This window comes from Chromobacterium sphagni, from assembly GCF_001855575.1.
GTDB lineage: Bacteria > Pseudomonadota > Gammaproteobacteria > Burkholderiales > Chromobacteriaceae > Chromobacterium > Chromobacterium sphagni.
The window spans coordinates 607,996-660,700 of record NZ_MKCS01000001.1; the positions used below are offsets into that span (position 1 = coordinate 607,996).

At 65.0% G+C, this 52,705-nt stretch carries 63 protein-coding genes, 1 tRNA gene and 2 pseudogenes (2 of these 66 running past the window's edge); 18 read left to right on the top strand and 48 right to left on the bottom strand.

All coding sequences use genetic code 11. The features are described 5' to 3' along the window. A protein-coding gene (locus tag BI347_RS02940; RefSeq protein ID WP_071115263.1) for an efflux transporter outer membrane subunit crosses the window boundary here: on the bottom strand, positions 1-842 show its 5' portion. Its footprint begins 610 nt before the window's first position; the window shows 842 of its 1,452 coding nt (coding positions 1-842); it begins with the start codon at positions 840-842; its stop codon lies beyond the left edge, outside the window. Positions 843-957: 115 nt separating this feature from the next. On the opposite strand from BI347_RS02940, the gene BI347_RS02945 reads away from it, so the two are divergent. Next, complete coding sequence (locus BI347_RS02945; RefSeq protein WP_071111299.1) at positions 958-1,560, top strand: TetR/AcrR family transcriptional regulator; 603 nt, start codon at positions 958-960, stop codon at positions 1,558-1,560. Here the strand turns inward: BI347_RS02945 and BI347_RS02950 are convergent. From BI347_RS02950 to BI347_RS02975, 6 genes and pseudogenes are all read right to left on the bottom strand, one after another. After that, complete coding sequence (locus BI347_RS02950) at positions 1,557-2,102, bottom strand: lipocalin family protein (RefSeq protein ID WP_071115264.1); 546 nt, start codon at positions 2,100-2,102, stop codon at positions 1,557-1,559. The two genes, BI347_RS02945 and BI347_RS02950, sit on opposite strands and share 4 nt — an antisense overlap. Positions 2,103-2,127: 25 nt before the next feature. Next, positions 2,128-2,559 (bottom strand): nuclear transport factor 2 family protein, encoded by a 432-nt coding sequence (locus BI347_RS02955; protein WP_071115265.1) that lies wholly within the window; start codon positions 2,557-2,559, stop codon positions 2,128-2,130. Further along, positions 2,556-3,335, bottom strand: a complete 780-nt coding sequence (locus tag BI347_RS02960; protein ID WP_071111296.1) for an SDR family NAD(P)-dependent oxidoreductase — start codon at positions 3,333-3,335, stop codon at positions 2,556-2,558. Before BI347_RS02960 ends, BI347_RS02955 begins: the two co-directional genes overlap by 4 nt. A 3-nt stretch (positions 3,336-3,338) precedes the next feature. Further along, a complete protein-coding gene (locus BI347_RS02965) occupies positions 3,339-3,857 on the bottom strand; it encodes a DUF3833 family protein (protein ID WP_071115266.1) in 519 nt (172 codons plus the stop codon). 2 nt (positions 3,858-3,859) lie between these two features. Further along, a complete protein-coding gene (locus BI347_RS02970) occupies positions 3,860-5,062 on the bottom strand; it encodes an SAM-dependent methyltransferase (RefSeq protein ID WP_071111294.1) in 1,203 nt (400 codons plus the stop codon). Next, positions 5,059-5,692: pseudogene (locus BI347_RS02975) on the bottom strand (DUF1365 family protein). The gene BI347_RS02970 and the pseudogene BI347_RS02975 overlap by 4 nt, the downstream one beginning before the upstream one ends. Before the next feature lie 109 nt (positions 5,693-5,801). Between BI347_RS02975 and BI347_RS02980 the strand changes: the two are divergent. The 4 genes from BI347_RS02980 (at position 5,802) to BI347_RS02990 (ending at position 9,300) form a co-directional block, all read left to right on the top strand. Then, entirely contained in the window at positions 5,802-6,422 is a 621-nt protein-coding gene (locus tag BI347_RS02980; RefSeq protein WP_071111292.1) for a TetR/AcrR family transcriptional regulator, read from the top strand. A gap of 73 nt (positions 6,423-6,495) precedes the next feature. Then, entirely contained in the window at positions 6,496-6,744 is a 249-nt protein-coding gene (locus tag BI347_RS24745) for a DinB family protein (protein ID WP_204377991.1), read from the top strand. A gap of 122 nt (positions 6,745-6,866) precedes the next feature. Further along, positions 6,867-7,004: a DinB family protein gene (locus BI347_RS24750; RefSeq protein WP_275636783.1), complete on the top strand. Its 138-nt coding sequence runs from the start codon at positions 6,867-6,869 to the stop codon at positions 7,002-7,004. Positions 7,005-7,365: 361 nt separating this feature from the next. After that, on the top strand, positions 7,366-9,300 hold the full coding sequence (locus BI347_RS02990; RefSeq protein ID WP_071115268.1) for a methyl-accepting chemotaxis protein: 1,935 nt from the start codon (positions 7,366-7,368) through the stop codon (positions 9,298-9,300). Here BI347_RS02990 and BI347_RS02995 read toward each other — a convergent pair. After that, on the bottom strand, positions 9,290-10,225 hold the full coding sequence (locus tag BI347_RS02995) for a LysR family transcriptional regulator (protein WP_071115269.1): 936 nt from the start codon (positions 10,223-10,225) through the stop codon (positions 9,290-9,292). The genes BI347_RS02990 and BI347_RS02995 overlap by 11 nt on opposite strands. A gap of 114 nt (positions 10,226-10,339) precedes the next feature. Here BI347_RS02995 and BI347_RS03000 point away from each other — a divergent pair, with 114 nt between their 5' ends. Both BI347_RS03000 and BI347_RS03005 read left to right on the top strand, forming a co-directional pair. Then, positions 10,340-11,746: an MFS transporter gene (locus BI347_RS03000; protein ID WP_071115270.1), complete on the top strand. Its 1,407-nt coding sequence runs from the start codon at positions 10,340-10,342 to the stop codon at positions 11,744-11,746. Positions 11,747-11,760: 14 nt separating this feature from the next. Continuing rightward, a complete protein-coding gene (locus tag BI347_RS03005; RefSeq protein ID WP_071115271.1) occupies positions 11,761-12,165 on the top strand; it encodes a DUF4440 domain-containing protein in 405 nt (134 codons plus the stop codon). Between the two features lie 52 nt (positions 12,166-12,217). Here the strand turns inward: BI347_RS03005 and BI347_RS03010 are convergent, their stop codons facing one another. Continuing rightward, positions 12,218-12,856 (bottom strand): NAD(P)-dependent oxidoreductase, encoded by a 639-nt coding sequence (locus tag BI347_RS03010; protein WP_071115272.1) that lies wholly within the window; start codon positions 12,854-12,856, stop codon positions 12,218-12,220. 134 nt (positions 12,857-12,990) lie between these two features. On the opposite strand from BI347_RS03010, the gene BI347_RS03015 reads away from it, so the two are divergent. Further along, positions 12,991-13,899 carry a LysR family transcriptional regulator gene (locus tag BI347_RS03015; protein WP_071115273.1) on the top strand — a complete coding sequence of 303 codons (909 nt, stop codon included), beginning with the start codon at positions 12,991-12,993 and terminating at the stop codon, positions 13,897-13,899. A gap of 3 nt (positions 13,900-13,902) precedes the next feature. Here the strand turns inward: BI347_RS03015 and BI347_RS03020 are convergent, their stop codons facing one another. Both BI347_RS03020 and BI347_RS03025 read right to left on the bottom strand, forming a co-directional pair. Continuing rightward, on the bottom strand, positions 13,903-14,838 hold the full coding sequence (locus tag BI347_RS03020) for a LysR family transcriptional regulator (protein ID WP_071111284.1): 936 nt from the start codon (positions 14,836-14,838) through the stop codon (positions 13,903-13,905). 174 nt (positions 14,839-15,012) lie between these two features. Continuing rightward, the gene (locus tag BI347_RS03025) at positions 15,013-16,410 is read right to left on the bottom strand and encodes an MFS transporter (RefSeq protein ID WP_071115274.1); all 1,398 of its coding nucleotides are present in this window, start codon (positions 16,408-16,410) and stop codon (positions 15,013-15,015) included. Between the two features lie 82 nt (positions 16,411-16,492). Between BI347_RS03025 and BI347_RS03030 the strand changes: the two genes are divergently transcribed. Further along, positions 16,493-17,401 carry a LysR family transcriptional regulator gene (locus tag BI347_RS03030; protein WP_239690809.1) on the top strand — a complete coding sequence of 303 codons (909 nt, stop codon included), beginning with the start codon at positions 16,493-16,495 and terminating at the stop codon, positions 17,399-17,401. Between the two features lie 65 nt (positions 17,402-17,466). On the opposite strand, the gene BI347_RS03035 is transcribed toward BI347_RS03030, so the two are convergent. The 11 genes from BI347_RS03035 to BI347_RS03085 form a co-directional block, all read right to left on the bottom strand. Next, positions 17,467-17,793: a RebB family R body protein gene (locus BI347_RS03035; protein WP_071111282.1), complete on the bottom strand. Its 327-nt coding sequence runs from the start codon at positions 17,791-17,793 to the stop codon at positions 17,467-17,469. Positions 17,794-17,825: 32 nt separating this feature from the next. Continuing rightward, entirely contained in the window at positions 17,826-18,149 is a 324-nt protein-coding gene (locus BI347_RS03040; RefSeq protein ID WP_071111281.1) for a RebB family R body protein, read from the bottom strand. A 25-nt stretch (positions 18,150-18,174) separates the two neighbouring features. Beyond that, positions 18,175-18,498 carry a RebB family R body protein gene (locus tag BI347_RS03045; protein WP_071111280.1) on the bottom strand — a complete coding sequence of 108 codons (324 nt, stop codon included), beginning with the start codon at positions 18,496-18,498 and terminating at the stop codon, positions 18,175-18,177. Positions 18,499-18,529: 31 nt separating this feature from the next. Next, positions 18,530-18,856, bottom strand: coding sequence for a RebB family R body protein (locus tag BI347_RS03050; protein ID WP_071111279.1), 327 nt, complete (start codon positions 18,854-18,856; stop codon positions 18,530-18,532). Positions 18,857-19,161: 305 nt separating this feature from the next. Then, the gene (locus tag BI347_RS03055; RefSeq protein ID WP_071111278.1) at positions 19,162-19,485 is read right to left on the bottom strand and encodes a RebB family R body protein; all 324 of its coding nucleotides are present in this window, start codon (positions 19,483-19,485) and stop codon (positions 19,162-19,164) included. Between the two features lie 77 nt (positions 19,486-19,562). Then, on the bottom strand, positions 19,563-20,279 hold the full coding sequence (locus BI347_RS03060; protein WP_139166854.1) for a hypothetical protein: 717 nt from the start codon (positions 20,277-20,279) through the stop codon (positions 19,563-19,565). Further along, positions 20,272-20,472: a hypothetical protein gene (locus tag BI347_RS03065; protein ID WP_071111276.1), complete on the bottom strand. Its 201-nt coding sequence runs from the start codon at positions 20,470-20,472 to the stop codon at positions 20,272-20,274. The genes BI347_RS03060 and BI347_RS03065 overlap by 8 nt, the downstream gene beginning before the upstream one ends. A gap of 95 nt (positions 20,473-20,567) precedes the next feature. Further along, positions 20,568-21,008, bottom strand: coding sequence for a lysozyme (locus BI347_RS03070; RefSeq protein WP_071115275.1), 441 nt, complete (start codon positions 21,006-21,008; stop codon positions 20,568-20,570). Positions 21,009-21,143: 135 nt separating this feature from the next. Next, positions 21,144-21,629, bottom strand: a complete 486-nt coding sequence (locus tag BI347_RS03075) for a hypothetical protein (protein ID WP_071111274.1) — start codon at positions 21,627-21,629, stop codon at positions 21,144-21,146. A gap of 10 nt (positions 21,630-21,639) precedes the next feature. Further along, entirely contained in the window at positions 21,640-22,689 is a 1,050-nt protein-coding gene (locus tag BI347_RS03080) for an extracellular catalytic domain type 2 short-chain-length polyhydroxyalkanoate depolymerase (protein WP_071115276.1), read from the bottom strand. A 22-nt stretch (positions 22,690-22,711) separates the two neighbouring features. Next, on the bottom strand, positions 22,712-23,116 hold the full coding sequence (locus BI347_RS03085) for a hypothetical protein (protein WP_071115277.1): 405 nt from the start codon (positions 23,114-23,116) through the stop codon (positions 22,712-22,714). 288 nt (positions 23,117-23,404) lie between these two features. Between BI347_RS03085 and BI347_RS03090 the strand changes: the two are divergent. Then, a pseudogene (locus BI347_RS03090) lies at positions 23,405-23,923 on the top strand (REP-associated tyrosine transposase). Between the two features lie 326 nt (positions 23,924-24,249). On the opposite strand, the gene BI347_RS23420 reads toward BI347_RS03090, so the two are convergent. The 9 genes from BI347_RS23420 to BI347_RS03135 all read right to left on the bottom strand — a co-directional run bounded on the left by BI347_RS23420 (position 24,250) and on the right by BI347_RS03135 (position 30,456). After that, positions 24,250-25,281, bottom strand: coding sequence for a hypothetical protein (locus tag BI347_RS23420; RefSeq protein ID WP_139167166.1), 1,032 nt, complete (start codon positions 25,279-25,281; stop codon positions 24,250-24,252). Positions 25,282-25,327: 46 nt separating this feature from the next. Further along, positions 25,328-26,065, bottom strand: a complete 738-nt coding sequence (locus BI347_RS03100; protein ID WP_239690810.1) for a hypothetical protein — start codon at positions 26,063-26,065, stop codon at positions 25,328-25,330. Between the two features lie 27 nt (positions 26,066-26,092). Further along, the gene (locus BI347_RS03105) at positions 26,093-26,329 is read right to left on the bottom strand and encodes a RebB family R body protein (RefSeq protein WP_071109869.1); all 237 of its coding nucleotides are present in this window, start codon (positions 26,327-26,329) and stop codon (positions 26,093-26,095) included. Between the two features lie 97 nt (positions 26,330-26,426). Further along, positions 26,427-27,221 (bottom strand): bestrophin-like domain, encoded by a 795-nt coding sequence (locus tag BI347_RS03110; RefSeq protein WP_158020708.1) that lies wholly within the window; start codon positions 27,219-27,221, stop codon positions 26,427-26,429. A gap of 123 nt (positions 27,222-27,344) precedes the next feature. Then, the gene (locus BI347_RS03115; RefSeq protein ID WP_083338657.1) at positions 27,345-28,019 is read right to left on the bottom strand and encodes a DUF2589 domain-containing protein; all 675 of its coding nucleotides are present in this window, start codon (positions 28,017-28,019) and stop codon (positions 27,345-27,347) included. Between the two features lie 47 nt (positions 28,020-28,066). Next, entirely contained in the window at positions 28,067-28,558 is a 492-nt protein-coding gene (locus BI347_RS23920) for a DUF2589 domain-containing protein (RefSeq protein ID WP_071111269.1), read from the bottom strand. Beyond that, complete coding sequence (locus tag BI347_RS23925; protein ID WP_158020710.1) at positions 28,555-28,965, bottom strand: hypothetical protein; 411 nt, start codon at positions 28,963-28,965, stop codon at positions 28,555-28,557. Before BI347_RS23925 ends, BI347_RS23920 begins: the two co-directional genes overlap by 4 nt. Positions 28,966-29,045: 80 nt before the next feature. Further along, a complete protein-coding gene (locus BI347_RS03130; RefSeq protein ID WP_071111267.1) occupies positions 29,046-29,618 on the bottom strand; it encodes an RNA polymerase sigma factor in 573 nt (190 codons plus the stop codon). A gap of 97 nt (positions 29,619-29,715) precedes the next feature. Then, the gene (locus BI347_RS03135; protein ID WP_204377993.1) at positions 29,716-30,456 is read right to left on the bottom strand and encodes a Crp/Fnr family transcriptional regulator; all 741 of its coding nucleotides are present in this window, start codon (positions 30,454-30,456) and stop codon (positions 29,716-29,718) included. A gap of 250 nt (positions 30,457-30,706) precedes the next feature. Here BI347_RS03135 and BI347_RS03140 point away from each other — a divergent pair, with 250 nt between their 5' ends. From BI347_RS03140 to BI347_RS03145, 3 genes are all read left to right on the top strand, one after another. Beyond that, a complete protein-coding gene (locus BI347_RS03140; protein WP_071115279.1) occupies positions 30,707-30,997 on the top strand; it encodes a glutathione S-transferase family protein in 291 nt (96 codons plus the stop codon). Positions 30,998-31,057: 60 nt separating this feature from the next. After that, the gene (locus BI347_RS23425) at positions 31,058-31,231 is read left to right on the top strand and encodes a glutathione S-transferase C-terminal domain-containing protein (protein ID WP_158020711.1); all 174 of its coding nucleotides are present in this window, start codon (positions 31,058-31,060) and stop codon (positions 31,229-31,231) included. A gap of 117 nt (positions 31,232-31,348) precedes the next feature. Further along, positions 31,349-31,434 (top strand) — tRNA-Tyr (locus BI347_RS03145). A 52-nt stretch (positions 31,435-31,486) separates the two neighbouring features. On the opposite strand, the gene fghA is transcribed toward BI347_RS03145, so the two are convergent. Further along, entirely contained in the window at positions 31,487-32,317 is an 831-nt protein-coding gene (fghA, locus tag BI347_RS03150) for an S-formylglutathione hydrolase (protein WP_071112024.1), read from the bottom strand. Positions 32,318-32,319: 2 nt separating this feature from the next. Beyond that, positions 32,320-33,462 (bottom strand): S-(hydroxymethyl)glutathione dehydrogenase/class III alcohol dehydrogenase, encoded by a 1,143-nt coding sequence (locus BI347_RS03155; protein ID WP_071115280.1) that lies wholly within the window; start codon positions 33,460-33,462, stop codon positions 32,320-32,322. Between the two features lie 118 nt (positions 33,463-33,580). On the opposite strand from BI347_RS03155, the gene BI347_RS03160 reads away from it, so the two are divergent. Both BI347_RS03160 and BI347_RS03165 read left to right on the top strand, forming a co-directional pair. Next, positions 33,581-34,462, top strand: coding sequence for a LysR family transcriptional regulator (locus BI347_RS03160; RefSeq protein WP_071111265.1), 882 nt, complete (start codon positions 33,581-33,583; stop codon positions 34,460-34,462). Between the two features lie 61 nt (positions 34,463-34,523). Beyond that, positions 34,524-35,537 carry a nucleoid-associated protein gene (locus BI347_RS03165; protein ID WP_071111264.1) on the top strand — a complete coding sequence of 338 codons (1,014 nt, stop codon included), beginning with the start codon at positions 34,524-34,526 and terminating at the stop codon, positions 35,535-35,537. 77 nt (positions 35,538-35,614) lie between these two features. On the opposite strand, the gene BI347_RS03170 is transcribed toward BI347_RS03165, so the two are convergent. From BI347_RS03170 to BI347_RS03230, 13 genes are all read right to left on the bottom strand, one after another. Then, positions 35,615-36,514: a 4-deoxy-4-formamido-L-arabinose-phosphoundecaprenol deformylase gene (locus BI347_RS03170; RefSeq protein WP_071115281.1), complete on the bottom strand. Its 900-nt coding sequence runs from the start codon at positions 36,512-36,514 to the stop codon at positions 35,615-35,617. Between the two features lie 13 nt (positions 36,515-36,527). Beyond that, positions 36,528-37,094, bottom strand: coding sequence for a GrpB family protein (locus BI347_RS03175; protein WP_158020713.1), 567 nt, complete (start codon positions 37,092-37,094; stop codon positions 36,528-36,530). 362 nt (positions 37,095-37,456) lie between these two features. After that, on the bottom strand, positions 37,457-38,500 hold the full coding sequence (locus BI347_RS03180; RefSeq protein WP_071115282.1) for a bifunctional UDP-4-keto-pentose/UDP-xylose synthase: 1,044 nt from the start codon (positions 38,498-38,500) through the stop codon (positions 37,457-37,459). 43 nt (positions 38,501-38,543) lie between these two features. Beyond that, the gene (locus tag BI347_RS03185; protein WP_071115283.1) at positions 38,544-39,467 is read right to left on the bottom strand and encodes a formyltransferase; all 924 of its coding nucleotides are present in this window, start codon (positions 39,465-39,467) and stop codon (positions 38,544-38,546) included. After that, complete coding sequence (locus tag BI347_RS03190) at positions 39,464-40,411, bottom strand: glycosyltransferase (protein WP_071111259.1); 948 nt, start codon at positions 40,409-40,411, stop codon at positions 39,464-39,466. The genes BI347_RS03185 and BI347_RS03190 overlap by 4 nt, the downstream gene beginning before the upstream one ends. A 5-nt stretch (positions 40,412-40,416) precedes the next feature. Continuing rightward, positions 40,417-41,541 carry a DegT/DnrJ/EryC1/StrS family aminotransferase gene (locus BI347_RS03195; protein ID WP_071115284.1) on the bottom strand — a complete coding sequence of 375 codons (1,125 nt, stop codon included), beginning with the start codon at positions 41,539-41,541 and terminating at the stop codon, positions 40,417-40,419. Between the two features lie 18 nt (positions 41,542-41,559). After that, positions 41,560-41,931, bottom strand: coding sequence for an SMR family transporter (locus tag BI347_RS03200; protein ID WP_071111257.1), 372 nt, complete (start codon positions 41,929-41,931; stop codon positions 41,560-41,562). Positions 41,932-41,998: 67 nt separating this feature from the next. Beyond that, a complete protein-coding gene (locus BI347_RS03205; RefSeq protein ID WP_071115285.1) occupies positions 41,999-43,657 on the bottom strand; it encodes a glycosyltransferase family 39 protein in 1,659 nt (552 codons plus the stop codon). A gap of 98 nt (positions 43,658-43,755) precedes the next feature. Further along, complete coding sequence (hemF, locus tag BI347_RS03210) at positions 43,756-44,664, bottom strand: oxygen-dependent coproporphyrinogen oxidase (RefSeq protein WP_071115286.1); 909 nt, start codon at positions 44,662-44,664, stop codon at positions 43,756-43,758. A 114-nt stretch (positions 44,665-44,778) separates the two neighbouring features. Next, on the bottom strand, positions 44,779-45,246 hold the full coding sequence (locus BI347_RS03215; RefSeq protein ID WP_139167168.1) for a hypothetical protein: 468 nt from the start codon (positions 45,244-45,246) through the stop codon (positions 44,779-44,781). Positions 45,247-45,325: 79 nt separating this feature from the next. Then, positions 45,326-46,144 (bottom strand): alpha/beta hydrolase, encoded by an 819-nt coding sequence (locus BI347_RS03220; RefSeq protein WP_071111253.1) that lies wholly within the window; start codon positions 46,142-46,144, stop codon positions 45,326-45,328. Positions 46,145-46,242: 98 nt separating this feature from the next. Beyond that, complete coding sequence (locus BI347_RS03225) at positions 46,243-47,595, bottom strand: ATP-binding protein (RefSeq protein WP_071111252.1); 1,353 nt, start codon at positions 47,593-47,595, stop codon at positions 46,243-46,245. Positions 47,596-47,598: 3 nt separating this feature from the next. After that, positions 47,599-48,315 (bottom strand): winged helix-turn-helix domain-containing protein, encoded by a 717-nt coding sequence (locus BI347_RS03230; RefSeq protein ID WP_071111251.1) that lies wholly within the window; start codon positions 48,313-48,315, stop codon positions 47,599-47,601. Positions 48,316-48,493: 178 nt separating this feature from the next. Between BI347_RS03230 and BI347_RS03235 the strand changes: the two genes are divergently transcribed. Both BI347_RS03235 and BI347_RS03240 read left to right on the top strand, forming a co-directional pair. Beyond that, positions 48,494-50,563, top strand: a complete 2,070-nt coding sequence (locus BI347_RS03235; protein ID WP_071115288.1) for a carbon starvation CstA family protein — start codon at positions 48,494-48,496, stop codon at positions 50,561-50,563. After that, positions 50,556-50,744: a YbdD/YjiX family protein gene (locus BI347_RS03240; RefSeq protein ID WP_071111249.1), complete on the top strand. Its 189-nt coding sequence runs from the start codon at positions 50,556-50,558 to the stop codon at positions 50,742-50,744. Before BI347_RS03235 ends, BI347_RS03240 begins: the two co-directional genes overlap by 8 nt. Before the next feature lie 69 nt (positions 50,745-50,813). Here BI347_RS03240 and BI347_RS03245 read toward each other — a convergent pair whose 3' ends face one another. Both BI347_RS03245 and BI347_RS03250 read right to left on the bottom strand, forming a co-directional pair. Further along, positions 50,814-51,146, bottom strand: coding sequence for a cupin domain-containing protein (locus BI347_RS03245; RefSeq protein ID WP_204377994.1), 333 nt, complete (start codon positions 51,144-51,146; stop codon positions 50,814-50,816). Positions 51,147-51,369: 223 nt separating this feature from the next. Next, positions 51,370-52,395 (bottom strand): YeiH family protein, encoded by a 1,026-nt coding sequence (locus BI347_RS03250; protein ID WP_071115289.1) that lies wholly within the window; start codon positions 52,393-52,395, stop codon positions 51,370-51,372. Between the two features lie 114 nt (positions 52,396-52,509). Here BI347_RS03250 and BI347_RS03255 point away from each other — a divergent pair, with 114 nt between their 5' ends. Continuing rightward, positions 52,510-52,705: the 5' portion of a LysR family transcriptional regulator gene (locus BI347_RS03255; protein WP_071111247.1), read on the top strand. 674 nt of this gene lie beyond the right edge of the window; 196 of the gene's 870 nt are visible here — the first part of the coding sequence; it begins with the start codon at positions 52,510-52,512; the stop codon falls past the right edge of the window.

Genomic DNA, 52,705 nt, shown 5'->3' on the forward strand with positions numbered 1-52,705 from the left:
CCGCGAAACAGGCCGGATGCCGGCCGGGCGATGGCCAGACCGCGGTCCGGCCCGGCGCCGATCAAGGCCGCCAGGCTGTGGCGTTGCAGCGCGATGCTCTCGTCGGCGGCTTCCAGGTCGGCGCGGGCGGCGGCCTGGCGCGATTCGGCCTGGCGCACGCTGCCCAGCGTTTCCAGCCCCTGTTGCTGGCGCTGGCGCATCAGCTCCACGGTATGGCCGCGCACGTCCAGCGCCTGGGCGGCGGCGTCGCGTTCGGCGAACAGCCGTGCCAGCTCGGCGTAGCCGGCGGCCAGCGAGGTGGTCAGCACCAGCCGCGCCTGGGCGGCGTCTGCCTGGGCGGCGGTCAGCTCCGAGGTGGCGGCGGCGACGGCCGCGCGGTTCTTGCCCCAGAAGTCCAGCTCGTAGCTGAAGTCCAGCGTGGCGCGGCCGCTGGTGTTGAAACCCGTCGGCGCCGGCATGCCGTTGTTGTAGCTTTGTTTGTCGCGGTTGATGGAGGCGTTCAGGTCGGCGCCGGGCAGCAGCGCGGCGCCGACCTGCTGCGCCAGGCCCTCGGCCTGGACCACGCGGGCGCGGGCGGCCGCCATATCCGGGGCCTGGCGCAACGCTTCGTCCATCAGCGCGTCGAGCTGGGCGTCGCCATATTTGCGCCACCACTGGGAGTCGGCCCACTGGCCATTGGCGGAGGAGGGCAGGCTTTGCGAGTTCTGGTATTGTGGCAGCGCCTTGGGCTGCGGCGGCTGGCCCAGGTCGGGCGCCGCGGCGCAGCCGGCCAAGAGCAGCGCCAGGCTTATCAGCAGGCCGGGGCGGCAGGGCGCGATCGTGGGTGGGGCGAAAGTATTCATGGGATTTTGCTCGGTCGGTCCAAGACAATAACTGTACGGTACGGTATAGTTATAAGACCGGTGGGATTCTTCTGTCAAGAAAAACTAAACTGAACGGTTCAGTTTTGAGGTCGATATGCGGACAAAAAGCGAAAGCAAGCGGCAGGCATTGGTCGCGGCGGCGACTGAGGTATTCATCGAGCGCGGCTACGAAGCGGCGTCGATGTCGGAGATATCCAGCCGCGCTGGCGGCTCCAAGGCCACGCTGTATAACTACTTCTCGTCCAAGGAGGAGTTGTTTTTGATGGTGATGCGCGAGCTGACCATCGAGATGTCGCAGGGTTATACCCGGCTGACCTCAGGCGCGGACCTGGGCCAGTCGCTGCGCAGTTTTGGCGAATTCTTCATCGCCAGGCTGTTCAGCCCCGAGCTGCGCGCGCTGCACGCCATCGTGATGGGGGCGGGCAGCCGCTCCAGGGTGGGGCGCTTGTTCTTCGAGAACGGCCCCAAGATAGGTTGGGGCAAGCTGGCGAGCTTCCTCGCCGACGAGATGGAGGCCGGGCGGCTGCGCCGGGCCGATCCGATGGTGGCGGCGCAGCACCTGCTCGGCCTGTTGCAGGCCGAGTGCCAGGCGGCGCTGATGACCGGGATGATAGAGGAGCTGGCGCCGGAGGCCGAGCGGCCGGTCAAGGTGGCGGCGGCGGTCGAGGTGTTTCTGGCGGCATACGGCGCGGCCTAGTTGTCGTCGCGTTGCTGTTCCACCCAGACCAGGCCGCCGATGTCCGACTGCAGCGCCCTGGCCTTGGCGAGGAAGGCGCGCTTCACGCTGTCGTCCGGCCGCTTGTCGCGCGCCAGCAGCCACAGGTAACCGCGGCTGGGGCCCATCACCACCGCCCAGCGGTAGTCCGGGTCCAGCGCCACCACGCGGTAGCCGATGTAGAAGGGGCCCAGCAACGTTACCCTGAGCGAGGCCACGCTCGGGCTGCCGTCGAAGCAGGCATGGTTCACCGTCACGCGCCAACTGCCGCTGGCCGGGTCGTAGCCGCGGTTGACTATGCGGATGCTGCCGTCGGGATTGCGGCTGTAGTCGGCGCTGACCGCCGTCAGGCCGCGCTCGACGCGGTTCTCCAGCCGGGCGATTTCATACCAGCGGCCCTGGTAGCGCTGGATGTCGAAGCCGCTGACCGGCATGCCGTCTTCCGGCGCGGCGACGCCGCGGCCGGCGAGGAGAGTCAGCGCCGTCATCCAGGCGCAGGCCAGGGGGCGGTTCAGTGAGGGCATCGATGCCTCCTTTCCTGCCGCGGGCTCAATCAGCGGCCAGGCGCCGCCGCAGCCAGGCGATCGGCGCGCCGATCAGCGGCAGTTTCTGCAGCAGCTCCTCTGCGGCGTCCCAGTAGTCGCGGTGCCGGTCGACCAGGCCACTGTCGTCGAAGTACAGGTGGCTGCCGCCATGGATGCGGTACTGGCGGCCGCCCAGGCCGAAGTAGAAGTCCCTGCTGACGAAGGCCTGGTTTCGCTGCCGCAGCGCCGCGACGACGAAGCGGGGCGCCGCGAGGCGGTGGAACATGTGGCGGAAAACCGCCTCGATGGCGCGGACCCCGGCCACGTCGTTGAACGGGTCCTTGAGGCGGGCGTCCGGCGCAGAGTAACGGTCGATGTCGTCCAGGTTGTCCGGACTCAGCGCCTGGTACCAGTCCAGCAGCGCTGAGAGGGCGGGGAAATCGTCGTCGGGTTTCATGTTCTGGCCAGTCTTTTCAGCAGCGGCAGCCGCAGACGATAGGGCAGCATCCGCAGCAGCTTCAGCCACAGCGTGAAGCGGTAAGGGAAGTGGATTTCAAAGCGGCCGCGTTCCAGGCCGCGCCGGATATGGCCGGCGGCCTGCGGCGGCGTCAACAGCGCCGGCATGGCGAAGTGGTTGCGGGCGGTGAGCGCGGTTTTGACGAAGCCGGGATTGATCAGATACACCGCCAGTCCGCGCGGATTGAGCTCGGCGTACAGGAGTTCGGCCAGATTGATCAGCGCCGCCTTGCTCGGCCCGTAGACCGCGGCGCCGGGCAGGCCGACGTAGCCGGCCACGCTGGCGATCAGCGCGATGCCGCCGCGGCCTTGCGCCAGCATGTGCGGCAGTATGGTTTCCAGGCCGTAATAGACGCCGGCCAGATTGACCGCCAGCGTGCGGTCCGCCAGCGCGGATTCCACCTGCCAGATGTGTTCCGGCCGGTAGTCGGCGGCGCAGAACACCACCAGGTCGGGCAGCTTGTCCTGGCGGAGCAGCGACAGCCAGGCGGCATTCCAGGCCGGCGGCTGGCTGACGTCCAGCGGCTCCACCCTGGCGCGGGGGTAGTGGTTGGCCAGCCGCCGCAGCGGTTCGATGCTGCGGGAGGATAGGATCACTTCGGCGCCGGCCTGCAGCAACTGCTCGGCCAGCGCGGCGCCGATGCCGCTGGAGCTGCCTACCACCCAGACCCGGCGCAGGCTCCAGTCATCGATGGCGGGGTTGAGGGTGAGGGCCATGGTCTACTCCGGTTTGCGGAAGAACAGCGTGACTTCGCCCAGGCCCAGTCCCAGCTTGCTCATGCTGGCGCGGTTGAGCATGGAGCGCTTGTCGATCAGGAACATCCAGTCATCCATGTCCACCAGGTACTCGTTGCCGTCCACCGGCAAGCGCAGCTGGTAGCGCCAGTGCAGCGCGTTGCCGGCGGCCGCGCCGCGCGCTTCTCCGGCGACATCGCCGGCCAGGCAGTGCCATAGGCGGTCGCTGCCGTGCCGCAGGCGCCAGACGCGTCGCTGCCGGCTGCCGTCGGCGTAGAGGAAGCGCTCGTCCAGCACCAGCTCGCCGTCTTGCAGACGGCCGTCCATTTCCACGCTGAAGCGCTTCGCCAGCCGGCCTTGCCGGTCCTGGAACATGCCCCAGGCCTGGGTTTTGCCCAGGAAGAACTGAGCCGGATCGAAAATCGGCTGCGCGGCGGCGTAGTCCTCCACCCTGGGGCCGGCGCAGCCGGCCAGCAGCAGGGCCAGGCAGGCGAGGCGGCGCATGTTCAGTCTCCCGCCAGCAGGAATTGCGACACGCCTATGCTGGCTTCGTCGAAGCCGGCCTCGCAGTAGCACAGGTACAGCCGCCAGATGCGGATGAAGGCCTCGTCGAAGCCCTGAGCGCGCACCGCGTCCAGCCGGGTTTCGAAGGCCGCGCGCCAGCGGCGCAGCGTCTCGGCGTAGTCGGGGCCGAAGTCCAGCCGGTCGACGCAGGGCAGTCCGGACTTGGCCGCCAGTTGCTCGAAGCGCGGCACGCTGGGCAGCATGCCGCCGGGAAAGACGAAGGTCTGGATGAAGTCGCTGCCGGCGCGGTATTGCAGGAAGCGCGCCGGGTCGATGGTGATGCTTTGCACCAGCGCGCGGCCGCCCGGCTTCAGGCAGCGCTTGAGGGTGGCGAAGTAGCCGGGCCAGTAGCGCTCGCCCACCGCCTCGAACATTTCTATCGACACGATGGCGTCGTATTGCCCGGATAGGTCGCGGTAGTCGCGCCATTCCAGTTGCGCCAGCGGCTGCCCGGCCAGCCTGTGCCGCGCATGCGCGAGCTGGGCGTCGGAAATGGTGACGCCGCGCACCGCCACGCCCAGGCGCCCGGCATGCTCGGCGAAGCCGCCCCAGCCGCAGCCTATCTCCAGCACCCGCATGCCGGGCCGCAGTTGCAGCGCCTCGCAGATGCGCTGGTATTTGGCGTTTTGGGCGGCCGCCAGGGTTTGCGCGTAGTCGCCGTCGAACCAGGCGCTGGAGTAGGTCCAGCCAGCGTCCAGCCACAGCCGGTAGAAGTCGTTGCCGATATCGTAATGGGCATGGATGTTGCGCTGACTGCCGCCCCGGCTGTTGCCGCGCAGCCAGTGGCGCAGTCGGTGCCACAGCTTGTTCAGGCTGCTGCCCAACGCGCCCAGATGCATGTCTTGTTCGTTTTTCAGCGCCAGCCGCAGCAGGGCGGTGAAGTCCGGGCTGTCGAGCTGGCCGTCGCGGTAGGCTTCGGCCAGGCCGATGTCGCCGCCGCGCAGGAGCCGGGAGCAGGCCTGCCAGTGCTTGAGGTGCAGCACGGCGCTGGCGGGCGGATACGGCGAGCCGAACCACAGTTCCTCGCCATCCGGGGTGATCAGCTGCAGGCTGCCGTGGCGCAGGCCGGAGAGCAGCGACAGCAGGACGCGGCCGCTGGCCGGGATGTCGCACAGTCGGGCGGGAAGGCGATGGGTGGCGTTCATCGGGGGATCTCCTGGCTGTGGCTAAGAGGCGCGGCAGGCGGCGATGGCTTGCGGAAAAACGGCACTTTCTTCAGCCACAGCCGCGCGGCCTGCCAGTGGATGCGGACGGCGCAGCGCGGCGGGGCTGAAGGGAATGAGTCTGCCGCCGATGACGGTGTCGAGCAGCGCGCCGGCATCGTCGTGGTAGTCGATGCGCGCTCGCGCGCCGTCTTCGGCGAAGCGGAAGCGGTAATGTCCCTCCACCTGGCAGAATGGCGACAGGTGCAGCAGCTTGCGGCAGGCCAGCTCGCAGCCGGAGGCGATGGTCTCGCCGCCCGGGCGGCTCAGCAGGTGGCAGTGGTGTTCGCCTAAGGTGTTGTTGACCTCGGCCAGCACCGCGCGCAGCTTGCCGCGCTGGGCGAACAGCGCGATCAGATTGGGATAGGTGTGGTCGTTGTACACCAGGAGGCCGGTGTCGACGGCAAACTGCCGGCCATGCGCGGCCATGTCTACGCTGTGGGTGTGGCCGCCCAGGTAGTCGGCCGATTCAAACAAAGTCAGCTGATGGCGGCGGCCGAGGAAATAGGCTGCCCCCAGGCCGGAAATGCCCGAGCCTATCACGGCGATGCGTTGGCGCTTGGAGTGGTTCACAGCGGTTCCTGTCAGACGGTTTAGCGCTTGGCAGCGGCGGCTTAGCTGCTTATAGTCAGCATATAACCTGTCTGTTAAAAAAGATACCAATCAGTAAAAGGTGTTACCAATGAGTATTTTCGGCAAGCTCAGCTTCAAGGACCAAGCCTTCAAACTCCGGGAGGCGGCGGTGCTGGACGCCACGACCCGGCTGTTGGCGAGCAAGGGCTTCGACCTGATGACGATGGACGACGTGGCTGGCGAGGCCGGCATCTCCAAGCCCAGCCTGTACAAGCATTTCAAATCCAAGGACGAGCTGGCTACTGAAGTGATGATCCGCCTGCTGGACGATGCGATGGCCTATCTGGCAGAGCAGGACGCCGAGCTGACGCCGTTGCAGCGGCTGCAGGATCTGCTGGCCTGGGCGCTGCGGACGCGGCTGCAGGGTGGGCTGCCCTTCCTGCCGTCCACCAGCCCGCAGGTAAGGGCGATGCTGACGCGCAGCCTGGGCTACGTCAGCCGGGCCCTGAAGCTGCACCGCCAACTGGACGCCATCGTCACCGTCGGCAAGAAGGTGGGGGAACTGAGAGCGGAATTGCCCAACGATGTCATCTTGTACAGCTACTACGCCCGCACTTGCGATCCGTCGGTGGAGTACCTGCGGGTGTACGGCAAATACGCCGACGAGGAGATTGTCGGCCATATGCTGGCTGTCGGTTTCGGCGGGTTGTCTGGCCGCGGCGCTTTATGATATTGAAATCCTGCCTGTGCGATAATGCCGCACTTGCCCGTGAAACGCGCCGACCGGCGCAGAAAGCCGCAAGATGAGCACCTCCAGCCTGCTGACCTCGCTGTTCCGCTACAAGGCCTGGGCCAATGACGAACTGTTCGCCGCGGCGGCGGCGCTGGAGGATGGCGCGCACGCCGAGGCTCTGCATGGCGTCATCCGCATCCTCAACCATATTCATGTGGTGGACAGCATTTTCGCCGCCCATTTGCAGGGCGGGAACATGGCTATGCCGCCACCAATACCCCAGAAACGCCCGCATTGGCCGATCTGCGCGCCGCGGTGAGCGAAACCGACGCCTGGTATCTTGCGCATGTCGCCGGCCTGGATGAGCAGGGGCTGGCCTAGCGGCTGGACTTCGTCTTCACCGACGGCGGCCATGGCAGCATGAGCCGCGAGGAAATGCTGATGCATGTGATCACTCATGGCGGCTACCACCGCGGCGCGGCGGGCCGCATCCTGGCGCAGCAGGACATCGCGCCGCCGCGCGACCTCTACACCCGCTTTCTGCACGACAGCCAGCCGGCGCGCCGCGCGGCGGATTGAGCACGGATGAAAAAACACCCCGGCTGCGTGAGCAGCCGGGGTGTTTGCTTTTGGCGGAGGTGCTCAGTCGCTGACGCGAATGGCAAGCAAAGCCTGAGGCGGCGGAGTGTTGCGTGAATCAGTCAATATGAAGATGTCTTGCTGCAAATATTCATATTGAACATATGCAAGCTTGTTACAATTGCGGCCGCTATTGCAGCGGCGCGGCTTGAAGCCTGATTTGGGCAGTCGATGCGGCGCCGCATCGTAATTTTTCCGGCTGGCGCAGCGCGCGGGGGCAATCCCGCGGCTGTGGCCGGCCGCTGTTGTGTCCGGGCCAGGCGCCGGACGTTTTCAGTCCTTATTCAGGTAAGCAGCAAGCATGTTCAAGAACTGGTCGGTCAAACAAAAAATCCTGGTCAGCGTGGCGCTGATCCTGTTCACGTCCTTGCTGATCGCCGGCGTGGTGTCCACCCGGATGTTCCAGGCCGCGCTGACCGAGCGGCTGGAGCAGCATGAGCTGAAGGCCACGGTGGAAGGCATCCGCAACGAGCTGGACGCCTCCATCGCGCTGCCTTTGAGCCAGACCCGGCAGATGGCGGCCAACACCTATCTGTTGGACTGGACCGCCGCGGGCGAGCCTGAGTCCGGCGTGGCCGGCTGGCAACGCTACGCCAAGGCACTGATGCAGACCTCTGGCGCGTCGATCATCTCCTGGACTTCCGAGGCCACGCTCAATATCTACATCGACCACGCCACGGTGAAGGCCGATCCCAAGGGCAACGACAAGTGGCTGGCCGACTTCCTGGCCTCCGGCCGCGAGAGCCAGTTCACGCTGGGCTCGGAAACCGGCAAGCAGCAGGTGATGATGTTCGTCAACGTGCTGGCCAACAAGGGCCAGAGCGGCCATCGCGCGGTGGCGGCGCTGGGCTTCGACGTGACCTCGATGGCCGAGCGCGTGCGCAAGATGGCGGTGGGCGAGCACGGCCAAGTGTATGTGGTGGACGCCACCGGCCAGGTGCGTCTGCACCGCGACCCGGCGATGATGCAGAACAAGGCCATGTTGGCCGGCCTGCCGGGTATGGCCGACGTCGCGCCGTCGTTGTTGAACAAGTCCGGCTTCAACCTGGCGCATTTCAACGGCCCGAACGGGCCCACCATCGTCGCCTCCAGCTATATGCCCAACGCCGACTGGTTCGTGGTGGTGGAGATGGACGCAGGTGAAGTCTACGGCGTGGTCACCCGCACCATCTGGTGGGTGATGGCGGTGGACGCGGTGGTGCTGCTGCTGTCGCTGCTGCTGATCTGGTGGGTGTCCGGCTTCATCAGCCGGCCGCTGGTGCAGCTGCGCAACGCGATGCGGGCGCTCGGTTCCGGCCACGGCGACCTGACCATCCGCCTGCCGGTGCACAGCGGCGACGAAACCGGCCAGGTGGCCGACGCCTTCAACCGCTTCATGGAGCAGTTGCGCGGCATGTTCCTGCAGGTGCGCTCGCAAAGCGGCCAGTTGCACAACAGCGCCGGCGAGCTGTCGCGGATGACCCAGCGGCTGGCGACCGGCTCGCGCAACAATGCCGATCTGAGCGAAACCACCGCCGCCACCATCGAGCAGCTGTCGGTCAGCGTCAGCCATATCGCCGGCAACTGCCATGGCACCGCCGAGGCGGTGCAGCAGGCGGGCGCGCTGTCGGAGCAGAGCGCGCAGGCGGTGGGCAAGGTCAGCGTCGAGATCGGTTCGGTCGCGCAGTCGATGGACGAGGTGAAGGCGGTGATGGAGCAGCTGGAAAGCCGCTCGGCGCAGGTGGGCAGCATCGCCGGCGTGATCAAGGACATTGCTGACCAGACTAATCTCTTGGCGTTGAACGCGGCGATCGAGGCCGCGCGCGCCGGCGAGCAGGGCCGCGGCTTCGCGGTGGTGGCGGACGAGGTGAGGAAGCTTGCCGAGCGCACCAGCCAGGCGACGGTGGAGATAGATCAGGTGGTCGGCGGAATGCAGCAGGGCTCGGGACAGGCGAAAGCCCGCGTCGGCGAAACCTACGGCGTGGTGCGGGGCGGAGTGGAGCTGGCCGAGGAGGCGCAACGCCAGATTTCCGAGATCCAGTCCAGCATGCAACTGGTAGTGCGCCAGGCGGCGGAAATCCGCGATGCCGCCAGCGAGCAGTCCAAGGCCACCGAGGACATGGCGCGCACCGCCGAGCAGATGTCGTCGCAGGCGCTGCAGTCCGACGCCGAAATCACCCGCGCCAGCGCGGTGGTGGCCGATCTGGAGCAGCTGTCGCAGGCGCTGGAGCAGGTGGTGGGCCGCTTCAAGCTGTAGGCGGCGCGGGCGGGGAGGGCTGGTCCAGGCTACCCTCCCCTGCGGCGTAGCCGCAGACGAAATCGATGAACACCCGAACTTTCTCCGCCAGGTGGCGGGTAGCGGGATAGACCGCGTACACGCCCTGTTGCGGGAAGGCGTATTCCGGCAGCAGGCGCCGCAGGCGGCCGGCCGCCACCGCCTCGCGCGCCAGCCAGTCCGGCAGCAGAGCCACGCCGCAGCCGCGCAGCGCAAAATCCAATAGCGCGCCGGAAGTGTCGGCGACTATCCTGGCGCCGCCCCTGACATCCAGCTCCACCGTCTCGCCCTCCCTTTGCAGCGGCCAGCGCAGCGGCGTGGCCAGCCGGCTGTGCGCCAGCCAGTCGGCCCGAGCCAGGTCGTCCAGCGTGTCTACCGAGCGGCCGGGCTGCGCCAGATAGCTGGGCGAGGCCAGCGGCCAGATGTCGAAGCGCTCGATCAGCCGGGCGCGGTAACTGGAGTCGACCAGCGTGCCCAGGCGGATCGCCACGTCGAATTGCTCCGAGATCAGGTCGGCCTGCTGCGACGACGAGGAGTGGCGGATGCGCAGCTGCGGATGCAGCCGGGCGAATGCCGCCAGCGCCGGCACGATGCGGTAATGGCCGTATTCCACCGTGGCGCTCAGCCTGAGGGTGCCTTGCAGGCCGCCATGTTGCTGTCGCGCGTTGTCCATCGCCGTTTGCGCCTGCTGCAGCACTTGCTGGCAGTCGTGGTAGAAGCGCCGGCCGGTTTCGGTCAACTCCAGCCGGCGGGTGCTGCGCGCCAGCAGCGATACCCCCAGCTCGGTTTCCAGCTGCTTGAGGTTGAAGCTGACCACCGCCTTGCTCAGGCCCAGCGCGTCGGCGGCGGCGGTCTGCGAGCCGGCGTCCACCACGGCGACGAAGATTCTGAAGCGTTGCAGACTCATGCCTTTCCCATCGTTATTGTCAAAATTATTTTGATATTCTAATCGTAATTGTCCTGTTTTTCCGTGATTTTAGCCTTGCTAAGCTGCGTTTCCGAATATGCTGGAGGATGCGCGATGGAGTATCGCAAACGCGTAGCGGCGGTGTACCTGCTGGGGTTTTTCGTCGACCTGGTCAATCTTTTCATCGGCAATGTCGCCTTTCCGGACATCGCGCTGGCTTTCCGCTGCGATGTCGCCGCGCTGGCCTGGGTCAGCACCGCCTACATCCTGGGGCTGACGGTGGTGATTCCGCTGGGCAACTGGCTGGCGGCCGCCTATGGCGGCAAGCGGGTATTCATCGCCTCGCTGCTGCTGTTCATGGCGGGCTCGCTGGGCGCCGGGCTGGCGGGTTCGCTGGCGCAGCTGATCGCCTGGCGCGCGCTGCAGGGCCTGGGCGGCGGCCTGCTGATCCCGCTGGGCCAGACCATGACCTACCGTTTGTACCAGCCGGCGGAGCGGCCGGGGCTGACCGCGCTGATCCTGCTGGTGGGGCAGCTGGCTCCGGCCTTGTCGCCGGCCGTCGGCGGGCTGATCGTCGACAGCCTGGGCTGGCGCTGGGTGTTCTTCCTCAATCTGCCCCTGGCCGCCTTGCCCTTGCTGCTGGCTTGCCTGTGGCTGCGGGACGAGCGCGAGTCCTTGCCGGTCGGACGGCTGGACTGGGCCGGCCTGTTGCTGGGCAGCCTGGCCTTGCTGGCGGTGCTGCAGGGGCTGAGCGAGCTGGCGCAGCCGCAAACCTGGTTGCGCGGCGGCGTCGCGCTGCTGGCCGGGCTGGGTCTTGCGGCGGCCTATGTCCGCCATGCGCGGCGTTGGCCGCAGCCCATTTTGCGGCTGGAGTTGCTGCGCGAGCCGCTGTTGCGTTCGGCCATGCTGATGTATCTGCTGGTGCCCGGCGTCTTCATGGGCGTCAGCCTGGTGGCCATGCTCTATCTGCAACAGGTGTTGGGCCTGGCGGCGGCCAGCGCCGGCATGCTGATGCTGCCGTGGTCGCTGGGCGCGTTCAGCGCCATTTCGCTGACCGGCCGCCGCTATCGGCATTGGGGGCCGAGGCCCCTGCTGCTGGCGGGCGCGCTGGCGCAGGCGTTGGGCTTCCTGCTGCTGTGGAGGGTGAGCGCGGCGGCGCAGATGCCGCTATTGGCCGCCGCTTACCTATTGATGGGCCTGGGCGGCACCTTGTGCAGCAGCGCCAGCCAAAGCACCGCTTTTCTGCGGGTGGCGCCGGAGAGGATGGGCGAGGCCAGCGCGCTGTGGAACATCAACCGCCAGGTCAGCTTCTGCCTGGGCATGGTGGCGCTCAGCATGCTGCTCAATCTATTGCTGGCCTGGCGCGGGGTCGTCGACCCGGCGCAGCCGGCCTGGCGCGAAGCGGCCACCGAAGTGTTCCACCTGTGTTTTCTCGTCGCCGCCGCCTGCATGCTGCTGCCCCTGTGGCTGGGCGGACGCATCGGCAACCGGGCGGTATTGCAGCTGCTGCGGCAGCCTTGAAGAGGAGAGTGTGCATGAACCAAGAAGCATCCGAAGTCTTCGCCTGCGTCGCCGACACGCTGGCGCGGATCCAGCATTGGCTGGGCGACGGGCCGCAGTCGGCCCGGGAATTGGAGGCGCTGATGGCGTGCTTCGCGCCGGAGTTTTCCATGATCACGCCGCGGGGCGAGCGGCTGGACCGTGACGGTTTGCGCGCTTTCTTCGAGGTGGCGGCGGGCAGCCGGCCGGGTCTGGCGATTGCGCTGGATGGAATGGAGCTGGTGTGGCCGGGGCCGGACTGCGCGATGGTGGCGTACGGCGAAACCCAGACGCTGGGCGACGGCAGCGGCAATTACCGGCTGGCGAGCGCGGCGCTGCAAAGGGACGGCGCCGGCGGCTGGCGCTGGCGCCATCTGCAGGAAACCGGCAGGCCCGGATGAGGCGCTGCCGGTTGGCGCGGGGCGATGGCCGCCGGGAGGCGGCCAGGCCGGCTTAGTAGCCTACGGTGAAGCGGCTGCGTTGATGTTCGGCCTTTTCCAGCTCGTCTATCATCGCGACGGCGTAGTCCTGCACCGAGATGTGGCTGTTGCCGGCGTCGTCAACCAGCAGCTGGTCCTTGCCCAGGCGGAACTTGCCGGTGCGCTCGCCCGGCTGCAGCATCGCCGACGGGCTCAGCAGCGTCCAGTTCAGTTCGGTTTCGGCGCGCAGCAGGTTCAGCGCTTCGCGGGCGCCCAGCGCCGAGGCCTTCCATTGTTCCGGGAATTCCGGGGTATCCACCAGTTGCACGCCGGGAGCCACTTCCAGGCTGCCGGCGCCGCCGACCACCAATAGGCGCGGGGCTTTGGCGGCCTTGGCGGCGACGACGATGGAGCGGATGCCCTTGACGAAGTAGTCGAACTGTTCGGCCTGGGCGTGGCCGCTGAAGGCGCTGAGCACGGCGTCGAAGCCTTGCAGCTGCGCGGCCAGGGCGGCGCTGTCCTGCACGTCGGTTTTCACCGCGGTCAGATTGGCTTGCGCCTCGATGCGTTCCGGACGCGATACCAGGGCGGTGACGTGGTGGCCGCGTTGCAGCGCTTCTTGCAACAGGGCGGAACCGACATAGCCGCTGGCGCCGATCAGAGCGATTTTCATGGTGTGACTCCTTCAATCAAGTTTGCTTGGGTGCGCCGCGGTGCAGCGCTGATGGACGTCATCATGCGCTGTTGCATTGATTCGATAAACAGCTGTTATCATAAATGATTGTTATCAAATAATTGACAATTACGATGAAGCGCGGCGCGGAACACAATCTGGAAGGTTTGCAGATCTTCACCGTGGTGGCGGAGGCCGGCGGTTTTACCGCCGCCGCCGAACGGCTGGGAATGACCAAGGCCAATGTCAGCCTGCAGGTGGGGCGGCTGGAGGCGCAGCTGGGCGCGACGCTGTTCACCCGCACCACGCGCCGGGTGAAGCTGACTGAGGCCGGCCAGGCCCTGTACCTGGACGCGCAGCCGGCGCTGGCGGCCCTGCGCGAGGCGCTGCTGCAGGCCGGTCACGGCGCGGCGGCGCTGTCCGGCGTGCTGCGCCTCACCGCGCCGGTGGGGCATATGGTGGAGTCGGTGGCGCCGGCGGTGGCGCAGTTCGTCCGCCTGCATCCGGAACTGCAGCTGGAGCTGCACGCCAATGACCGGATGGTGGACCTGGTGGCCGAGGGCATGGACCTGGCCATCCGCCTGGGCACATTGCGCGATTCATCGTTGCGGGCGCTGAAGCTGGGGGAGTTCGCCCAGCAACTGGTGGCTTCGCCCGATTACCTGCTGCGGCGTGGCCTGCCGCAAAGGCCGGAAGACCTGGCCGATCACGACTGGGTGGCGCTGACGCTGCTGAAGACGCCGCTGACCTGGCGCTTTGTCGCCGCCGACGGCGCGGAAGCCCCGGTGCGGATGCGTTCGCGGCTCAAGGTGGATTCCGGCGCGTCCTTGCGCACGCTGCTGCTGGCCGGCGCCGGCCTGTCGGTGCTGGATTCCTTCAGCGTGCAGGACGACATCCGCGAGGGGCGGCTGGTGCATGTGTTGCCGCAATGGACCTTGCCCAAGGGCGGCGTCTACGCGGTGTTCCCGCCCGGCCGCCATGCGCCGGCCAGCGTGCGCGCCTTCGTCGAATTTTACCGGGTGTTCCTGGCGCGGCCGGCCTAGACCCTACTCGCGTCCGCTGCGGCGCTGATTGTCCGGCAGGGCGGCGCGCACCCGCGGCAGCGTGTAGTCGATGAAGGCCTGGTACTTGCGCGACAAGGGCGTGCGGAACGGGTGTACCAGGTAGATAGGCCAATAGTCGCAGTGCCAGTCCGGCAGAACTTGCCGCAGCGCGCCGCTTTGCAGCTGTTGCTGCACCGAATAGTCGGCCAGCAGCGTGATGCCGTGGCCGGCCTGCGCCAGCTCGGAGCGCAAGGGGTAGCTGTTCAGATACAGCCGGGCGGCCACCGGCTGGCGGACGATGTTTTCGCCGGATTGCAGCGCCAGGCCGTTTTTCTGCTCCGACTCCAGCAGCAGCAGCCGGTGCCGCGCCAGGTCGGCGGGCTGCAGGATGGGCGGATGGCGTTCCAGATAGGCCGGCGAGGCGTACAGGTTCTCCCGGGCGTAGCCCGCCAGCCGCGCCACCAGCCTGTCGTCGTGCACCTTGTGCGAGCGCGCCGAGCGCAAGCAGAAATCCAGCACATTGCTGATCGGGTCCTGCAGCTGGTTGTTGACTTGCAGCGACAACTGCAGCGCCGGATATTCCTCGGACATGTCGCTCAATATCGGTCCCAGCACATGCTCCGCCAGCGACGACGTGGTGCTCACCGTCAGCGGCCCCTCCATATCGCACTGGGTCTGGTCCACCGCCATCCTGGCCTGGGCCAGCATTTCGCGCAGCCGCGCCGCATGCGGCTTCAGCCTTTCTCCGGCTTCGGTCAGCGCCACCTTGCGGGTGGTGCGCAGCACCAGCACCGCGCCCAGTTCCTGCTCCAGTTCCTTGACGCGGGCGCTGATCAGGCTCTTGTGGCAGTCCAGCAGCTCGGCGGCTGCGGTGAAGCTGCCGCCGCGCGCCAGCGCGTCGAAGGCCAGCAGCTTGTCGGGGGAGGGCATTGTTTTCATATCAGGACAATCAATCCGGAATGGCGCGTTTATTCGGAGTATTTCCGGAACTATCCTAGCACGCATCGACAATATGTCATCAGAAACGAGGCACGCGATGCGTTACCTGTACCGACTCTATCCCTGGCTGTTCCAGCGCGAGATCGCCCAATGCCGCCGCGTCTGCCAGCGGCATCATTGGGAGGCGGAAATCCGCCGCAACGTGTTCTGAGCGGCATGATCCTGTGGCTGGCGGATGCGCGACGCCGCCAGCGCGCCGCTGAGCGAGGCCAGCGCGGCCAGCGCCATGCCCCAGAGCAGCGCCTGCTGCAGATTGGCGCAGCGGCCGGTGATCAGCGCCGCGCCGGCGGTGCCCACCAGCGCGCCAGTTTGGCGGATGGCGTTGAGCACGGCCGAGGCGGTGCTGCCCATTTGCGGCGGCGCGCTCTCCAGCACTGTCGCCGTCATCGGCGCGATGGCCAGCGCGTTGCCCAGCGCCAGCGGCAGCATCGCCGCCAGTTGCCAGGGCAGGCTGTGGAAGCTGGCCAGCGCCAGGAGCAGGTAGCCGGCGGCGGCCAGCAACAGGCCATCGCGGATCTGGCGGCGCGCGCCGATTCTAGGCAGCAGCCGGCCGGCGATGATATTGCCCGCGGTCAGGCACAGCGCTAGCGGCAGCAGCGCCAATCCCGCCCGCAGCGCGTCCAGATGCAGGCCTTGCTGCAGGTAGAGGCTGAGCAGCAGCAGGCTGCCGAAATAGGCGACGCCGATGACGAAGCCCACCCAGTTGGCGGCGGCGAAGGCCGGGTGTTGAAACAGCCGCGGCGGTACCATCGCCTGCGGATTGCGGCGCTCCAGTCGCCAGAACAGCAGGGCAGAGGCGGCCGCGGCGGCCAGCAGCGCCGGCAGCGGCCAGCCGCCGGCCAGATGCGGCCCTTCAATCAGCGCATAGCAGGCCAGCAGCAGGGTCAGCATGCCGGACAGTTGGCCGGGAACATCGGCCTGGCGTGCCGGCGCGGCCGGCTGGGCCGGCACGGTGCGCGCCACCGCCAGCAATGCGGCCAGGCCCACCGGCACATTGATCAGGAAGGCGCCGCGCCAGCCCAACGGCCCCAGGATCAGCCCGCCCAATACCGGCCCGGCGGCGGCGGCGGTAGCCACCAGGCCGCCAAAAATGCCCACGGCGCGGGCGCGCGCCGCCGCTTGCGGAAAGGCGTGGCGCAGCAGGCCCAGCGAGCTGGGCATGAACAGCGCCGCCGCCATGCCCTGCAGCAGGCGCGCGGCGATCAGCATCTCCACATTGGCGGCCAGGCCGCACAGCAGGGAGGTCAGCACGAACAGGCCCAGGCCCCAGGCGAACACCCTGCGCGCGCCCAGGCGGTCGGCCAGCCAGCCGGCGCTGAGCATCAGGCCGGCGAAGGTCAGAACATAGGCGTCCACCACCCAGGTGAGCTGGCTGAGGCTGGCGTGCAGGCCGCGCTGCAGTTCCGGCAGCGCCAGGTTGACGATATTGGTGTCGAGTATCGCCATGAACATGCCGGCGCTTAGCGTCAATAGCGTGGCCAGGCCGGTTTGGGGGATGGGGCGATGAGGCATGGAACTATCCGTTGGCGAAGGAAACCCGGCCATGTTAGGCGATAATGTGATGCGTAAATATAGACAAATATGACGAATGGTGATGCAATTTCGCATCAATGACGGAGCGGATGCGATGAACTGGGACAATGCGCGTTACTTCCTGGCGCTGGCGCGCGCCGGCAGCCTGCGCGGCGCGGCGCACAAGCTGGAGGTGGACCAGGCCACGGTGGGGCGGCGGCTGCAGGCTTTCGAATCCGAGATCGGCAGCCGCCTGTTCCTGCGCACGCCGCAGGGCTACCAGTTGAGCGAGGCCGGACGCATGCTGCTGGCGGACGCGGAAAGAATGGAGGCGGCGGCCGAGGCCTTCGGCCGCAAGGCGGCGCAGAGCGACCAGCAATTGGCCGGGCCGGTGCACATCGCCGCCACCGACACCGTGGCGGAAAGCTTCGTCATCCCGGCGCTGGCCCGTCTCAGCCGCAGCCATCCCGAGTTGGAGTTCACCCTCAGCACCGGGCTGGGCCTGAGCGACGTGGCGGCCGGCGAGGCGGACCTGGCGATCCGCAGCCTGCGGCCGCAGAAGGGCGATTTGCTGATCCGCAAGCTGGCCACCATCGAGATGGGGTTGTACGCGTCGGACGACTACCTGGCGCGGCGCGGCCGGCCGCAGCCGGGCGGCGGTTTCGCCGGGCATGAGTTGCTGATGTTTCCGCGCGGCACGGTGCCGCGCCACTGGCAGCAGTTGTGCGGCGAGGACATCGGCCAGGCGCGCATCGCGCTGCAGGCCAATTCGCAGCTGACGCTGAGGCAGGCGGCGCTGCAGGGCATGGGCATCGCGCTGCTGTCCGCCTTCATCGCCGACCATGACGCCGGCTTGCAGCGCGTCTGGCCGGATCATGTGGACCAGGTGGAGATGTGGCTGGTGCTGCACCCGGATCTGCAGAAGGTGGCGCGGGTGAGAGCGGCGGTGGAGGCGATCGCGGCGGCGTTTGGGGCTGGGCAGACCGGATGAGGCGAAGCAAAAAAAGCGCCCCGTGACCGGGGCGGAGTGCAAGCAGGGTAGATGGGAGGCGCCGATCAGCGGTTCTGGAAGCTCTGTAGCACAGTCAGCAGGCTGGTCAGGTTGTCGGCGACGCCGCCCTGGGCGACTTTCTCGGTGGCGGCGGCGCCGGCCATGGTGTTCATGCTGTAGATCTGCATCACGCCCATATTGGCGGCGGCCTGCGCCAGCGTGTTCTGCTGCTGCTGGGCCGACACGGAGTTCTCGAACAGGATGCCGGTCGAGTGCGCCATGGTCTGGTAGATCGAACCCATCGCCATCGCCGGGGCTTCTCCCAGCACTTTCACGTTGCTTTGGGTGACGGCGTCGGTGATCTGGTTGTTGACGGAAGTCGGAAATGCCATTTTGTATCTCCTGGTTTAGTTTGAATGAAGGATCAGCGGTTCTGGAAGGATTGCAGCACGGTCATCAGGCTGGACAGATTGTCCGGAATGCCGGCCTGGCTGACCTTCTCGGTGGCGGCGGCGTCGGCCATGGTGTCCAGGCTGTAGATCTGCATCACGCCGGTATTGGCGGCGGCCTGGCTCAGCGTGTTCTGCTGCTGCCGGGCCGAGACCGCGTTTTCGAACAGGATGCCGGTGGAGTGGGATGCGGTCTGGAACAGCGAGCCCATCGCCATGGCCGGGCCTTCGGCCAACACCTTGACGTTGGTCTGGGTGACGGCGTCGGTGATCTGGTCGTTTACTGCGGTGTAAGCCATATCTTATCTCCTTGCCGGGAGCGCCTTAGCGGCGGAACGATTGCAGCACCGTCATCAGGCTGCTCAGGTTGTCGGCCACGCCGGCCTGGCTGACCTTTTCGGTGCCGGCGGCGTCGGCCATGGTGTCCACGCTATAGATCTGCATCACGCCGGTGTTGGCGGCGGCCTGGCCCAACGTGTTCTGCTGCTGCTGGGCCGACACGGCGTTTTCGAACAAGATGCCCGTGGAGTGGGACGCGGTCTGGAACAGCGATCCCATTGCCATAGCGGGCGCTTCGCCCAGCACCTTGACGTTGGATTGGGTGACGGCATCGGTGATTTGGCTGTTTACGGCGGTGTTGTTGGCCATGAGTTAGCTCCGGTATCAAATGGGCGCTGGATCAGCGGCTCTGGAAGGACTGCAGCACGGTCATCAGGCTGGTCAGGTTGTCGGCCACGCCGGCTTGGCTGACCTTCTCGGTGGCGGCGGCGTCGGCCATGGTGTCCATGCTGTAGATCTGCATCACACCCATATTGGCGGCGGCTTGCGCAAGGGTGTTCTGCTGCTGCTGCGAGGACACGGCATTTTCGAACAGGATGCCGGTGGAGTGGGCCATGGTCTGGTACAGCGAACCCATGGCCATGGCCGGAGATTCGCCCAGCACCTTGACGTTGGATTGGGTGACGGCGTCGGTGATCTGGTCGTTTACGGAAGTGGGGAAGGACATGTGTTTCTCCTGATTGGGATTCGAAGGTCTGGGGTGTTGCAGCCGGTAGCGGCGGTCTTGCATCCGGGGCGCCGGCGCCGCGGGACGCGGCAGAGGCCTGGCGGGGGCGTTTCTCGTCATGGCGGCGTTGGCGGCCGGAGCCGGCTTGGCCGATCGAGCGGTTTGCGCAGCCTGCTGCCGGCTGGGGCCGGCTGCAGGTGGGCGTTTGACCGTGGCGAAGCGTGCGACGGGAAACTGTTGCCGCCAGGGCCGAGCGCGCCGACGTTTGCGATGGGGCATCGGTCAGCTCCGCTGGGCCGTGCCGATTAACGGCGGAACGACTGCAGCACGGTCAGCAGGCTGGTCAGGTTGTCCGCGATGCCGCCTTGGCTGACTTTCTCGGTGCCGGCGGCGGCAGCCATGGTGTTCATGCTGTAGATCTGCATCAATCCCATATTGGCGGCGGCCTGGCTCAGCGTGTTTTGCTGCTGCTGCGAGGACACGGCGTTCTGGAACAGGATGCCGGTGGAGTGGGCCATGGTCTGGTAGATCGAACCCATGGCCATGGCCGGGGCTTCGCCCAGCACCTTGACGTTGGACTGGGTGACGGCGTCGGTGATTTGGTCGTTGACGGAAGTCGGAAAAGACATGCGTGGCTCCTTGTTTTAGATGAGGGAAACGAGACACCGGGGGGAGGAGGCGGCCGGCTGGCCCTCCTCTCCTGGTGCTACTGCATGAACGGCGTCGAGGGTGGGCTGTGAACATCACTGGCGGCCGATGCCACAGGCGCAACAAGCGTGTCTGCGACGCCCGGAGCGGCAGCGGCTGGGGGGATGGCAGGGGCGCTCGGCGCGGCGGGCGGCATGGCCGGGGTTGCCGCGTCCTGCGCCGGTCCGGGCTGGGGAGGCGGAGTGGTCTGCGGGGATGACAGTGCGGCGGCATCCATCGCCTGCAACTTCATCACCACTTCCTGCAATTGCGCGGACAGCGGGCCGAAATACTGCTGGAAGCACTGCTCCACCTCCTGCCGCGCCAGATTGGACAGGTGTCCGGCGATCTGGCTCAGCGCCAACTGGCTGCCCGGCTGCAAAGTTCCCATGGCAGGCTGCAGCGACGAGGGCCGCAGCTCGGCCAGGCTTTGCGTGCCTTCCAGCAGCTTGAGGATGGCTTGCTCCTCGGCCTCCTGCACTTGCAGCGCCTGGCTGGAGCTGGCCTGGATTGAGGACAAGAGATCGCGCATATTGGCGTTGGCATGCTGATGGCCATGCGAGATGGCATGCTGGGTCTGTTGCCGGGCCTGCTGGATGGGCGCCAATTGTGGAGAGGCGCTCTGCGCGTTCTGTTGAAACGCCGCTAGCGTTTGCGTCTCTTGCGGCTGTAGCGAGCGTCCCAGATACTGTTCTGCTACTTGGCGCAAGGCGGGGTTCAGCGGTGTATCAGCCATGGCTGGCATCCTGGTGTTGGCTTATCAGCGGGGCCAAGGCGCTGCGCATGGCCAAGAGCGCGTGCAATACCGACAGGAAGCGGTTGTCGTCATGGCCGGCTGTGGCGTTCATCAAATCATTGGCCCAGGCGCCCAGATGGTTGCCCAACAACTGCGAAACCTGCTCGTGCAGATGGTTCAGCTCGTCTTGCATGGCGTTTCTCCGTAAGAAAAGAATGCGAAAACAGCCCGCGCGGCTAAGCCGGCGGGCTGTTGCAAGAACGGTGGAGGGCCGCGTTTGTGAAAGCGTCAGTTGGCGACTGGGGCCTGGAACAAGGCTTGCTCGGCCTGGCGGCGGCGCTGCAGGCCAGGCACTTCTTGGCCGCCAGCCCGGTCCCAGCGCGGAAACTCGCCGGCGGCGCCGGCGTAATCGCGTTGATTCAGCAGCTTGAGCAGGGTGGAACTTTGCAGATTGGCCAGACCCAGGTTGTAGCTGAAGCTGACCAGGGCGGCAAACTGGTTGGCGTTTAGCGATACCTTGACCAGACGACCTACGCCGGCCTCGAAGCGGGCCAGGTCGCCCGCCAGCAATTGGTCGGCCTGCGCCTGGGTGATGACTTGGCCGGGTTTTACGTCAGACCCGGTGTGGCCGTAGCCTATGGTCCACACGTTCACCATGTCCTGATAGGCGATCAGTCTGAGACCTTCGAATTTTTTGATCAGCGCCAGACCGGCGGCATTGGTTTGCATGAGGTTTCCTTTGCGCAGGGATGGGTTTGCCGCGCCTAGGCTACGCGGCGCGGACGGGGAGCGTTCAGTGTGCACGGTGGTTTGTGCCGTGGCCGCAGGACGGGTTTCAGCGATGGCGGGCCCGGGCGCGCGCTTTCAGGCGGTAGGGGCATCCGCCGGCGGCGGCGTCAGCCATTGGCGCAGGCACTGCGCCAGCGCCGGCGGCAGCTCGCTCAGCGTCTGCTGCAGCGACTCCATCCGTTCGTCCCATAGTTGGCGGCCTTCCTGGCTGGCGGCGTTGAGCGCGAGCAAGGCGTCGCCGTCGCCGCGCGCCTGCTGCAGCGCCTGCTGCAGCTTGTAGGCTTGCCCGCGCCAGCCGGCGGCCCATTGCAGCTGCCACAGCAGGCATTGCCTGGCGTATTCGGTCCAGGTGTCATCGCACTGGCGGCCCAGCTCCAGCCAGGAAGCCGCGCCGGCGCGCTGTTGCCAGGCTTCCCGCCATTGCCGCAGCGCTTGCTGCTGCCATTCGCTCAGCTTCTCGCCGCCGTTCAGCCCGGCTAGCAGCCAGTCTTTCCATTGCCGTTCTTCCGGCAGGCCGGCAAAGACGAGCCGGCTCCAGTCATCGGGGGTATTCGCGCTCATGGCGGTCTCCTTAGCGGCGCCGGCTGTTCAAACGGTCCAGCATGGCGCGGATGGCGGCCATCTGCGGCGCGTTCTTGGCGTAGTAGTCCGGGTTGACCGGGTCCTGGCTGCTATAGCCCCAGAAGTCCCAGCAACCTTGCGGGTTGCGTTTGGGGTCGGATTTGATCTGCGGATACAGCACCACGATGCGGTTGCTGTCGGCGATCTCGTTGTAACCGGTGGTGGCGTAGAAGCGCGTGCCGATGCGGCTGTCCTCCTGGGTGCAGCCATGGAACACCACATGGGCGCGGCAGCTGTCCTTGGCGCAGGCGGCCGGGATATAGACATGGCCAATGGCGGCTAGGCCGGTATATCCCTGTTTGGAAAACTCGGTCTGGTCGAAATCCTGCAGTTGGCCGGACAGTTTGGCGGCGGGCGGCTTCAATGCGCCGTACAGCTGGCGCAGGATGTCTTGAGATTGGAAGAAGCCGCAGTTGTTGAGATTGGGCGCGGCGTTGGCCGGGCAGGCCAAATCGGTGCTGTTGGCTGTGATCAGCGCGTGGCCGGCGTTGACGTTGTCCACATAGCGTACTTGGGCGTCCGGCACGCCGGCGCTCTGGTAGAAGGCCCGCGTCTGCGCCACCACCTTGGGCAGCACGATGCTGTCCGACGCGCCGGTGAAGATGTACAACCGCTGGCGCTGGATGTTGTCCACCGGGTCGATCAAACCCTGCCTGGCGAACTGTTGCGCCGCCTGCCAGGCCGCCGCGCCGGACGGCGCCGCGCCCAGCGGGCGCATGCACTGGGTGGTGGCGGTCATCAGGAAACGCTCCGCGCCATTCAGCCCGCCCAAACCGGCGCAGTAGAACGGCCCGCCGGCCACGATGCCGGCGCCGGCCACAGCGGCGGAGTTGGCCACGCTGAACTGCGCCGCCATGAAGGCGCCGGAAGACAGGCCGGACACGGTGTTCTGTTTGCTGTCCGTGCCCAGGGCGGGCAGTGGCGCGGCGGCATGAGCCAGGCCGGCGGTGGCCAGCCACAGCGCGGCCAGCAAAGCGGGTTTGAGGAAGGTGAGGCGCATGGTGGTTCTCCTTGTGTGAGGTTCACTTGTTCAGTTTTTGCAGCTCATTGATGCCGGACCAGCCGATAAATATCAGTCCCAGCTCGGTGGTGCCGAACGAGTAGGGCAGCCCGGCCAAAATCCCCATCGCCAGCCCCTTGGCCAGCGCCATGCCGGCATCGTCCTTTTCCACCCACATCTGCGTCAGCGCGGCGCTGGCCGTGGTGAGCAGCAGCAACAGCAGCCCGGCCAGCAGGAAGAAGCGGATCTTCTCCGGCAGGGCCATGGCCTTGGCCATGTCCAGCAGCATCACGTCCCACAGCTTGTCCGACGCCAGCGCCACGATGGCGGACAGCAAATGCACCGGACTCTTGCCTAGTTCTGGAATGCTGCCGCGCAAGAGGCCCGTTTGCTGGTTGACGCTGCTGTCCTGATCGGCGTTGTCCATGGCGTGGCGTCTCTATTCATGAAAGGCGCGGCGCAAGCGGCGGCCTGGCCGCGCCGTGGTGTTGATGGGACGGCGGCCGGGCCTTGTCGTGAACGGTATCGGACCCGTAGCGCGGGTTGGCCGCAGGCCATACCCGCGAAAGCGTGAGGGTATGGGGTTGGGGGGTATGGTGGCGTTGGTCGCGGGTATGGCCTCAGGCCAACCCCCGCTACGCCGAGGCTGGTCTATCGGCCCGGCGCGCCGGCGCATAGGGCGTGCGAGAGTGGACTTTTTTGCCGAGACCAATATATGGCCCGTTTTCGTCGAGACCGCCTGCCCGGCGCCTGTTATTTCTTCACCGTGGTGACCGAGCGCCGGCAAGCCATTCTGTTAAAACCTGACGTGCGCGCCACCTTGCGCGAGGCCATTCTGGCGGTGCGGCGCGAGCGGCCATTCGCCATCGATGCTTGGGTGTTGTTGCCGGACCATCTGCACGCGATTTGGACCTTGCCGGAAGGCGATGCCGATTAAGCGCTACGGTGGCGCGAGATCAAGCGGCGAGTCACCCGCGCGGTGGGGCAGCGGTATTTCCGGGCCGAATGGTATAGCGCCCGCCGCGCCGCCAAAGGATGCGGCACCTTGTGGCAACACAGGTATTGGGAGCACCGCATCCGCGACGAAGCCGATTTCGCCGCGCATTTGGATTATGTGCATTTCAACCCGGTCAAGCATGGCCTCGCCGCCAGCGCGGCGGCATGGCCGTATTCCACCTTCCACCGCTACGTCCAGGCCGGCCGGTATCCCGCCGATTGGGGTGGGGCCACGTAGCGCGGGTTGGCCGCAGGCCATACCCGCGGAATGCGGCGGAGAAGTGGTGTGTGGCGTTATGGAAGGGGGCAAAGGCGATGAAGGGCGGTGATCGTATGGATCGCGGGTATGGCCTGTTGGGCCAACCCGCGCTACGCCTGGCGTTTACCTGTTTTGTGGGGGGGCAATGACAGGGACGTGTTGGGAAAGGGTGTGTGAAGTGGGGGGATGAGTTCACGGTTCGTTTTAGGCAGTATAAAACGCGTGGGCAAATCCGGAGATTTGCCCACCTAACATGTGGATTCCACAGGTTTGTGATCGCCGGAGTCGGAAATGTTGGGCCGACTTTATTTGATGACTGCGCTTTGCAGTGACTCCTTAGTCACTTTCTTCATGGTTCCTTGCTTTTTGGCTGGTGTTTTTACTTGAAAGATGTCGTACCATTCTTCAACTTTCACTGGTGCAATTTTATTAAGGTTTTTATTAGAATCTTCACTCCATATGCCATCATGGATAGTTGTAATCTTGGTTGTTTTGTCTGTGATGGAAATGGGGGTTCCTATTAATAGACCGTCTGCACTAAGGTGGATGTTGTTTCGGTTGCCCTCGACATAGTCAGAAACAATGATTTGGAAGTCAAGGGGGAGACTGTTGTGTTTTTCTTTGAGTACACCCATTGCGTGCTCAAAGCAAATTTCCAGTCCGAATAGCCGGTCGCTGATATTTACAAGTCCATTTTCGCTTTTTCGATCAATAGATAATACTACATCTTTATTGTTCTGGTTTTCGTAAAACCCACTGGATTTTCTGTGTTTCCATATCTCGCCATTATAGTATATAAATAGTGAATTTGAATAGATTTCTACTGAATTTCCTTGGATGATTTGTTCTCTCCAGTATTTTTTATATCTATCAATTTCAGTTTGTTGGAGTCTTCCATCATGAATGTTTCTGAGGGGGTTGGTTTTATTGGGGTCAAGGATGTAAGGATTTTGCTCTTCGTTCATGCGGGATAGCATTTTTTTAAAGCGATTAATGCCTTTTTCTTCGGATAGATTAATAGTTTTAGTGTAAGCCATCGTCCCTGGTATTAGCACGATGTCTTTGTATTTTCGGCTGGTATTGGCTAAATTTTGCCGGTATTGAAGCATTGTGTCTCTTGTGATGGATAAAGATGAGTTACTTCTGGATAGGAAATATTCCGGTGCTGTTATTATGCCTTTTATTTCCTTGTCAAGAGGAATATTATTGCTTGTTATTTGGTTGTTTAGATCGGCGCATGCTGAGGTAATTATTTCAATGCGTTTGTCAAGTGGTAGAGCATCAAATTTCGTATTGCTGCTGTTTTGCCACTTGATGACGGAGATGTAAGTGTGCATTTTTAATCCTTTGGTTAGTTTGATTGTTGTGATGTTTTTGGGGGGGCTATTTATCGCTTGTTAGTGATTTATATTTCGAGAGGCTTTGATCTATCTTGTCCAACGCAAAATGCGCCGCCTCGCCCTCGATTGCGCCGGCCGCAGCAGCCACCGCCGCGGCGGTGCCGACCAAGAGATCGGTGATCAAAATCCCCAGCGCGTCCTCCACGCCGCCCTTGACGTCCTCCTTGGCGAATTTCTCGGTCATGTTCTTCAGCAGCACGCTCTTGCTGGCCAGGGCCAGTTTGCTGGCGCCGTCGAAGTAGTTGGCGCCGGCCTGGGCCACCAGGCCGCCGGCCTGGGTGATCATCATGTTGGGGGCCACGGCGATCTGGTTGCCGGCGTAGGCGGCGGTTTCGCTGTTGGAGAGCTGCACCGCCTGCACGATCTGGCTGTTCAGCGCGTCGTTGCCGCTGCCGCCGGATGGCGCGGTGCTGAGTTTTTCGGTGAAGCCGCGCAGCGGGCTGGATGACGGCGGCGGGGCGGCGGGCTGCGAGAGCTGAGTGGGAGGCGGAACGGCGGGGGCCGGCGTGCTTGACGGTGATTGGGTTTGGGCCTTCGCTCCGCCGTCTGGCGAGCCTGCTGCATTGTCGGCCTGCATGGTTTGCGTATTGGTCTCGCCGACATTGCTGTCTTGAAGCGCTTCGGCGCCGGCTGTTTGCGATTTTTCCGCTGACGAGCCGCTCTGCGATTGATTTTTTTCGCCGCTATCCTGCTTGCCGCGGAAAAAGCTTTTAATGTCCATGCTTCCATCCTCCCTGGCTTAATGGCGTCAGCTCTTGTCGCCGACGGACAGGATCATCGACACCGCTTTGGAAATCACCGCGCTGTTGATCTGGTTCAGCGCCTGCTGGCTGTGCACCGAGTTCTGCAGCGCCAGGCCGGCGGAGTGGCTGGCCACTTGGTACAGCGAGGCCATGGCCTGGGCCGGGGCTTCGGCCACGACCTTGACGTTGGTCTGGGTGACGGCGTCGGTGATTTGTCCGTTGACTGCGGTGTTGTCTGCCATGTTTGCTCCTGGATCGCAGGTGAGGTTGATGAGGGCGCGGCATGCGCTTGCCATACGGACGCGCCGTCGCCGCGCGTGTGAAAAGTTTTTACCAAGGTTACAAATCCAGGCTGCCGGCGCGGATGGCGGCCAGCGCTTTTTGGTACGGTTCCGGCGAGACGCTGATGTCGCCGTAGAAGGGGGTGTCGTAGATCAGGATGATGGCCAGCACGATGGAGATGGAGACGGCCATGGCGCAGGTGAGAAAGAAGTGCACGCCCTTGCTGGGCACATGCATCAGCCAGGCGAAGAACACAAGCAGCACCTCGCCTATCAGGCTGACGGTCCAGATTTCCCATGGGATGGTCATGGCCTGGTTGAACAGCCGGGCGTGGCGGCTGACGTACAGTTCGTTGAGCTTGTCTTGGGCCAGGGCCAGGTATTCCGCCTCTTTGTGGCCGGCGGGATGGATGGCCGACAACACTTTGCTCAAATAGCCCAGCTGCGGCGAGGAAACGGGCACTTCTTCGCCTTGTTGCTGCAAACGCCATTCTTGGTGGATGACGGCGTCGAGATAGGCTTGCAGCCCCTTCTGTATTTTATGGTTTGTCTCCGGCAGTCCTTGCGCGCTCATCCGGTACAGCGAGGCAGCGAGGCCAGCTTCGCGCTCGGCGATTTCCATCGAGTTATCGAAGTGGGAGATGGCGCGTACCAGCAGGGCGGCGATGATCAGGCCGTAGAAAATGCCCACCACGGCGATGATGACGCCGACTTCGTCGCTTTGCTTTTCCGTTATGTGCTCCGGCGCCAGCCTGCGCATCAGGAAATGGGTGAGTACCGCCAGCAGGCAGCCAAATGAGGCCCACGCGGCGATCTGCAGCGCGGAGGGCATGGAAATGAAATGAATCAGCATGTCGTTCATCCTTGTAGTCTCCGTGGCGAGTGGGGAGAGGCCGGGGGTGCGTCCGTGCGGGAATGGGAGGTTCGTCTGGCCAGAAGAGGGCGCTGGCGGGAGCGGCTCCCGCGCAGGTCTGGCTTAGGTGTTGACCACTGGGGGCTGCGGCGCGTCCGGGTCTGTCGGCGCGAGCGAGGCATCCAGGTTTTTCCCAAATGTCTGCAGCAGCAGCTTCAGGCCTTCCGGCATGGCTTGCTGTTCCGCCTTTACTTCCACGTGGTAATGCGCGTCGTTGCTTCTTTGCGAGGCGCGCTTGTCGTCGCGCGAGCGGGAGCTATCGGAGGATACCGAGCCTTTCAGCTCCACCCCGAAGCTTCCCCAGCCGACACGCGCGTCCCAGGTGGCGCCGGCATCCAGCTTGCTGGCGCTTTGCACATCGGTTTCACGGCTGAAGCTGGACTTCACTTCCATATCGAAGGTGATGTCCACCGAGCGGATCGCCAGCGAGGGGATGTGCATCATGGTCAGCACTGGCAGGTTCAGCGTCAGAGAAGTCTGCGTCGGCGCGGCCGCCCCGCCGGCGCGCGACGATGCCAGCTCTATGGCCGCCGTCAGCGGCCGGTAGCCGAGCAGCTTGCCATTACGGTCGATGATGCGGCTGAAGCCGGTTTCCAGAATCGATTGGGTCTGGGTCAGCGCCAGACTGTGCTGCGCCTGCGAGGCGGCCTGCAATGGCCCGCCGATCAGCGCCTTCATCGGCAGCCCGGAAAACTGTTGGGCCAGGCTCAATACATTGTCGTCAGGCGTATCTGCCATGGGAGCTCCTTATTGGATGTTGATGAGTGGGGCAAGGCGCGCCGGGTTCAGGTAGGCAACTGCGCGTTCAGCAGCTTCTCGTAGGCGGCCACCATGCGTTGGTAGCCGGCGGGCGGCTCCAGGCCGCGGATCACAATCTTGATTTCCGCCGTCTGTTCATCTAGCGGCCGCATCGAAACCAGCACATCCGCGTCTTCCCCGGCCGGGTCCGGTGTTTCTGCCAAAGCCAGGCTGAGGGTGGTCAGCACTTCCACTTGCTCGATGGCAAAGCTTTTCAGCGGCAGCAGCGTGATCAGCGGCACTTGAACTTGGTGGTGTTCCAGTGTGACTACGCCGTTGCGGCTCACTTCGCGGGGGACGTTCATGCCGACCATGCGCGCGGTCCAGGCGCCCTCCGGGAAGCTTTGCGATGGGTCTTGCTCCTGGTCCGGGATGAAGAATTGCTGCAGCTCCTCGATATGCTGGTGGCTGACGCTGCGTTGCGCTTCGATCACGGCCTTTTTCAGGCCACTGATCAGGCTGCCCAGCGTGGCCTTCATTTCCGCTTCTCCTGATGCGCGCGCGCGGGGTATGGCGAGGTGGTCAGATTGCCCAGACGGAAGGAATGGCGCGCGATGCGGCGGGTTGGCGGTGCTGGCGGGCAAGCCGTTGCAGGGTGTGGATTCAAGGCCTGCCGCAACAGGCGGGCCATTCCGGCGATGAGCAAGGCGGCCAGGCCGGCATCCACAGAGGCCGGCAGCAGGCCGGGGCGCAAGGCGTCGGCGGGATGCAAAGGCAGCTGGCTGCACAGGGCATAAGCGATGCCGAAGCCGCAAATGTCGAACGGCAGCGTGCTGGAGGGCCTGGCTGCGGGGAAGGGCGGAGCCAGCAATCGCTCCAGCAGCAGCGCCAGCACCGCGCAGAGCGCTAGCAGAGAGGGAGGCGAGGAGGCGGGGGAACACGTCATGAAATGCTGATCCTGTGAAATTGTGCGGGCGGGCGGCGTGACAGCCAAAGCCGGCGCTGCGCATGGTTTAGCTTCATGCTTCAGGTACGGCGGATGCCGGGCGGCGTGAAGTCTTGATCCAGATGCTTGCGCAGCGCTTTGCGCAGCAGCTCCACGCGCTTGCGCGCCAGGGCTTCATTGATGCCAAGGCTGGAGGCGATTTGCGGATAAGGCAGGTCCTCTTGAAACTTCAGCTGGAACAAGCGCTGCTGTTCCGGCTTCAGTCCGGCCAACGCCGCCTCCATGCGGGCCAGTTGCTGTTTCAGCGTCAGCAATTGTTCAGGTGTAGGCGCGTTGGAGCTGTGGGCATGGACTGTGTCGCAGTCCAGGTCGGAGTTCGGATCGATCACGAGGTTTTCCCGTCCCTGGCGGCGGACGAAGTCTAGAAAGGCGTGGTTGAGCGCCAGAAACAGGAAGCCGGCCAGGTTTTGCACCCGCTCGGCGGAGTGCTGCAGATACAGGTGTACTTTCAGCGCGGTGTCGGACAACAGTTCGTCGGCGCGGTGGGTATCGCCCTTGCACAGATGGCGGGCGCGGCGCTGCAGCTTGGGCTGGATTTCTCGCCATACCGCCGCCAGCGGCTGGATTGAGTCTTCATTCTTTGTGAATTTCACTTGGTAGTCCTGAATGACAAACGGAATTTCAGGATTGCCCAGTTGAAGGTTTGATTCTGTTTCTTGTGTGACAAATGAAATTAAAGAAGTTGAATAATTAAGGCAGGGCTCCACCTTGCTGCGCGATCCGGCGCAACCGTTCCGGATCCTTGATTTGCAAGGCGCGGCGCAATGGCTGAATCAGTCCGCTGCGTTGCCATTCCTTGAGTTGGGCATTGAGTCTGGGACGGCTGGCGTTGAGCATGGCGGCCAGAATGCTCTGGTTGAACTGCATCGGCAGCCAAATGCCGTCCGGCCCGGCCTGGCCCTTGAGCGCCATCTCTTCCAGCAGATGGCGGGCGAGGCGGGCCTCCAGCCGGTACAGGCAGACGGTTTCGACGAAATTGCTCAGCCGCTGCAGCCGCTGGCACAGCTGGGCCTGCACCCTGGACATGAAGGCGGGGTCCTGCTGCAGCAAGGAGAAATGGGGCTGATGCAGCAGCAGCAGCCTGGCGTCGGCGCTGAGCAGGGCGTTGCTGTTGCGCAAACCGGTTTGCAGAAGCGCGCTTTCTCCTACCAGCTCGCCGCAATGGCTGCGGTCTATGATGACCTCCTTGCCATCCGGCTCATCCAGGGTATGGTGCACGGTGCCCTGCATGACCAGGGCGATGAAGTTGGCTGGCTCGTCCTTCCAGAACAGCAGCTTCCGCTTCTTGCCTTGCAGCGGCACCGCGTGTTTTTGCAGATGCAGCAGCAGGGGCTGGGAAAGGCCTTGCAGCAGCGGCAGCGAAGACAGTTGCTGGAGATAATCTAGCGGTGGCGCTGTTGGCGAGGACGGCATGATGGTTTGGCTGGGCATGGTTTTCCGCATGGTGTGGTCTTGGCGGCGAGTGGTTTGACATGTAATGCGACCGGCATGATGTCCTAAGCCTGCTGCGCCGTACTTGCTCTTAGCGGAAAACGCTGCAATTAATGCCGTGTGAATAGTGTGGGCTGAATGGTTGGCGCGGGGGATGAGCGTAGTTATCGATTGGCTTGCATCTGCAATGCCACCCGCATGGCAATCCCATTGGTATTCTCGCGCTTTGAGTGGAGCCAGGGTGGTCTGAATGTTGGAAATCTATGGCACTGTCCATTCCCGCACCTTGCGCGTGCTGTGGATGGCTTGCGAACTTGAGCTGGACTTCGTCCACCACCCGTTGGACTGGCAACGTTGCGGCCAGGACGCGGACTATTTGGCCCTGAATCCGGCCGGCACTATTCCGGCCTTGAAGGACGGTGATTTCGTGCTGGCCGAATCGCTGGCGATCAACCTCTACCTGGCGGGGCGGGAACCGCGGCTGTGGCCGCAGGATGAACAGCGGCAGGCTTTGGCCTTGCAGTGGTCGTTTTGGGCGTAGTCGGCATTGGAGGACGCGTAGGCGCGCTGGGCCGAGCACAGCCTGTGGCTGCCGGCCGCATTGCGTAATAACGCGGCGCGGCGCCAGGCGGAGCGGGATCTGCAAAAGCCGCTGGGGCGGCTGGAGCTTGCCTTGCGCGAGCGGCCCTATCTGCTGGGCGAGGCGTTCAGCGCGGCGGACCTGAACGTGGCGGGGGTGATCAACAGCCTGGCCGGATGCGAGCCGGAGACGTGACCGCGTGTGCATGATTGGCTACGGCGCTGCCTGTCGCGGCCGGCCTATCTGCAGGCGGCGAAACTGCCTTGAGCCGCTTGACGGCGGCGGCACCGGCTAATAAAATGCGCAGCTCTTGGAGGGGTTACCCCAGCGGTCAACGGGTCCGGACTGTAAATCCGGCGGCTCAGCCTTCGAAGGTTCGAATCCTTCTCCCTCCACCAGATACAGAAAAAGCCAGGCGCGATGCCTGGCTTTTTTGCGTCTGCGCGCCGCTCAGGCCAGCAGATGGCGGGCGTGGAAGCGCAGCTGCGCCTCGATGAAGCTGGCGACGAAGTAGTAGCTGTGGTCGTAGCCGGCGTGGCGGTGCAGTTCCAGGCGGCTGTCGCTCTCGCGCGCCGCCTTCTGCAGCGCGTCCGGCTGCAGCTGCTCGGCCAGGAAGGGGTCGGCCAGGCCGATGTCCACCCGGATCGGCAGCGGGCTGCCGCGTTCGGCCAGCAGCAGGCTGGCGTCCCATTCCCGCCAGCGGGTTTCGTCGTCTCCCAGATAGGCGGCGAACGCCTTGCGGCCCCACGGCGCCTTGACCGGATGGCAGATCGGGCTGAAGGCCGACACCGACACGTAGTCCTGCGGCCGCTTCAGCGCGCATACCAGCGCGCCGTGGCCGCCCATCGAATGGCCGGCGACGGCGACGCGGCCGTTGAGCGGGAACTGGCCGCGCAGCAGCGCCGGCAGCTCCTGCGTCACGTAGTCGTACATCCGGTAGTGGCGGCTCCACGGCGCCTGCGTGGCGTTGAGGTAGAAGCCGGCGCCCTGGCCCAGGTCGTAGGCCGGATCGTCCGCCGCCTCTTCGCCGCGCGGGCTGGTGTCCGGCATCACCAGCGCGATGCCCAGCTCCGCCGCCACTCTTTGCGCGCCGGCCTTGTGGCTGAAGTTCTCGTCGCTGCAGGTCAGGCCGGACAGCCACAGCAGCCACGGCAGCTTGTGCTGCGCCGCCGCCGGCGGCAGATAGACGCCGAAGCGCATCGCGCAGCCTAGCGCGGCCGACTGGTGCCGCCACTGTTGCTGGCGGCCGCCGAAGGCCAGGTTGTCGCTGATCTTTTCCAGACTCAAGCCTGCTCCTTCGCGCGGTAGTGGATCACCGAGCGTATGCTCTTGCCCTGGTGCATCAGCTCGAACGCCTCGTTCACCTGCTCCAGCGGCATGGTGTGGGTGATGAAGTCGTCCAGCTGGAATTCGCCTTGCAGATAGCGTTCCACATAGGTGGGCAGCTCGGAGCGGCCGCGCACGCCGCCGAAGGCGCTGCCGCGCCAGACCCGGCCGGTGACCAGCTGGAACGGCCGGGTGGCGATTTCCTGGCCGGCGCCGGCCACGCCTATGATCACCGATTCGCCCCAGCCCTTGTGGCAGCATTCCAGCGCCGCGCGCATCACCTTGACGTTGCCTATGCACTCGAAGGAGAAGTCGACGCCGCCGTCGGTCATTTCCACGATCACGTCCTGGATCGGCTTGCCGAAGTCGCTCGGGTTGACGCAATCGGTGGCCCCTAGCTTTTTCGCCAGCTCGAATTTGCTCTCGTTGATGTCGATGCCGATGATGCGGCCGGCGCCTGCCATGCGCGCGCCTATGATGGCGGACAGCCCGATGCCGCCCAGGCCGAAGATGGCGACGCTGTCGCCCGGCTGCACTTTGGCGGTGTTCACCACCGCGCCCATGCCGGTGGTGACGCCGCAGCCCAACAGGCATACCTCTTCCAGCGGCGCGGCCGGGTTGACCCTGGCCAGCGAGATTTCCGGCAGCACCGTGTATTCGCTGAAGGTGGAGGTGCCCATGTAGTGGTAGATGGGCTGGCCGTCCTTGGAGAAGCGGGTGGTGCCGTCGGGCATCAGGCCCTTGCCCTGCGTCGCGCGTATCTTCTGGCACAGATTGGTCTTGCCGGACTGGCAGAACTTGCACTCGCCGCACTCAGGCGTGTACAGCGGAATCACGTGGTCGCCCACCGCCACGCTGGTGACGCCCGCGCCCACCGATTCCACGACGCCGCCGCCCTCGTGGCCCAGGATGCAGGGGAAGATGCCTTCCGGGTCTTCGCCGGACAGCGTGAAGGCGTCGGTGTGGCAGACGCCGGTGGCCACCAGCTTCACCCGCACCTCGCCGGCCTTGGGCGCTTGCACTTCTATTTGTTCGATGCTCAAGGGCTGGCCTGCGGCCCAGGCCACGGCGGCCTTGCAGCGGATGACGTTCTGGCTCATGCGGGGTTCCTCTTCTGAATGATGATAGGCGGTATCGCCGCGCAATCGGCCATTGTATTTTTCTCTTGGGCATTCATAATCGGCCAAATCGGTAAATGATTTTTTCTGTGGAGAAACAATGGCCGGCTGGGAAGGCATTCATGAATTCGTCGCGGTGGCCGACAGCGGCAGCTTCACCCGGGCGGCGCGGCAGCTGGGGATTTCGGTGGCGCAGGTCAGCCGCCAGATCAGCCAGCTGGAGGCGCGGCTGGGGGCCAAGCTGCTGTACCGCACCACCCGCCAGCTGAGCCTGACCGAGGCCGGAGGCTTGTACCTGACCCACTGCCGCCAGTTGCTGGAGTCGCTGGCCGACGCCGAGCAGGCGGTGTCGCGGCTGCAGGCGGCGCCGCAGGGCAAGCTCAAGCTGACCGCGCCGCTGGCCTATGGCCAGAGCCACATCGCGCCCTTGCTGTTGGATTTCATGCAGCGCTATCCGCAGCTGGAGGTCGGCCTCAATCTGTCCAACCAGTTGCAGGACCTGGTGCACGAGGGCTACGACCTGGCCATCCGCATCGGCCATCTGTCCGATTCCTCGCTGATGGCGCGCAAGCTGTCGCAGCGCCGCCACCACATCTGCGCCGCGCCGGCCTACCTTGCCCGCCACGGCGCGCCGCAGCGGCCGGGGGACCTGGCCGGCCACGCCTGCCTGCTGCTGGGCCAGGACAGCTGGCATCTGCAACAGGGCGGCCGCCGCCAGACGGTGCGGGTGCAGGGGCCGCTGCGCTGCAACAATGCCCAGGTGCTGGCCGACGCCGCGCTGCGCGGCATGGGCTTGGTGCAGCTGCCGGACTACTACGTGGCGGCGCACCTTGAGAGCGGCGCGCTGCGCGAGGTGCTGGCCGACTACGCCGAGCCGGAGGAGGGCATCTGGGCGCTGTATCCGCACAACCGCCAGCTCAGCCCCAAGGTGCGGCTGCTGGTGGATTTCCTGGCGGAGGCCTTGTCTTCCGTCCAGCCATAGAGTCCTTGCCAAGGCGGCGGGCGGCGACAATAATCGCCCATTCTTTTGTGGAGCAATGGCGATGGTGATAGCGGAATCGAGAGTGGAATGCATGGTGGTGCACCGGGTGGGCAACCCGACGCGCGGCGAGCCCTTGCAGCTGTCCGAACGCACCACCTCGGTGGACGAGGCGGTGTCCGGCCTGCTGCTGGACGGCTACCTGAAGGGCATAGTATCCGACCGCAAGAAGCACCAGTTCGTCCACGAGACCGATCTCAACCTGAACGAGATCTACCACTACACCCGCCAGTTCTTCCGCGGCGAGATCGATTTCCTGGCGGTGTCGCAGCGCATCGCCAAGCATCTGTACGGCCGCTCGCAGCATCCCAACATCAGCGCCGGCGATCTGCTGATCATCGAGTTTTCCGGCCTGGGGGACGGCGAGCGCGAGGAGCGCGCGCTAGGGGTGTTCAAGTCGGAAATCCGCGACGACTTCCTCACCATCATCGACGGCGCCGGCGTGTTCGACATCAGCCACGCCTCCGGCATCAATCCGCGGCTGATAGACAAGGGCGCGCTGATCCTGGAGCACGGTCCCACCGTCTACGCGGTGGACCGTCTCAGCCGCGAGGCCAAGTTCTGGCTGGACGATTTCCTCAAGGCGCTGCGGGTGCCGGACAAGGCTTCCAGCAGCAAGATGCTGGCCAGCGTGGTGGAGCAGTTGAGCGGCGAGATCGAGGACCCGATGGAGCAGGCGCGCTTCAAGGACGAGCTGTTGACGCTGGTGGAGAGCCAGCAGGAAGAGGTGGCGGCCAAGTCGCTGACCGACGCCGCCGAGCGCTTCGTGCCGCGGGCCCAGGTGGAGGAGGCGCTGGGCAGCGCCGCCGAATCCTACGGCTTCGAGCTGGACGACGAGGCGCGGCTGCCGGCCAAGGGCATGGCCAAGCAGCTGGAAAAGACGCTGTCGCGCTACGGCGTCGGCCACGGCATCAGCGTGCTGCTGCCTTCCGGCATCACCTTGAAGAACATCCAGTCGGTCAACGACGGCGAAGGCGGCCTCAGCCTGACGCTGTTCCTCAACAAGCGCGACGGCTGAGGCGGCGCCGGTTTCCCGCTGGGCCAGCAGAATGACAAAACCCGCCGGATGGCGGGTTTTGTCATGGCGGGAACGGCTCAGGCCTGCAAGGCCAGGGTGCCGCTGCGGCCGGGGATTTCGCCCATCACCACCCGGCCATTGGGCAGGGAGGCGCGATCCAGGTCGTTGAAGATGTCCAGGCAGCTGACCAACTGGTAGCCCTGGGCCTGCCAGCCCTGCAGCAAGCGGTCGAAAGTCTCGGCCAGGCGCATGCCTTCCAGCTCGGCGTGCAGTGTGTAGACATGGCCGCTGTCCGGCGCGGTCTCGGTCAGTGCCAGCAGGTGCTCGTGCACATTGTCGTTGGTGAGGCCGTTCAGGCCTATCAGCTCGTCCAGCGTCGGCAGCGTGGTGGGCAGCTGCGGCACGCCCAGGCTGCGGCCGGCGGCGTCCACCGGCTGGAACGGGTGGGTGCCGCGGCCGTCGGACGCGTACAGCATGCCCAACTCCTGCTGGTAGGCCAGCGCGGCGTCGTTGATCTGCCAGCCGGCGGCGCCGTGGGTGCGCGGCGGCTCGCCGAAAATCTGCTGGAAGCGGCGCGCGGCCTTGTGCATTTCGGCGCGGGTCCACACCGCGTCTTCTTCCGCCACATGGTCCTGCCATTTGATGTGGTCCCAGCAATGGATGCCCACTTCGAAGCCGGCGTCGCGGACCGAGCGCAGCAGCGCGGCCTCGCGCCGGCCGATGTCGGGGCCCGGCAGCACGGTGCCGTACAGCAGGGTGCGGATGCCGTAGTGTTCCACCACCGAGGTGCGCGACACCTTGGACAGGAAGCCGGGACGGAACACGCGCTTGATGGCGCGGCCGGTGTGGTCCGGCCCCAGGCTGAACAGGAAGGTGGCGTTCGCCTGGCGACGCTGGAGCATCTCCACCAGCCTGGGCACGCCTTCGCGGGTGCCGCGCCAGGTGTCGACGTCTATCTTCAGGGCGAGTTTTTTCATTGTTCTGGCAAGTTCAAGTGTTCGGAATCGCTGGCGAGTTTACCGTGTTGCGGGCTTGCCGTGCGGTTTTCCGGCTGTCATCGCCAACACGGAGGCGATAAACGCGCTCTTGGCGTCGGTGTAGGCGGTGTCCGCCCATGCTTTGCGCCAGTTTCCGCTTCAATGCCTCGTATTCGGCGGCGAGATGGCCATCGGCGCGCAAGGCGTCGGGAAAGGCCAGCTTGTCGCGCCAGAAGGCGCTGTCCAGCGCCACTGCGTGCAAGTGGACCTGGCGCGGCGGTTGGGCGGGACGGGTGAAGTAATGCCGGTCCGGCATGGCGGCGGCCATCTGCGGCTGATGGTGAAAACCCGCCGCGAGCAATGCTGGGATGCGGGGCTTGATGCCTGCTAGTGCCGGCAGGCCCAGCATGATGTCGATGATGGGTTTGGCGGCAAGGCCGGGCACGGCGGTGCTGCCTATGTGCTCGATCCGGCAGGCGTCGGCCAGCGGGGCTAGAGCCGACAGGAGACGCCGGCGTTCGGTCTGGAAGCGCGCAGGCCAGGCTGGGGAATAGGGGGCGAGAAAGATGATGTCGGGCATGTGAAATGGGAGCATCCTTCAAAGCGAGGATATCATTTCTCTAGGGCAAACGGTTTTGCATTCGATGGCGCAAAGCGATGGAGTCCGCAGCGCGGACGATGATTTTCACGGCGGTTCCGCCCGCCAGCACGGGCAAAGGAGCTGTCTCGCCAGCCCCTTTGCGATCCCAGGCGACCCCCGCGGCCCGAGAAACCCCGGCGGAACAGTCTTGTGCCAGGCGCCGCCGATCAAAAAAACGGCGGCTTAAAGGCTCCTGGCCCAACACTGTTCCACCGGCACGGGCCGAAGGGAGATGGGACGGCTGCCGATCAGCCGCTCGCTATGCGGCGCACAGCATGAGCGGAGAGGTTTCTTCGGACAGATTACACCGACAGGTCGCGGCTGGCGGCCACCTGGTCGCGGTAGTAGTCGTAGATGCCGCGCAAGGCGTCGGCCATGGTCACGGTCGGCTTCCAGTCCAGATCGGCCATGGTGTTGCTGATCTTGGGCACGCGGTTCTGCACGTCCTGGTAGCCCTTGCCGTAGTAGGCGCCGGAAGTGGTTTCCTCCACTTTCACCTTGTCGGCGTTGAGCTGGTATTCCGGATAGACGCGGGCCAGGTCCACCATCATTTGCGACAGCTCGCGGATCGAGTAGTTGTTGGCCGGGTTGCCGATGTTGTAGATCTGGCCGGAGGCCTTGCCGTCCTTGTTTTCGATGATCTTCATCAGCGCGGCGATGCCGTCGTCCACATAGGTGAAGGCGCGCTTCTGGTGGCCGCCATCAACCAGCTTGATGGTTTCGCCGCGGACGATATGGCCCAGGAACTGGGTGATCACGCGGCTGGAGCCTTCCTTTGGCGTGTTGATGTTGTCCAGGCCGCCGCCTATCCAGTTGAACGGGCGGAACAGGGTGTAGTTCAGGTCCTGTTCCATGCCGTAGGCGTGGATGACGCGGTCCATCAGCTGTTTGGAGCAGGAGTAGATCCAGCGCGGCTTGTTGATCGGGCCGCAGATCAGCTCGGAGTTTTCCGGGTCGAACTCGTCGTCGTGGCACATGCCGTAGACTTCCGAGGTGGACGGGAACACCAGATGTTTCTTGTACTCTACGCATTGGCGGACGATGGGCAGGTTGGCCTCGAAGTCCAGCTCGAACACACGCAGCGGGTTGTTGACGTAGGTGGACGGGGTGGCGATGGCCACCAGCGGCAGCACCACGTCGCATTTTTTGACGTGGTACTCGATCCATTCCTTGTTGATGGTGATGTCGCCTTCGAAGAAATGGAAGCGCGGGTGGTCTTTCCATTCGGCCACGCGGTCATCGTGCATGTCCATGCCGTAGATGTGCCAGTCGGTGGTCTCGATGATGCGTTTGGTCAGGTGGTGGCCGATGAAGCCGTTCACGCCCAGGATCAGTACTTTTTTCATTGGATGTCCTCACTCGCCCGCAGGCGGAATAATCAAATTTTGTTTAAAGGCTCAGCGGCAGCGCGTCGCCGCCGGCAAGCGCGGCAAAGTTTTCGGCGCCGAGCGCTTGCCCGGCCAGTTCGGCCTGCAGCACCGCCAGGCGTCCGCCGTCGGCGGCGCGCAGCCACAGCCGGCCGGCTTCTAGGTAGAGCTCGGCGGCGGCGGCCGGAGTGGTCCGACCGGCCTGCAAGGTCTTCCACAATAGCAGGCGGCCGGCGCGGGTGTCGGCGAAGGCGCCGGGGAAGGGAAGGGTCAGCGCGCGCACGAAATTGTGTAGTTGCGCCGCGCCGGCCCGGGCGTCGATGCGGCCGTCTTCCGGCTTGCGGCCGCCGAAGTAGGCGCCCTGGCTCAGGTCCTGCATGGCGTGCGCAGCGGTGCCGGCGATCAGGCCGGGCAGGCTGCGCCACAGCACCATCTCCGCCGCCACCGTCACCTTGGCGAACACTTCGTCGGCGCTGTCGTCCGGCAGGATGGGCACCGCCATCTGGTCGACGACGGGGCCGTTGTCCGGCTTGACGTTCATCTGGTGCAGGGTGGCGCCGGTTTCGGTTTCGCCGTGGATCACCGCCCAGTTGATCGGCACCCGGCCGCGGTACTTGGGCAGCAGCGAGCCGTGCATATTGTAGGCCCCGCGATTCACCGCTTCCAGCAGCGGCGCTTTGAGCATGTGGCGGTAGTAGAAGGAGAACAGGAAGTCGGCCTGGCAGGCCTTGACCTGTTCCACCACGTCCGGCGCGTTGGGGTCGTCCGGGGTGATCGCCGGGATGCCGTAGTCGCGCGCGGTTTGCGCCACGCTCTGGAACCAGATGTTTTCGTTCGGGTTGTCCTGGTGGGTCACCACCAGCGCCACGTCCACGCCGCGGCCGATCAGCGCCTTCAGGCAGCGCACGCCGACGTTGTGGTAGGCGAAGACGACGGCGCGGCTCATCGCAGGTCCTTTTTTTCCAATACCGCCTGTATCACGTAGCGCGGGCGGGCGCGCACTTCCTGGTAGATGCGGCCGATGTACTCGCCCAGCAGGCCGATGCCGAACAGCGCGATGCCGATCAGGAAGAAGGCGATGGCGAACAGCGTGAACAGTCCGCCTTCTTCCGGGCCTATGATCAGCCGGCGCAATACCATATAGGCCACCAGCAGGCCGGAGCCGGCCGAGATCAGCATGCCCAACAGCGAGAACAGCTGCAGCGGCACCAGCGAAAAACCGGTCATCAGGTCGAAGTTCAGCCGGATCAGGCTGTACAGCGAGTACTTGGACTCGCCGGCGAAGCGCTCTTCGTGGCCTACGGTCACCTCGGTGGGGTTCTGCGCGAACTGGTAGGCCAGCGCCGGGATGAAGGTGTGCAGCTCGTTGCACTGGTTGATGGTGTCGATGATGCGGCGGCTGTAGGCGCGCATCATGCAGCCCTGGTCGGTCATCTTGATGCGGGTGAGCTTCTCGCGCAGATGGTTCATCGCCCGGCTGGCGACGTGGCGCCACAGGCTGTCGTTGCGCTGGCGGCGGATGGAGCCGACGTAGTCGTGGCCCTTGTCCATTTCATCCAGCAGCAGCTTGATGTCTTCCGGTGGGTTTTGCAGGTCGGCGTCCAGCGTCACCACCCGCTCGCCGCGGCTGTGCTCGAAGCCGGCCAGGATGGCGCGGTGCTGGCCGAAGTTGCCGTTGAACAGTACCACGCGGGTGACGTCGGGGCGGAGCTTGAACTGTTCCGACAGCATGGCCACGCTCTTGTCGCGGCTGCCGTCGTTGATGAACACGATCTCGTAGCCGATGTTCAGCGCGTCCAGCGCCGGATACAGCCGGTCGAACAGCGCCTGCAGCACGTCCTGTTCGTTGTAGACCGGGATGACAACGGAAAGATGGATGCTTGTATTCATGAGTCTCAGCTTAAAACAGGACGCAGCACGGCGCTGACGGTTTTGCAGACGCGGAGCACGTCCTCGTCGCGCATCGCAGGGAATAGCGGCAAGGTGACGGTGCGCTGTCCGATGTCCTCGGCGACCGGGAACTCGCCTTCTCGGTGGCCGCGCTGGCGGAACAGGGTGAACAGGTGCATTGCCGGGTAGTGCACGCCCACGCTTATTCCCTGCGCCTTCATACGGGCGATGAATTCGCCGCGGTCCACGCTCATCCGCTCCAGCGGCAGCAGCGGCTGGAACATGTGCCAGTTGGATTGTTCAAAGTCGGCCGGCGGCAGATCGCAGCCCAGCTCGCGGTCGAAATGCTGGAAGTATAGCTGGGCCAGCTGGCGGCGGCGGGCGTTGAAGCCGGCCAGCTGCTTTAGCTGTCCCAGGCCGATGGTGGCGGCGATGTCGGTCATATTGGCCTTGCCGCCCAGCACGTCGACGTCCATGGTGCCGTCTGGCAGGCGGGTGACGCCCTGCAGCCGCAGCTTTTCGAACAGCCGCGCCTCGTCGGCGTTGTTCAGCACCAGGCAGCCGCCTTCGCCGCTGGTCATGTTCTTGTTGGCGTGGAAGCTGAACGACACCAGGTCGCCGCCGTTGCCTATGTTCTTGCCTTTCCAGCTGGCGCCCATGGACTGGGCGGCGTCTTCCACCACCCGCAGGCCGTGCTTGCCGGCGATGGCGTATAACCGCTCGCGGTCCACCGGCAGGCCGGCCAGGTCCACCGGGATCAGCGCGCGGGTGCGCGGCGTGATCGCGGCTTCCACTTTGTCCAGGTCGAGGTTGCGGGTGGCCGGGTCGGCGTCTACGAACACCGGGGTGGCGCCCACTTTCAGGATCACATTGGCGGTGGCCACCCAGCTCAGCGGGCAGGTGATCACCTCGTCGCCGGGGCCGACGCCGGCCACCAGCAGCGCCATTTCCAGCGCGGCGGTGGCGGACGATACCAGCCGCACCGGGCGGCCGCCGCAAAAGGCGGACAATTCGGCTTCCAGCTGCTGGCAGCGGGGGCCGGTGGTGATCCAGCCGGAGCGCAGCACGTCGCCGACGGCGGCGATGGTGTCCTCATCGATGTGGGGACGGGTAAACGGCAGAAAATCCATCACAGGTCCTTGCAAAAATCAGCTGCGCGCCACCAGCACTACGCCGACGATGATGACGGCGATGCCGATCAGCTTCTGCGCGGTGAGGGCCTCGCCGAACATCCAGTATGCCAGCATGGCGTTGACCACGTAGCCGATCGACAGCATCGGGTAGGCGACGCTGACCTCCACCCGCGACAGCGCCATGATCCAAACCACCACGCTGACCGCGTAGCAGGACAGGCCGCCGATGATGGGCAGGTTGGTGGCCAGCGACCAGCCTATCGGCAGCGCGTTGGCGGCGGAAAAATCGAAGTGGCCGATCTGGCGCACCCCGGCCTTCAAGCACAGCTGCGCGGCGGCGTTGAGCAGCACGCCGAACAGTATCAATCCGAATTCAATCAGCTTCATGCATCCATTTCCAATTTCGCCCGCGCGCAGGCGGCGCGGGACATTTCCCTCTCCCTTCGGGAGTGTTCTAGGGCTTGGCCACCACCTTGCGGCGCGGGTCCTGGTAGATCACCTTCATCGGCAGCCCCTGGCGTTTCAGCAGCTGGTAGGTGTCGTCGGTCAGCATCGCCACCGCCCTGGGCGCCGCCAGCCAGCGCGCGGGGAACTGCGCCAGCTGCGGCAGCCAGCGCTGCGGTTCCTGGCCTTCGCCGAACTCGAACTCGTCGACGAAATCCACCAGCGTCACCGGCCGGCCCACGTAATACGGGAAGGTCTGATCGTAATAGCGGACGGAGAATACCGCGCTGTCCGGCGTCAGATAGGGCTGGATCTGCGCGACGATCTCCTTGCTGCCCTTCAGGCGGCCGTAGCTGTCGTGGCCGCAGGCGGCCAGGGTGACGGCGGCGAGGCTGGCGAAAGACAGCGCGGCCACCGCGGCCAGCATTTTGCCGCGCGAGAGCGCGAACCAGGCATAGGCCGCGCCCAGCAGGAACACGGCGGCGCCGGCGGCGATGAAATGCGCGAACGGCTGCAGCACCTCCAGCGGCGAATCGACGCTGGCGAAGCGGCCGACGAAGGGCCAGGCCGCCAGCAGCGCCAGCCACAGCAGCGCCGGCAGCAGCAGGTGTTTTTTCAGCGCCGCCGGCGCCATCCGGGTGAAGCTGTGGGCCAGCAGCAGCGCCAGCGCCGGGAACAGCGGCAGGATGTAGGACGGCAGCTTGGAGCTGGACTTGCTGAAGAAGGCGAAGATGAACACGCTCCAGATCAGCAGCAGCCGGCCGACGCGCAGGCCGGCGGCGCGGTCGGCCCAGCCTTCCTTGACGATGCGCGGCAGCAGCGTGGTCCACGGCAGCAGGCCTATCAGCAGATAGGGCACGAAATACCAGGGCGCGCCGGTGCGCTTGTGCTCGGTGGTGAGAAAGCGCTCGAAGTGTTCGCGGATGAAGAAGAAGTGGGCGAAGGTCGGATTGCGCTCTGAAACCAGCACGAACCACGGCGCGGTGAGCGCGAAGAACAGAGCCAGGCCGCTGAGCCAGTGCATGCGTTTCCAGAACGCCCATTGCCAGTTGAGCAGGCTGTACAGCACCAGGGTGGCGCCGGGAATCAGCAGGCCGATCAGGCCCTTGCTGAGCGTGGCACCGGCCATCGCCGCCCAGGTGAGCCACATCCAGTTGCGGGCGTCGCGCGGGCTGGCGCCGTCGCGTTGCGCCAGCAGGAAGCCGCACAGCGCGGCGGCGAGGAAAAAGCTGACGCCCATGTCCAGCGACAGGAAATGGCTGTTGGCGACGATCCAGGCGCAGCTGCCGGCGGCCAGCGCGGCGTAGCGGCCGGTTTCCACGCCCCATAGCCGGCGAGCGGTGAAGGCGGTGAGCGCCACGGTGAGGAAGCCGGTGAGGCCGGGCCAGAAGCGGGCGGCGAAATCGTTGACGCCGAAGGCGGCGAAGCTTGCCGCCCCCATCCAGTATTGCAGGATGGGCTTCTCGAAATACAAGAGGCCGTTCAGGCGCGGGGTGATCCAGTCGCCGCTGTGCAGCATGAACAGCGAGATCGTCGCGTAGCGGCCTTCATCGGCGTGGATCAGGCCGCGGTAGCCGAGCGAGCCGAACCAGACCAGGGCGAACAGCAGCCACAGGGCGGGTTCCAGGGCCCGTGGCAGGGCGGTGGCGGAGCCGGAGGATGTGCGCATCGGAAATTTGGGCGGTGAGAGTTGTTGGTTCAAGCCAACTGACTAGCATAACCGATCTGGCCGGCGCTGTACGTTGGCGCTTTGTAACCGGAGCCGGCTCACAGCCAGTCGCGGGCCGGCAGGAAGTCGGTGTACAGCTTGTCTTCCGGGCTGCCGGCTTCCGGCTGGTAGCCGTACTCCCAGCGCGCCAGCGGCGGCATCGACATCAGGATGGATTCGGTGCGGCCGCCGGACTGCAGGCCGAACAGGGTGCCGCGGTCCCACACCAGGTTGAACTCCACGTAGCGGCCGCGGCGGTAGAGCTGGAACTGGCGCTCGCGCTGGCCCCAGGCGGTATCGCGGCGCTTTGCCACGATGGGCAGGTAGGCGTCGAGGTAGCCGTCGCCCACCGCCTGCATGAAGGCGAAGCTCCGCTCGAAGCCCCAGGCGTTGAGGTCATCGAAGAACAGGCCGCCTATGCCGCGCGCTTCGCCCCTGTGCTTGAGGAAGAAATACTCGTCGCACCATTTCTTGTACTGCGGGTAGACCTCGGCGCCGAACGGCGCGCACAGGTCGCGCGCCACCGTGTGCCAGTGCACCGCGTCTTCCGCCACCGGGTAGTAGGGCGTCAGGTCGAAGCCGCCGCCGAACCACCATACCGGCGCCTCGCCGTCTTTTTCGGCGATGAAGAAACGCACATTGGCGTGGCTGGTGGGGATGTGCGGATTGGTCGGGTGGATCACCAGCGATACTCCCATCGCCTCGAAGCGGCGGCCGGCCAGCTCCGGCCGGTGCGCGCTGGCGGACGCCGGCAGCGCCTCGCCGTGGACGTGGGAGAAGTTGACGCCGGCCTGCTCGAACACCGCGCCCTCGATCAGCACCCGGCTGCGGCCGCCGCCGCCAGCTTCGCGCTGCCATGCGTCCTCGACGAAGCGGGCCTTGCCGTCGCTTTGCTCCAGCGCGGCGCAGATGCGGTCTTGCAGGTCCAGCAGGAAGGCTTTTACGGCGTCGCTGTGCGGGTGGCTCATGCGTGGGGTCCCTGCGGGTAGCAAAACCTCGATTGTACCAGACCGCGGTAGGCTGTTTGGCAGCTGAAAAAGGCAAAGCCCGCCGAAGCGGGCTGAGTCAGAGAAGGCGGCGGCTTAGAAGAGGTAGCTGAGGCCGGCCTTGAACCGATTGATGCCGTTGGTTTTCAGACCGGCATCGTCTCCTGCCTGGTAGCGGGCGGGGATGTATTCGCATTCGCCGCGCATGGGCAGATTCTTGTCGATGGCGTAGCTGGCGCCGAAGCCGACGCCGGCTTTGGCGTTACTGGTATTCGGGCCCTCTAGGCCGTTGCCCTTGAGGCTGAGCTTGCCACACACTTCCAGGTTGTCCGACACCGGAATGATGCCGAGTACAGCCAAGCGCTCGGCGCGCAGAGACAGCAACCGAGTGATCGTGCCTTCATCGGAGGGAATGCCGCCCTGCATCTTGCCGAAGTCGGCGTAGGACAGTTCAGTTGCCAGATTAGGAGTTGATGCGGTAGCCGGCGCCAATTTCCCAACGGGTGCCGCCAGCCCTGTTGTTTTGCAACTGGGTACCTTCGGTATCGCCGACTGATCTGGCATGCGACTGGGGATCTGGGAGGGCGGAAAGCAAAACCGCCTGCGGATGGCAGGCGGGGGCGCGCGGCGGGGAGAAAACCGTTCAGGCGGCGGCGAAGGCTGTCCAGCCATAAGGCTGTTCCGCGCTTTGCGGGCGGGCGTGGCTGTTGAAGAACTTGAGGCTGCGCTGCAGCACTTCGGCGCGCTCGTTGTCCACCATCACCATATGGTAGCTGTTGGACAGCGGCATGAAGTCCACCGGGCCGCCCAGGTATTGCATCAGATAGTGGGCGGAGCGCGGGCTGGTGATGTCGTCCTCGTCGGCGTGGACGATCAGCGTCGGACAGGTGATTTCCGCCAGGCGCGGCATCAGTTGGCGGCGCAGGCGGTCCACTTCGCGGATGCACATCAGTGGAATGTAGGCGTAGTGGAATCGGTCGCCGCGCTCGAAGCGCTGCTGGATGGCTTTGCGGATGCGGGCGTTCTTGATGCCGAACGGCGACACTTCCGGCACGCGCATCTTCTTGGCCAGACCCGGTACATGGTAGACCGCGTGTCGCAGCCAGGTTAGCTTGGGCAGGCTCCAGCCGTCCAGGAACATCGGCGGCGCGTACAGCGCCAGCCGGTCCTGATGCTTTTCGCGGCGAGCCACTTCCAGCGCCACCAGTCCGCCCAGGCACACGCCGGCCAGATGCACCACCTTGTGCTTGGCCTTCAGCGCGCGGTATTCATTGCGAATGCTTTCCACCCACTCTTCCCAGCCTACGCCGAGCAAATCTTCCGGACTGCCACCATGGCCGGGCAGAACCGGGGAGTGGGTGACAATATCGGCATCTTCCAGTGTGCGGCCTAGTGCGCCCAGATCGTAGGCGGTACCACCCAGGCCATGCACCAGCAGTGCCGCCGGTCGTGAGGAAACCATTTCGCAATAATCCTTAATGTGTTGATAGCCTGCATTATCCGCAAGGCGACGACAAGGGTCTGTTGGCTTCCTGTCGGCGCTTTGTGACGGTGAGTGACTTATTGCTGGCGTGCATCCGGTTGCGCAATGATCATGCGGAAACGGGCGCCGCCCAGCTTGCTGGCCCCGGCGCTGGCGTGGCCCAGATGGTGTTCGGCGATCAGCCGGACGAAGGACAGGCCCAGGCCGTGGCCGCCGGTGGCGCGGTCGCGGCTGCGGTCCAGCCTGAGGAAGGGCTCGAAGACCTTCTCGCGGTCTTCCTCGGGGATGCCGCAGCCGTCGTCGTCCACTTCGATGATCAGCTGCGATCCCTGGTGATAGACCTGCATCCGCACTTGCCGGTGCGCATATTTGAAAGCGTTGAGCAGCAGGTTGCGGGTGGCGATGTACATCAGTTTGCGGTCGAAGGCGCCGTCTTCGCGCGCGCAGTCCAGCGTCAGCTCCAGGCCCGGCGGCTTCAGCGGGGTGACCAGGTCGATCAGGTCGTCGAACCAGTCGAACAGGTCTATGGTTTCCAGGTGCAGCGGCACTTCGCTGCGCTTGAGCTTGGCGAACTCCATGCTGGTGCTGATCAGCTCTTCCAGCTCCTGCAGGTCGCGCTCCATGCCGTCGCGGTAGCGCTGCCATTCGGCCGCATCTTCCTCCTCCTCCAGCATGGTCAGGCCGAAGCGCAGCCGGGCGATCGGGGTGCGGATTTCATGGGCGATGGCGTGCGACAGCGCCTGTCGCGTCTCCAGTTGCCGCTCCAGCCGCGAGGCCATGCTGTTGAAGGCCAGCGGCAGCGGCGCGAACAGCCGGCTTTTGGCGGTGCGGGCGCGGGCGCTGAAATCGCCCTCGGCGAACACCTCGGCGGTGCGGCGCACTTCCAGCAGGTCTTTCCACAACGGCTGCAGGCTGAAGTAGAGCAGGGTGCCCAGCGTGCTGCCGGACAGCAGCATCCAGATCAGCAGCACCTCTATGTCTTCGCTGATCCAGTTGCTGTCGCTGGACTGCACGTCCAGCGGCCCCAGCGCCAGCAAGCGCTTGCTGGCGGGCATCGGCGCGTACAGCAGCTGGTTGTCGCCGTCCAGATAGGGTTTGCCTTGCCGCAGCAGCGGGCGGGCGTCGCGCTCCAGTTCGGTCGGCAACTGATCGACCAGCTTCAGCGGATAGCTGAAGCTGCGGGCGATGGCTGCCAGTTGGGCGTCCCAGTTCTGCTGCGGCTGCGCCTGCAGGCGGTCGCGCAGCAGCGAGATGGTGCCGTTCATGAATTCGAGCTTGCTGACCTGGTCGCTTTTCTCGTACAGCTTGGTCACCAGGAAGCCGAAGCCGATGATGATCAACAGCTGCACCAGCATGGTGGCCAGGAAGTAGCGGGCGAACAGCGTGCCCAGCGACGGTTTGAACCAGCCGCGCATAGTCTTCGACGGCATCGTTTATTCCCAGTCGCTGCGCGAGAACAGGTAACCCTTGCCGCGCACGGTCTTGATCCGCGCCGGCGCATCGGGGTTGTCGCCCAGCTTGCGGCGCAGCCGCGAGATGCGGGCGTCAATCGAGCGGTCCAGTCCGTCGAAGCCTATGCCGCGCAGCTCGCTCATGATGTCGTCGCGCGACAGCACCTGGCCGGCGTGGGTGGCCAGCAGCCACAACAGGTCGAATTCGGCTGTGGTCAGCTCGATCTGCTCGTCGCCCAGCAGCGCCTCGCGCGTGCCCTGGCTGATGCTGAACTGGCCGAAGATGATGCCATCGCTTTCGGTTTGGACGCCGCTGCCGTCCTGGCGCCCGCCGCTGCTGTTGCGGCGTAGCAGCGCGCGGATGCGCGCCAGCAGGCGGCGCGGCTCCACCGGCTTGGCCAGGTAGTCGTCGGCGCCCAGCTCCAGGCCCAGTATCTCGTCAACGTCCTCGTCGCGCGCGGTCATCATCAGGATGCGGCCGCTGTAGTGCGGGCGCACGTCGCGGCAGACATCGAAGCCTTCCTTGCCCGGCAGCATCACGTCCAGCACCACCAGGTCGGGCCGGCTGTCCAGGATGGCCGCCGGCGCGGTGTCGCCGCGGCCGTGCAGGCTGACTTGGTAGCCGTGCTTGGTCAGGTAGGCGGCGATCAGCTCGGCCAGCCTGGCATCGTCTTCCACGATGAGAATGTGTTGTGCCATTGCGTACGTATTCCGATTCATCGGGCAAAAATAGTAACACGCGGCTGAATGGCTGACAGGCTTGTGTTTCACCGCCCATGCCGACAGAATCAATAATGTAGAACCACACCCGGATGCAGACCGGCAGATGGGCTGCCGATCAAGTGAGCTGGGGGAGATAGAGAACAGGAACTTCCTTATGCAACAACTCAAGCAGTGTGTCGTCTGGCTGCTGGTGGCGCTGGCGGGGGCTACCGCCTTCGCCATGATGGCGCTGAACCGGGGCGAGACGATCAATGCGGTATGGCTGGTGGTGGCGGCCTTGTCAGTGTATGCCATCGCCTACCGCTTCTACAGCCGCTTCATCGCCGACAAGGTGCTGGAGCTGGACGCGCGCCGGCTGACGCCGGCCGAGAAGTTCAACGACGGGCTCGATTACGTGCCCACCAACAAATGGGTGGTGTTCGGCCACCACTTCGCCGCCATCGCCGGCGCCGGCCCGCTGGTGGGCCCGGTGCTGGCCGCGCAGATGGGCTATCTACCCGGCACGCTGTGGATACTGGTCGGCGTGATGCTGGCCGGCGCGGTGCAGGACTTCATGGTGCTGTTCCTGTCCATGCGCCGCGACGGCAAGTCGCTGGGCGAGATGATACGCCAGGAGCTGGGCGACATTCCCGGCGTCATCGCCTCCGTAGGCGTGCTGATGATCATGGTGATCCTGCTGGCGGTGCTGGCGCTGGTGGTGGTGAAAGCGCTGGCCGGCAGCCCGTGGGGAACGTTCACCATCGCCTGCACCATTCCGATCGCGCTGTTCATGGGCGTCTACACCCGCTTCATCCGGCCGGGCAAGATCGGCGAGGTGTCGGTGCTGGGCTTCATCCTGTTGATGCTGGCCATTGTCTATGGCGGCGACGTGGCCAGGAGCCCCGCGCTGGCGCCGCTGTTCACGCTGTCCGGCACCACGCTGGCCTGGGCGCTGATAGGCTACGGCTTCATCGCCTCGGTGCTGCCGGTGTGGTTGCTGCTGGCGCCGCGCGACTACCTGTCCACCTTCCTGAAAATCGGCACCATCGTCGGCCTGGCAATCGGCATCCTGATCGTGGCGCCGCAGCTGCACATGCCGTCGATCACCCGCTTTGTCGACGGCAGCGGGCCGGTGTTCGCCGGCAACCTGTTCCCCTTCCTGTTCATCACCATCGCCTGCGGCTCGGTGTCGGGCTTCCATGCGCTGGTGGCGTCGGGCACCACGCCCAAGCTGATAGAAAATGAAAAGCAGGCGCGGCTGATAGGCTACGGCGCGATGCTGGTGGAAAGCTTCGTTGCCATCATGGCGCTGATCGCCGCCTGCGTGCTGGACCCGGGCGTCTACTTCGCGATGAACAGCCCGGCGGCGCTGATAGGCAAGACCGCGGCCGATGCCGCCCAGGCGATTTCCGGCTGGGGCTTCGTCGTCACGCCCGACATGCTGACCCAGCTGGCGACGGATGTCGGCGAGCACACCATCCTGTCGCGCGCCGGCGGCGCGCCGACGCTGGCGGTGGGCATGGCGCACATCCTGTCCGGCGTGATAGGCGGCAAGACCATGATGGCGTTCTGGTACCACTTCGCCATCCTGTTCGAGGCGCTGTTCATCCTCACCACGGTGGACGCCGGCACCCGGGTGCTGCGCTTCATGATCCAGGATCTGCTCGGCTTCTTCGTCAAGCCGATGGCCAATACTGAGTCGTGGGTGGCCAACTTTGTCGCCACCGGCTTGGCTGTTTCTGCCTGGGGTTACTTCCTGTACCAGGGCGTGGTCGATCCGCTGGGCGGCATCAACACGCTGTGGCCGCTGTTCGGCATCGCCAACCAGATGCTGGCCGGCATCGCGCTGATGCTGGCTACCGTGGTGCTGGTGAAGATGCAGAAGACGCGCTACGTGTGGGTGACCGCGGTTCCCACCGCCTGGCTGCTGATCGCCACGCTGGTGGCGGGATGGCAGAAGTTGTTCGACCCCAGCCCCAAGATCAGCTTCCTCACCCACGCCGACAAGTTCGCCGCCGCCGCGGCCAATGGCGAGCTGCTGGCGCCGGCGAAAAGCATGGCGCAAATGCAGCAGATCATCTTCAATGATTATGTGGACGCCACGCTGACGGCGATGTTCATGCTGGTGGTGCTGTCCATGCTGGTGTTCGGCATCCAGGTGATTCGCAGGTCGTTGGCGGTGAAATGGGTGACGGCCAAGGAAGTGCCGGCAGTCTACCGGCAGGAGGGAGGTGCCAATGGCTGAATGGTGGCAGGCGTGGGTGAAAACGGCGCGGCTGATGGTGGGGGTCAAGGATTATGACGCCTACTTGCTCAGTCGGCGGCGTTGCAACCCGGACGCCAAGGTGATGAGCCGCGAAGCGTTTTTCCGCTATTGCCAGGACGAGCGCTACGGCGGCAAGTCGATGAAAAAGTGCCCGTGCTGAGTTGAGCGCGGGAGTGGCGATGTGAAAAGCCGCCCGGCGATGCCGGGCGGCTTTTCTCTTGAGGCAGGCTCAATCGGCCTGATGGCTGAGCGCCATGCCGGGCGTGCCGGCGTAGAAAACCAGTAACTCCACCGCTTGATCGCCGGTGACGCCGCGATGCGCCTCCCCCACCATTTCGGGCAGCGTGTCGCCAGCGTGCAAATGCTTGGTCAGACCGTCCGCTTTTCTCTCCAGGACCAGGGAGCCGGACAGCACGTACGCGGCGTTGGGCATGGGGTGGGTATGCCAAGGCAGGCTGGTGTGCGGCGGAATGGTGATTCTGAGCAGGGTGAGTTCCGGTTTGCCGGCAGGATAGGCGGCGTAAGCCTTACCATCCCAGGAGGCGCTGCTTTTGAGCAGCACCTGGGCGCGTACCAGCTACGCTCCCGCGGTCGGCTGCGGTTTGGCGGCCAGGGCCAGCGGAGCGCATAGCCATAGCGCGGCGGCGAGGCGCAGCGCAAGAACGGGGGACGATTTCATTGGTTTTCTCCTTGGTCGACGAAAGCGATGGCGCTGCCAAGAGCCAAGCGGGGCAAAGACGTTGCGCAGGCTTGTGATCCCGTGGGCTGGCGAGTGCGGCGGCGACTTAGCGCAGTACGGTCATCACGCCCATATTGATCAGCGCGCCGCCTATTATCAGCCAGCCGAACAGCACGCTGGCGAGCAGCAGCGGTTTGGCGCCGGCCTGGCGGATGGCCGAGACATGGGTGGTGATGCCCAGCGCGCCCATCGCCGCGGCCAGCAGCAGGTTGTCCAGCGCGATGACCTGGTTCAGCAGCGCGTGCGGCAGCAGATTGAAGGAGTTGAAGCCGGCCACGCCGAGGAAGGCGACGGCGAACCAGGGGATGGTGATGCCGGTCTTCTCATGGCTGTCGCCGCGGTGCTTCTTCGCCAGCCAGCCGGACAGCGCGATCAGGAAGGGCGCCAGCATCATGACCCGTATCATCTTGGTGATCACCGCAGTGTTCATCGCCGCGTCGCTGACCGATTTGCCGGCGGCCACCGCCTGCGCCACTTCATGGATGGTGGAGCCGGCGAACAGGCCGTAGCTGAATTCGGAAATTCCCAGGTAGCGCACCGCCTCGTACATTATCGGCCACAAGAACATCGCCGCGGTGCCGAACACCACCACGGTGGCCACCGCCACCGCCACTTTCTCGGCGTGAGCCTTCAGCACCGGTTCGGTGGCCAGCACCGCCGCCGCGCCGCAGATCGAACTGCCGGCGCCGATCAGGATCACGCTCTGCTCGTCCAGCCCCAGTTTCCTGCGGCCGACCCAGAAAGCCAGGAAGAAGGTGGAAGTCAGCACCAGCGCGTCTATCAATACGCCGGAGAAGCCTACCGCCGCGATGTCCTGGAAGGTCAGCTTGAAGCCGAACAGGATGATGCCGGCGCGCAGCAGCTTCTGCTTGGAAAAGGCGATGCCGTGGTGGCTGGGGTCGGCGATGAAGCGATAGACGGTGTTGCCGATGATCATGCCGCCGACGATGGCGATGGTGAGCGCGGAGAAGCCCAGGTTTTTCATCGCCGGCATGTCGGCGGCCCAGATGGCGGCGCCGGCCAGGCCCAGGGCCAGCAGCAGGCCGGGAATCAGGTTGCGATATTTGGTCATAAGTTAATGCCTCTTCGGTATATGACCAAGATACGCCACTGTATGTCAGTAGAAAAACAGATAAAATTAATAGATATCAGTAGTAAAAATGATTAATTGTCGATGGAGGGCGCAATGAGCCTGCATATCAGCCTGCGCGAACTGGAAGTATTCGTGGCGGTGGCGGAACTGGATACCGTGACGCGCGCGGCGAACCGGTTGGCCTTGACCCAGTCCGCCGCCAGCCAGGCGCTGGACAAGCTGGAGCAGGGCCTGGGGGCGAAGTTGTTCGACCGGGTGGGGCGGCGGCTGCTGATCAATGAGCATGGCC

Bases quoted from the DNA above. Each gene is read 5' to 3' on its own strand.
- BI347_RS02945 (WP_071111299.1), top strand. From the start codon at position 958: ATGCGGACAAAAAGCGAAAGCAAGCGGCAGGCATTGGTCGCGGCGGCG.
- BI347_RS02950 (WP_071115264.1), bottom strand. From the start codon at position 2,102: ATGCCCTCACTGAACCGCCCCCTGGCCTGCGCCTGGATGACGGCGCTG.
- BI347_RS02955 (WP_071115265.1), bottom strand. From the start codon at position 2,559: ATGAAACCCGACGACGATTTCCCCGCCCTCTCAGCGCTGCTGGACTGG.
- BI347_RS02960 (WP_071111296.1), bottom strand. From the start codon at position 3,335: ATGGCCCTCACCCTCAACCCCGCCATCGATGACTGGAGCCTGCGCCGG.
- BI347_RS02965 (WP_071115266.1), bottom strand. From the start codon at position 3,857: ATGCGCCGCCTCGCCTGCCTGGCCCTGCTGCTGGCCGGCTGCGCCGGC.
- BI347_RS02970 (WP_071111294.1), bottom strand. From the start codon at position 5,062: ATGAACGCCACCCATCGCCTTCCCGCCCGACTGTGCGACATCCCGGCC.
- BI347_RS02980 (WP_071111292.1), top strand. From the start codon at position 5,802: ATGAGTATTTTCGGCAAGCTCAGCTTCAAGGACCAAGCCTTCAAACTC.
- BI347_RS24745 (WP_204377991.1), top strand. From the start codon at position 6,496: ATGAGCACCTCCAGCCTGCTGACCTCGCTGTTCCGCTACAAGGCCTGG.
- BI347_RS24750 (WP_275636783.1), top strand. From the start codon at position 6,867: ATGCATGTGATCACTCATGGCGGCTACCACCGCGGCGCGGCGGGCCGC.
- BI347_RS02990 (WP_071115268.1), top strand. From the start codon at position 7,366: ATGTTCAAGAACTGGTCGGTCAAACAAAAAATCCTGGTCAGCGTGGCG.
- BI347_RS02995 (WP_071115269.1), bottom strand. From the start codon at position 10,225: ATGAGTCTGCAACGCTTCAGAATCTTCGTCGCCGTGGTGGACGCCGGC.
- BI347_RS03000 (WP_071115270.1), top strand. From the start codon at position 10,340: ATGGAGTATCGCAAACGCGTAGCGGCGGTGTACCTGCTGGGGTTTTTC.
- BI347_RS03005 (WP_071115271.1), top strand. From the start codon at position 11,761: ATGAACCAAGAAGCATCCGAAGTCTTCGCCTGCGTCGCCGACACGCTG.
- BI347_RS03010 (WP_071115272.1), bottom strand. From the start codon at position 12,856: ATGAAAATCGCTCTGATCGGCGCCAGCGGCTATGTCGGTTCCGCCCTG.
- BI347_RS03015 (WP_071115273.1), top strand. From the start codon at position 12,991: ATGAAGCGCGGCGCGGAACACAATCTGGAAGGTTTGCAGATCTTCACC.
- BI347_RS03020 (WP_071111284.1), bottom strand. From the start codon at position 14,838: ATGAAAACAATGCCCTCCCCCGACAAGCTGCTGGCCTTCGACGCGCTG.
- BI347_RS03025 (WP_071115274.1), bottom strand. From the start codon at position 16,410: ATGCCTCATCGCCCCATCCCCCAAACCGGCCTGGCCACGCTATTGACG.
- BI347_RS03030 (WP_239690809.1), top strand. From the start codon at position 16,493: ATGCAATTTCGCATCAATGACGGAGCGGATGCGATGAACTGGGACAAT.
- BI347_RS03035 (WP_071111282.1), bottom strand. From the start codon at position 17,793: ATGGCATTTCCGACTTCCGTCAACAACCAGATCACCGACGCCGTCACC.
- BI347_RS03040 (WP_071111281.1), bottom strand. From the start codon at position 18,149: ATGGCTTACACCGCAGTAAACGACCAGATCACCGACGCCGTCACCCAG.
- BI347_RS03045 (WP_071111280.1), bottom strand. From the start codon at position 18,498: ATGGCCAACAACACCGCCGTAAACAGCCAAATCACCGATGCCGTCACC.
- BI347_RS03050 (WP_071111279.1), bottom strand. From the start codon at position 18,856: ATGTCCTTCCCCACTTCCGTAAACGACCAGATCACCGACGCCGTCACC.
- BI347_RS03055 (WP_071111278.1), bottom strand. From the start codon at position 19,485: ATGTCTTTTCCGACTTCCGTCAACGACCAAATCACCGACGCCGTCACC.
- BI347_RS03060 (WP_139166854.1), bottom strand. From the start codon at position 20,279: ATGGCTGATACACCGCTGAACCCCGCCTTGCGCCAAGTAGCAGAACAG.
- BI347_RS03065 (WP_071111276.1), bottom strand. From the start codon at position 20,472: ATGCAAGACGAGCTGAACCATCTGCACGAGCAGGTTTCGCAGTTGTTG.
- BI347_RS03070 (WP_071115275.1), bottom strand. From the start codon at position 21,008: ATGCAAACCAATGCCGCCGGTCTGGCGCTGATCAAAAAATTCGAAGGT.
- BI347_RS03075 (WP_071111274.1), bottom strand. From the start codon at position 21,629: ATGAGCGCGAATACCCCCGATGACTGGAGCCGGCTCGTCTTTGCCGGC.
- BI347_RS03080 (WP_071115276.1), bottom strand. From the start codon at position 22,689: ATGCGCCTCACCTTCCTCAAACCCGCTTTGCTGGCCGCGCTGTGGCTG.
- BI347_RS03085 (WP_071115277.1), bottom strand. From the start codon at position 23,116: ATGGACAACGCCGATCAGGACAGCAGCGTCAACCAGCAAACGGGCCTC.
- BI347_RS23420 (WP_139167166.1), bottom strand. From the start codon at position 25,281: ATGCACACTTACATCTCCGTCATCAAGTGGCAAAACAGCAGCAATACG.
- BI347_RS03100 (WP_239690810.1), bottom strand. From the start codon at position 26,065: ATGGACATTAAAAGCTTTTTCCGCGGCAAGCAGGATAGCGGCGAAAAA.
- BI347_RS03105 (WP_071109869.1), bottom strand. From the start codon at position 26,329: ATGGCAGACAACACCGCAGTCAACGGACAAATCACCGACGCCGTCACC.
- BI347_RS03110 (WP_158020708.1), bottom strand. From the start codon at position 27,221: ATGCTGATTCATTTCATTTCCATGCCCTCCGCGCTGCAGATCGCCGCG.
- BI347_RS03115 (WP_083338657.1), bottom strand. From the start codon at position 28,019: ATGGCAGATACGCCTGACGACAATGTATTGAGCCTGGCCCAACAGTTT.
- BI347_RS23920 (WP_071111269.1), bottom strand. From the start codon at position 28,558: ATGAAGGCCACGCTGGGCAGCCTGATCAGTGGCCTGAAAAAGGCCGTG.
- BI347_RS23925 (WP_158020710.1), bottom strand. From the start codon at position 28,965: ATGACGTGTTCCCCCGCCTCCTCGCCTCCCTCTCTGCTAGCGCTCTGC.
- BI347_RS03135 (WP_204377993.1), bottom strand. From the start codon at position 30,456: ATGCCCAGCCAAACCATCATGCCGTCCTCGCCAACAGCGCCACCGCTA.
- BI347_RS03140 (WP_071115279.1), top strand. From the start codon at position 30,707: ATGTTGGAAATCTATGGCACTGTCCATTCCCGCACCTTGCGCGTGCTG.
- BI347_RS03155 (WP_071115280.1), bottom strand. From the start codon at position 33,462: ATGAGCCAGAACGTCATCCGCTGCAAGGCCGCCGTGGCCTGGGCCGCA.
- BI347_RS03160 (WP_071111265.1), top strand. From the start codon at position 33,581: ATGGCCGGCTGGGAAGGCATTCATGAATTCGTCGCGGTGGCCGACAGC.
- BI347_RS03165 (WP_071111264.1), top strand. From the start codon at position 34,524: ATGGTGATAGCGGAATCGAGAGTGGAATGCATGGTGGTGCACCGGGTG.
- BI347_RS03170 (WP_071115281.1), bottom strand. From the start codon at position 36,514: ATGAAAAAACTCGCCCTGAAGATAGACGTCGACACCTGGCGCGGCACC.
- BI347_RS03175 (WP_158020713.1), bottom strand. From the start codon at position 37,094: ATGCCCGACATCATCTTTCTCGCCCCCTATTCCCCAGCCTGGCCTGCG.
- BI347_RS03180 (WP_071115282.1), bottom strand. From the start codon at position 38,500: ATGAAAAAAGTACTGATCCTGGGCGTGAACGGCTTCATCGGCCACCAC.
- BI347_RS03185 (WP_071115283.1), bottom strand. From the start codon at position 39,467: ATGAGCCGCGCCGTCGTCTTCGCCTACCACAACGTCGGCGTGCGCTGC.
- BI347_RS03190 (WP_071111259.1), bottom strand. From the start codon at position 40,411: ATGAATACAAGCATCCATCTTTCCGTTGTCATCCCGGTCTACAACGAA.
- BI347_RS03195 (WP_071115284.1), bottom strand. From the start codon at position 41,541: ATGGATTTTCTGCCGTTTACCCGTCCCCACATCGATGAGGACACCATC.
- BI347_RS03200 (WP_071111257.1), bottom strand. From the start codon at position 41,931: ATGAAGCTGATTGAATTCGGATTGATACTGTTCGGCGTGCTGCTCAAC.
- BI347_RS03205 (WP_071115285.1), bottom strand. From the start codon at position 43,657: ATGCGCACATCCTCCGGCTCCGCCACCGCCCTGCCACGGGCCCTGGAA.
- hemF (WP_071115286.1), bottom strand. From the start codon at position 44,664: ATGAGCCACCCGCACAGCGACGCCGTAAAAGCCTTCCTGCTGGACCTG.
- BI347_RS03215 (WP_139167168.1), bottom strand. From the start codon at position 45,246: ATGCCAGATCAGTCGGCGATACCGAAGGTACCCAGTTGCAAAACAACA.
- BI347_RS03220 (WP_071111253.1), bottom strand. From the start codon at position 46,144: ATGGTTTCCTCACGACCGGCGGCACTGCTGGTGCATGGCCTGGGTGGT.
- BI347_RS03225 (WP_071111252.1), bottom strand. From the start codon at position 47,595: ATGCCGTCGAAGACTATGCGCGGCTGGTTCAAACCGTCGCTGGGCACG.
- BI347_RS03230 (WP_071111251.1), bottom strand. From the start codon at position 48,315: ATGGCACAACACATTCTCATCGTGGAAGACGATGCCAGGCTGGCCGAG.
- BI347_RS03235 (WP_071115288.1), top strand. From the start codon at position 48,494: ATGCAACAACTCAAGCAGTGTGTCGTCTGGCTGCTGGTGGCGCTGGCG.
- BI347_RS03240 (WP_071111249.1), top strand. From the start codon at position 50,556: ATGGCTGAATGGTGGCAGGCGTGGGTGAAAACGGCGCGGCTGATGGTG.
- BI347_RS03250 (WP_071115289.1), bottom strand. From the start codon at position 52,395: ATGACCAAATATCGCAACCTGATTCCCGGCCTGCTGCTGGCCCTGGGC.